Source organism: Pseudomonas sp. L13 (genome assembly GCF_009935965.1).
Taxonomy (GTDB): domain Bacteria; phylum Pseudomonadota; class Gammaproteobacteria; order Pseudomonadales; family Pseudomonadaceae; genus Aquipseudomonas; species Aquipseudomonas lactis.
The window spans coordinates 1-57671 of the sequence record NZ_QODJ01000035.1; the positions used below are offsets into that span (position 1 = coordinate 1).

Here is a 57671-nt window from a genome sequence, read left to right on the forward strand (position 1 = left end):
CTTTTGGGTCCTTCCAAAAGTGACCCGCTGTAAAAGCGGAACCCTAAGTGGCCGTTACCGCAGGAATGGATATGTACACAATTCAACTGTGTTGACTGCCAGGCCGCCTTCGCGAGCAAGCCCGCGCCCACAGTTGGATCGTTAGGGTGTCAGGTAGGTAGTCGTCGGCTGTCAGGCCGTCATCGCAGGCAAGCCAGCTCCCACAGTTGGATCGTGGGGTGCCGTCATCACAGGCAAGCCCCACATTTTGCCCCGTATTGAATCAGGAACCCAGGCTGATGCCGTTGGCCGGCAACGGCAATGCGGTTTTGTAGCGCACTTGCTTCAGGGCAAAGCTGGAGCGAATGTTCGCCACCCCCGGCACCTTGGTCAAAAAGTCCATCATGAAGCGCTCCAGCGACTGGATCGTGGGCACCAACACCCGGATCAAATAATCCGGGTCACCGGCCATCAGGTAACACTCCATCACCTCCGGTCGGTCCGAAATCGCCCCTTCAAATTGCTGCAGCGCCAGCTCGTTCTGTTTCTCCAGGCTCACATGGATGAACACATTCACGTGCAGCCCCAGCAAATCAGCGTCCAGCAGCGTGACCTGCTCACGAATCAACCCCAGTTCTTCCATCGCCTTGACCCGGTTGAAACACGGCGTGGGCGACAGGTTGACCGAACGGGCCAGGTCGGCATTGGTGATCCGCGCATTCTCCTGCAGGGCGTTGAGAATGCCGATATCGGTACGGTCCAGTTTGCGCATGAGACAAAATCACCTGTTTATTATGTTTATGCAGTTTTTTTATCCGCAAATGGCCGGCGACGCAATGAAACACAGATAAATATTCTTCTACGCCACGCCTATGATTGTTGTAGGACAAGATTTCTTCTACCCGAAGACTGACTGTCAGCTAGCGCGCCCACTACAAGAAATTCACAAGATAGAGCGTAGAAAGCCATGACCCAGCCGTATGCACCGCTGCGCCTGCACGTTCCCGAACCCTCGGGCCGCCCAGGTTGCAAGACCGACTTCACCTACCTGCGTTTGACCGACGCCGGCCTGGTACGCAAACCCGCCATCGACGTAGAGCCCGCCGACACCGCCGACCTGGCCAAGGGCCTGATCCGCGTGCTCGACGACCAGGGCCAGGCCCTTGGCCCGTGGGCCGAAGGTGTCTCCACCGAGATCATGCGCCGCGGCATGCGCGCCATGCTCAAGACGCGCATTTTCGACAACCGCATGGTGGTCGCCCAGCGTCAGAAAAAAATGTCGTTCTACATGCAAAGCCTCGGCGAAGAAGCCATCGGCAGCGCCCAGGCCCTGGCCTTGAACATCGACGACATGTGCTTCCCCACCTATCGCCAGCAAAGCATCCTGATGGCCCGCGACGTGCCGCTGGTGGACCTGATCTGCCAACTGCTGTCCAACGAGCGCGACCCGCTCAAGGGCCGCCAGTTGCCGATCATGTATTCGGTCAAGGAAGCGGGCTTCTTCACCATTTCCGGCAACCTCGCCACCCAATTCGTCCAGGGCGTGGGCTGGGGCATGGCCTCGGCGATCAAGGGCGATACCAAGATCGCCTCGGCCTGGATCGGCGACGGCGCTACCGCTGAATCGGACTTTCACACCGCCCTCACCTTCGCCCACGTGTACCGCGCGCCAGTGATCCTCAACGTCGTCAACAACCAATGGGCGATTTCCACCTTCCAGGCCATCGCTGGCGGTGAAGCCACCACCTTCGCCGGACGCGGCGTCGGTTGCGGTATCGCCTCCCTGCGCGTGGACGGCAACGACTTTATCGCCGTGTACGCCGCCTCGGCCTGGGCTGCCGAGCGTGCGCGCCGCAACCTGGGGCCAACCCTGATCGAGTGGGTCACCTACCGCGCCGGCCCACACTCCACCTCCGATGACCCATCCAAGTACCGTCCCGCCGACGACTGGAGCCACTTCCCCCTGGGCGACCCGATTGCCCGCCTCAAGCAGCACCTGATCAAGATTGGCCAGTGGTCCGAAGAGGAACACGCGGCGGTCAGTGCCGAACTTGAAGCCGAAGTGGTCAAGGCGCAGAAGGAAGCCGAACAGTACGGCACCCTGGCCGGTGGCCAGATTCCAAGCGCCGCGACCATGTTCGAGGATGTCTATAAAGAGATGCCGGAGCACTTGAAGCGCCAGCGTCAAGAGCTGGGGGTGTGACATGAACGACCACAACAACAGTATCGAACTGGAAACCGCCATGACCACCACCACCATGACCATGATCCAGGCCCTGCGCTCGGCCATGGATGTGATGCTTGAACGTGACGACAACGTGGTGGTGTTCGGCCAGGACGTCGGCTACTTCGGCGGCGTGTTCCGTTGCACCGAAGGCTTGCAGACCAAGTACGGCAGCTCGCGGGTGTTTGACGCGCCCATCTCGGAAAGCGGCATTGTCGGCGTGGCCGTGGGCATGGGCGCCTATGGTTTGCGCCCGGTCGCCGAAATCCAGTTCGCCGACTACGTCTACCCCGCCACCGACCAGATCATTTCCGAGGCGGCGCGCCTGCGTTATCGCTCGGCCGGTCAATTCACTGCGCCGCTGACCATGCGCATGCCCTGCGGCGGCGGCATCTATGGCGGCCAGACCCACAGCCAGAGTATCGAAGCGGTGTTCACGCAAGTATGCGGCCTGCGCACGGTGATGCCGTCCAACCCCTATGACGCCAAGGGCCTGCTGATCGCCTCCATCGAGAACGATGACCCGGTGATCTTCCTCGAACCCAAGCGCCTGTATAACGGCCCGTTCGACGGCCACCACGACCGCCCGGTGACGCCGTGGTCCAAACACCCCCAAGCCCAAGTGCCGGACGGTTACTACACCGTGCCCCTGGACGTAGCCGCCATCGTGCGCCCAGGCTCGGCGGTGACCGTGCTGACCTACGGCACCACCGTGTATGTGTCGCAAGTCGCCGCCGAAGAAACCGGCATCGACGCCGAGGTCATCGACCTGCGCAGCCTGTGGCCGCTGGACCTGGAGACCATCGTCAAGTCGGTGAAAAAGACCGGCCGTTGCGTGGTGGTGCATGAGGCAACGCGCACCTGCGGCTTTGGTGCCGAGTTGGTCTCGCTGGTGCAAGAGCATTGCTTCCACCACCTGGAAGCGCCGATCGAACGCGTCACCGGTTGGGACACCCCCTACCCGCACGCGCAGGAGTGGGCGTATTTCCCAGGGCCGTCCCGAGTGGGCGCGGCGTTGAAACGGGTCATGGAGGTCTGAATGGGCACGCACGTTATCAAGATGCCGGACATTGGCGAAGGCATCGCGGAAGTTGAATTGTCTGTATGGCATGTAAAGGTCGGCGACCTGGTGGTTGAAGACCAGGTGCTGGCGGATGTGATGACCGACAAGGCGATGGTGGATATTCCCTCGCCGGTCCATGGCAAGGTGATCTCCCTCGGCGGTGAGCCGGGTGAGGTCATGGCAGTGGGCAGTATTTTGATCAGCATTGAAGTGGAAGGCGCAGGCAATACCAAGGAGGTGCCGGTGGTTGCGGAACCTGCGAAGGTCGCGCCTGCTGTGGCAGAAGCCAAACCGGTACAGGCGCCAGTAGAAAGCAAGCCCGCTCCTGTAGTGAAAGCATCGCAAGCCCCCGTGGCCCGCGAAGCCAGCGAACGCCCATTGGCCTCCCCTGCCGTGCGCAAACACGCGCTGGATGCCGGGATACAGTTGCGCCTGGTCCAGGGCACCGGCCCGGCGGGCCGGATTCTGCATGAAGACCTGGAGGCTTACTTGCGCCAGGGCCCGGCGACGGGCGCCAGCGCCGCCAACCCGTATGCCGAGCGTACTGACGAACACCAGATCCCGGTGATCGGCATGCGCCGCAAGATCGCCCAGCGCATGCAGGACGCCACCCGCCGCGCCGCGCATTTCAGCTACGTGGAAGAGATCGACGTCACCGCCCTCGACGAGTTGCGCGTGCACCTTAACGAGAAGCACGGTGCGACACGCGGCAAGCTGACCCTGCTGCCGTTTATCGTACGGGCCATGGTTGTGGCGTTGCGCGACTTCCCGCAGATCAACGCCCGTTACGACGATGAAGCCCAGGTCATCACGCGCCTTGGCGCCGTGCATGTGGGCGTCGCCACCCAGAGCGACGTGGGCCTGATGGTGCCGGTGGTACGCCACGCCGAAGCTCGCAGCCTGTGGGGCACTGCAGAAGAGATATCGCGCCTGGCCAACGCCGCACGTGCAGGCAAGGCCAGCCGTGAAGAGCTGTCCGGTTCGACCATTACCCTGACCAGCCTCGGCGCCCTGGGCGGCATTGTCAGCACGCCAGTGCTGAACCTCCCCGAGGTGGCCATCGTCGGCGTCAACCGCATCGTTGAGCGGCCGATGGTGATCAAGGGCCAGATCGTGGTGCGCAAGATGATGAACCTCTCCAGCTCCTTCGATCACCGTGTGGTCGATGGCATGGACGCGGCGCAATTCATCCAGGCCATTCGCGGCCTGCTCGAACAACCCGCCAGCCTGTTCCTGGAGTAAGGGCATGACTCAGACATTGCATACCACGCTGCTGATTATCGGCGGCGGCCCCGGCGGCTACGTGGCGGCGATTCGCGCAGGCCAACTGGGCATCCCGACCATCCTGGTGGAAGGCCAGGCACTGGGCGGCACCTGCCTGAACATCGGCTGCATTCCCTCCAAGGCGCTGATTCATGTGGCCGAACAGTTCCAGCAAACCGTGCACCATAGCCAGGGCTCGCAACTGGGTATTGAAGTGGATGTGCCGACCCTGGACATCCGCAAGAGCGTGGAATGGAAAGACGGCATCGTCGACCGCCTGACCACCGGCGTCGCCGCGCTGCTGAAAAAGCACAAAGTGCAGGTAATCCACGGCTGGGCCAAGGTCATCGACGGCAAGACGGTCGAGGTGGGCGAGCAGCGCATCCAGTGCGAACACCTGCTGCTGGCCACCGGTTCGAAGAGCGTCAACCTGCCGATGCTGCCGATTGGCGGGCCGATCATTTCCTCCACCGAAGCCCTGGCACCGACCCGAGTGCCCAAGCGCCTGATCGTGGTGGGCGGGGGCTATATCGGCCTGGAGCTGGGTATCGCCTACCGCAAGCTCGGTGCCGACGTCAGCGTGGTCGAGGCCCAGGCGCACATCCTGCCGGCCTACGACGCCGAGCTGACCCTGCCGGTGGCTGAATCCCTGAAGAAACTCGGCGTGAAGCTGTACCTGGAACACAGCGTCACCGGCTTTGCCGACAACAAGTTGCAAGTACGTGCACCCAATGGCAACACCCTGGCGCTGGACACCGACCAGGTGCTGGTAGCCGTGGGGCGCAAACCGAACACCCAAGGCTGGAACCTCGAAGCGCTGAACCTGGACATGAACGGTGCGGCGATCAAGATCGACAGCCGTTGCCAGACCAGCATGCGCAACGTGTATGCCATTGGCGACCTGAGTGGCGAGCCCATGCTGGCGCACCGGGCCATGGCCCAGGGCGAAATGGTTGCCGAACTGATCAGCGGCAAAGCCCGCGAATTCAACCCGGCGGCGATACCCGCGGTGTGCTTTACCGACCCGGAACTGGTGGTGGTCGGCAAGACCCCGGACGAAGCCAAGGCTGCCGGCCTGGACTGCATCGTGTCGAGCTTCCCGTTCGCCGCCAATGGCCGGGCCATGACGCTGGAGTCCAAAGCCGGCTTCGTGCGGGTAGTGGCGCGGCGCGACAATCACTTGATTGTTGGCTGGCAAGCCGTGGGGGCTGGGGTATCCGAGCTGTCGACCGCGTTCGGCCTGAGCCTGGAAATGGGCGCGCGTCTGGAAGACGTGGCCGGCACCATCCACGCGCACCCGACCCTGGGTGAAGCGGTGCAGGAAGCGGCGTTGCGGGCGTTGGGCCACGCGTTGCACCTGTAAAATCGTGGCGAGGCCATCGCGGGCAAGCCCGGCTCCCACATTGGAATGCGTTCCAAGTGTGGGAGCTGGCTTGCCTGCGATAGCGGTGGATTAGCCAATGCCGAGGTTAATGGTCCGCCGCCCTCCTCCCACACCGGCCAAGAATGCAGTATTGTTGCGCCCATCCAGAAAAAAAACCGACTTGACCAGAGATAGAGGGTGTCATGGGTAACGAGAGCATCAATTGGGACAAGCTGGGTTTTGACTACATCAAGACCGACAAGCGGTTTCTCCAGGTCTGGAAAAACGGCGAATGGCAAGCAGGCACCCTGACCGACGACAATGTGCTGCACATCAGCGAGGGCTCCACTGCCCTGCATTATGGCCAGCAATGCTTCGAGGGCCTGAAGGCCTACCGTTGCAAGGACGGTTCGATCAACCTGTTCCGCCCGGACCAGAACGCCGCCCGCATGCAGCGCAGCTGTGGCCGCCTGCTGATGCCGCAAGTGCCGACCGACGCGTTCATCGACGCGTGCAAGCAAGTGGTCAAGGCCAACGAGCGCTTCATCCCGCCGTACGGCAGTGGCGGCGCGCTGTACCTGCGCCCGTTCGTGATCGGCACCGGTGACAACATCGGCGTGCGTAGCGCGCCGGAGTTCATCTTCTCGGTGTTCTGCATCCCGGTCGGTGCCTACTTCAAGGGCGGCCTGGTGCCGCACAACTTCCAGATCTCCGGCTACGACCGCGCCGCGCCACAAGGCACCGGTGCCGCCAAGGTCGGTGGCAACTACGCCGCCAGCCTGATGCCGGGTTCGGAAGCGAAGAAATTCGGCTTCGCCGACGCGATCTACCTGGACCCGATGACCCACTCGAAAATCGAAGAAGTCGGCTCGGCCAACTTCTTCGGGATCACCCACGACAACCAGTTCATCACGCCGAGTTCGCCTTCGGTATTGCCTGGCATCACCCGCCTGTCACTGATCGAACTGGCCCAGACCCGCCTGGGCCTGGAAGTGGTTGAGGGCGAAGTGTTCATCGAAAAGCTGGACCAGTTCAAGGAAGCCGGCGCCTGCGGTACCGCTGCCGTGATCTCGCCGATCGGCGGCATCCAGTACAACGGCAAGCTGCACGTGTTCCACAGCGAAACCGAAGTCGGCCCGATCACCCAGAAGCTCTACAAAGAGCTGACCGGTGTGCAGACCGGTGACGTGGAAGCGCCAGCGGGTTGGATCGTCAAGGTCTAACAGCTACAAAAGCCAGCGACACCACAAAACCCTGTGGGAGCTGGCTTGCCTGCGATAGCGATCTGTCAGCCAGGATATTGGCTACAGACCCACCGCTATCGCAGGCAAGCCAGCTCCCACACTGGTTTCTGCGCCTTCAAGAGTGTGGCGCAATATTCTCGGCGATCTTCTTACCCATACTGATCCTCGGCTCCACCCCATACCCCAGCGCCTCATAAAACCCCACCACCACGTCATTGCCGCCGGTGATCTGCAAGTTGATCTTCATGCAACCCAGCGCCGTCAACGCCTGTTCGGCATAGCGCACCAGCGACGATCCCAAGCCATGGCGCCGATAGTCGGCATGTACCGCCACCGAATACAACCAGCCACGATGGCCGTCATAGCCGGCGAGGATGGTACCGATCACAGCGTTGTTGTCGGTGGCAACAAAGAACAACCCGTCATTGACCGCCAGTTTCTTATCAATCGCCAGGCTCGGCAGGTTATGGGCCGTTTCATAGCCAAACGCCTGCTGCCATAACTCAATCACCTGGGCACGATGCTGACGGTCGCGATACGGCCCGATGGGGTGGCGGGATAACAGCGCCTTTTCCATCACCAACGTGCGCTCGTTGCCGTGGTACACGTCGCGCACGTTGTGAAAACCCAACTTGGCGTAGAAAGCTTGCGCCGTCAGCGAGGACGGCACGCTCAACACCGTCACGCCGGCTTCACGGGCGCGCAGTTCGATCTCGATCATCAATAGCCGGCCGATGCCCTGCCCTTGCAGCGCCGGGTTGACGAACACCGAGCGCACCACATTGCCATCCAGTGCCGCCGTAGCGACGATCAGTTGAGCCTGAGTTGCCACTAGCACCACCCGCCGCTGGAGCAACGCCAGCACAGCGTCGGGGGTAAAGTTGCCGGCAACCCGCGCAATCACATCCGCGGGGTAATCACGCGCGTTGCTGCTGTGCAGCGCAGCCAGGATGACTTGGCTGATGCCCTCGGCATCTGAGGGTTGGGCAAGGCGAACAGCGGTAGACATGGTTCCTCCTGGCGTACACAACGATAACAATCACCACAATACCAATGTGGGAGCTGGCTTGCCTGCTCCCACATTTGATTGCATTTCAACTTGGCAGCCGATTCGGCTGCGTCACTCCCCTTTTCAGCTTTCCCGGCTGAGCCACCCCGCTGTTTCAGCCGGGATCCTTTCCCCACAACGCACACAATAGCGGCACAAGATCCCCAACGGACCCGTGCCCCCATGCAAACCACCAACACCGTCCTGATGATCCGCCCGGCGCGCTTTGCCTTCAACCCGGACACCGCGATCAACAACCGTTTTCAACGCCCGCCGCTGGACCCGCTCAGTGCACAGCACAAAGCGTTGGAGGAGTTCGACGGTTATGTCGACACCCTGCGCCAGCACGGTGTGGAAGTGCTGGTGGTGCAGGACACGCCGGCGCCCCACACGCCCGACTCGATCTTCCCCAACAACTGGTGGAGCAGCCATGCCGACGGCAGCCTGGTGCTCTACCCCATGGAAGGCCAGAACCGCCGACTGGAGCGCAACAAGGGTGTGCTGCAAGTCTTGGAGCAACGCTTTGCGATCAACGCCACCATCGACCTCAGCCACCTGGAACAACAGAACATCTTCCTGGAAGGCACCGGCAGCATGGTGCTCGACCGCCAGCACCGCATCAGTTACGCCTGCCATTCGGGGCGTACCCACCACGCGGCGCTGCGCCAGTTTGCCGAGCGCCTCGACTACCAACTCTGCGTGTTCCACGCGTTGGATCGCCACCAGGCCCCCATCTACCACAGCAACGTGATGATGAGCGTTGGCCGCGACCTCGCGGTGGTGTGCCTGCAGGCCCTGCCCGACGACAGCGAGCGCCTGGCCCTGGAACGTTCCCTGCGTGACACCGGCAAGGACATCCTCAGCTTGGACTTTGACCAGTTGGAAGCCTTCGCCGGCAACATGCTGGAGGTCCACGACCGGGACGGCCAGCCGTTACTCGTGATGTCCGCCAGCGCCTGGGGCGCCCTGCAACCGGCGCAGCGCCTACACGTGGAGCGCCATACGCGGCCGGTGGTGGTGAATATCGACAACATCGAACGCATCGGCGGCGGCAGTGCCCGCTGCATGCTGGCCGAAGTGCATCTGCCGGCCCGTCCCTCATTTCAATAAGGAGTCTTGCCATGACCCGTTATATCGACGTCAACGACCTCAGCTACCTGGTTTCGCAAAAAGGCCTGCAAACCTGCATCACCGAGATGGCCGACTACATTCGCGCCGACTACCTGCGCTGGCAGGAGTTCGAGAAATGCGCGCGCCTGGCCAACCACTCACCGGATGGCGTGATCGAGTTGATGCCGGTGTCCGACGCCTCGCTGTACGCCTTCAAGTACGTCAACGGCCACCCGAAAAACACCCTGGCCGGCATGCTCACCGTGATGGCGTTCGGTGCCTTGGGCGACGTCGACACGGGCAAACCGGTGCTGCTGGCAGAAATGACCCTCACCACTGCGATCCGCACCGCTGCCACCTCGGCCCTGGTCGCCCGCTACCTGGCCCGCGCCAACAGCCGCAGCATGGCGCTGATCGGCAATGGATGCCAAAGCGAATTCCAGGCCCTGGCCTTCCACGCCATGCTCGGCATTACTGAAATCCGCCTGTTCGACATCGACCCCCAGGCCACCGCCAAGCTCGCCACCAACCTGAAGGCGTTCCCGGCGATCAAGGTGATTTTGGCCGCCAGCGTCGCCGAGGCGGTCAAAGGCGCGGACATTGTCACCACCGTTACGGCCGACAAAGCCTACGCCACCATCCTGACGGACGAAATGATCGAGCCAGGCATGCACCTCAATGCCGTGGGCGGTGACTGCCCGGGCAAGACCGAGCTGGACCGCCGCATCGTCGAGCGCGCCCGGGTGATCGTCGAGTACGAACCGCAAAGCCGCATCGAAGGCGAAATCCAGCATATGCCGGAAGATTCGCCGGTCACCGAGCTGTGGCAAGTGATCAACGGCCAACAGCCGGGCCGCGAGAATGACCGCCAGATTACCCTGTTCGACTCAGTGGGCTTTGCCATCGAAGACTATTCGGCCCTGCGCTACGTATTGGACGTGGCCAAGGCATTGGATGTGGGCAGCGAGCTGGAACTGGTACCAGACCTGGCCGACCCGAAAGACCTGTTCGCGCGCCTGGCCCAACAACCGGTTGTACAGCACAAAAAGCGCGCCTGAAACCGCTCTGGCCTGCCGCTTTGCGCCCAGGGCAGGCCAGATTCTGGTGGGTTAAAAGCCGATTTTGCCGGTGCCACAGCCGATTCCGCTGCATTGCTTGTTTTAACAGCGCAATTTGCGCTTTGCGCAGGGGGTAAACGACACAAAAAACGCACCATCATGAAGCATTCTCTGCTCCCAGTTATTCACTGCCCCTGACATCAATTACAAAATATAGGGACCGACACATGACTCCTCTGCGATCACTCTTCGCTGCGTTGCTGTTGCCACTGTGTGCCACTGCTGCCCACGCCCAGGACTGGAAAGAAATCCGGTTTGGCGTGTTCCCCGAATACCCGCCCTTCGAATCCGTCGCCGCCGACGGCAGCCTGCAAGGTTTCGATATCGAACTGGGCAACGCTATCTGCGCCAAGCTCGAAGTGAAATGCACCTGGGTGCACAACGAATTCGACGGCATGATCCCGGCCCTGCGTGCGCGCAAGTTCGACGCGATCATGTCTTCCATGGCCGTGACCCCGGCCCGCGAGAAAGTCATCGATTTCACCGACCGCCTGTTCCTCAGCCCCACCTCGGTGATCACCCGCAAAAACGCCACCTTCGGTGATACCCCCGAATCGCTGAACGGCAAGCAAGTTGGCGTGCTGCAAGGCTCGTTGCAGGAAGCCTATGCCCGCGCGCACCTGGCCAAGCTCGGTGCACAGATCAAGGCGTACCAGTCCCAGGAACAGAACTACGCCGACCTGCAAAATGGCCGCCTCGACGCCACCCTCACGGACAAGCTCGAAGCCCAGCTCAACTTCCTGTCCAAACCCGAGGGCGCCGACTTCAAGACCGGCCCGGCCTTCAAGGACCCGACCCTGCCCCTGGACATCGCCATGGGCCTGCGCAAGAACGACCAGGCATTGCGTGAGCTGATCAACAAGGGCATCGCCGCCGTCCAGGCCGATGGCACCTACGCCCAGATCCAGAAGAAATACTTTGGCGATCAGGACATCTACAACGAGTAATCCCCGCGCCAGCCCCCTGTAGGAGCGAGCTTGCTCGCGAAAATCGTCAACGATAACGCGCTAAGCCAGCATGAACGCGGCGCCCTTGAGTTTTTCGCGAGCAAGCTCGCTCCTACAAAATAAAGAGATCTCCTTTCCATGAACGACCTCCTCAACCTGCAAGGCTACGGCCCGATGCTGGCCCAGGGTGCCTGGATGACGCTCAAGCTGGCGTTCCTCGCCCTGGCGCTGAGCCTTACCCTGGGCCTGGTCGCCGCGGGCGCCAAACTCTCCAGCGCCAAATGGCTGCGCGTGCCGGCCACGCTCTACACCACGTTGATCCGCAGCGTGCCGGACCTCGTGCTGATCCTGCTGATCTTCTACAGCCTGCAACTGTGGCTCAACGACCTGACCGAAGCGTTCGGCTGGGACTACGTTGAAATCGACCCGTTTACCGCCGGGGTGATCACCCTGGGCTTTATCTACGGCGCGTATTTCACCGAAAACTTCCGGGGCGCGATCCTCAGTGTGCCGGCGGGCCAACTGGAAGCCGCCACCGCCTACGGCCTGAGCCGCTGGCAGCGCTTTCACCTGGTGCTGTTCCCGCAACTGATGCGCTTTGCCCTGCCGGGCCTGGGCAATAACTGGCTGGTGCTGCTCAAGTCCACGGCGCTGGTGTCGATCATCGGCCTGTCAGACCTGGTCAAGGCCGCGCAGAACGCCGGCAAGTCCACGAGTGAGCCGCTGTACTTCCTGATCCTCGCGGGCCTGGTGTACCTGGTGATTACCACCCTCTCCAACCGCATCTTCAAGCGCCTGGAACGGCGCTATAACCTGGGCATCAAGGGGATGGCGCGATGATCGAACTGTTCCAGCAATACGGCCTGGCCTACCTGTTCAGCGATGGCAGCGGCGTGTCCGGTGTCGCCATGACCTTGTGGCTGTTCATTATCTCGGTGGTGCTCGGCTTTGGCCTGTCGATCCCTCTGGCGCTGGCACGCGTGTCAGAGCACTTCTGGCTGCGCTGGCCGGTGGAGGTCTACACCTACCTGTTCCGTGGCACGCCGCTGTATATCCAACTGCTGATTTGCTACACCGGGCTGTACAGCCTGGAGGTGGTGCAGGACAACGCCCTGCTCAATCAGTTTTTCCGCAATGCGCTGAACTGCACGCTGTTGGCGTTTGTGCTCAACACCTGCGCCTACACCGTGGAAATCTTCGCCGGGGCGATCCGTAACATCCCCCATGGCGAGATCGAAGCGGCACGCGCCTATGGCCTGCACGGCTGGAGGCTGAACCTGTTTGTGATCGTGCCCGCCGCCTTGCGTCGCGCCCTGCCGGCCTACAGCAATGAAATGATCCTGATGCTGCACGCCACCTCGCTGGCGTTTACCGCCACCATCGCCGACATCCTCAAGGTCGCCCGCGATGCGAATGCCGAGACGTTCCTGACCTTCCAGGCCTTCGGCATCGCCGCCCTGCTCTACATGCTGCTGTCCTTTGCACTGGTGGGCCTGTTCAGGCTGGCCGAACGTCGCTGGATGCGCTTTCTTGTTCCTACCCGAGGCTAACCCATGAATCAGTCCGCGCAGGCCCTGGCCGCTTATCCGCTGGATGTACCCGTCGGCAAAACCGCCACGGCGGCCATCAAGCTGCAAGTCGAAGGTATCCATAAACGCTACGGCGAACACGAAGTGCTCAAGGGCGTGTCCCTCAATGCACGCCAGGGCGACGTGATCAGCCTGATCGGCGCCAGCGGCTCGGGCAAAAGCACGATGCTGCGGTGCATCAACTTTCTGGAACAGCCTGACGCCGGGGTGATCACCCTGGACGGCATCAGCATCGAAATGCAACCAGGCCGCGCCGGCATCCGCGCGCCGCACCAGGCGCAACTGCAAAACCTGCGCACGCGCCTGGCCATGGTATTCCAGCACTTCAACCTGTGGAGCCACATGACCGTGCTGGAAAACATCACCATGGCCCCGCGCCGGGTGCTGAACGTGAGCGCCGCCGAAGCCGAGAAACGTGCGCGGCTGTACCTGGACAAGGTCGGCCTGCCAAGCCGCGTGGCGGACCAATACCCGGCGTTCCTGTCCGGTGGCCAGCAGCAGCGCGTGGCGATTGCGCGGGCGCTGGCGATGGAGCCGGAGATTATCCTGTTTGATGAACCCACCTCGGCCCTGGACCCGGAGCTTGTAGGAGAAGTGCTTAAAGTCATACAGACGTTGGCCGAGGAAGGTCGTACCATGCTGATGGTCACCCACGAAATGGGCTTTGCCCGTCAGGTGTCCAGCCAAGTACTGTTCCTGCACCAGGGCCGAGTCGAAGAACACGGCGGCGCCGAGATCCTCGACCATCCCACCAGCGAACGCTTGCAGCAATTTCTTTCCAATCGTTTGAAGTGAACTCATGGATACCAAGGCCAACGGACCCCATTCTTCCCCTACGCTGGATCGCATCGACGAAGCGATCATCGACGTACTCAGGCATCAGGGGCGTATCACCTACGAAAAGCTCTCGTCACTGGTGCACCTTACCCCCAGGCCCTGTCTGGAGCGGGTGCGCAAGCTGGAGCGACGCGGGGTGATCCGTGGGTATGGGGCGATCATCGATGTGCAGATGGTCTCACCGGGGCTGTCACTGCTGGTGCTGGTGGCCTTGTCCAACCAAAGCGGGCGCTCGGCGCAAAAGGCCTTCGAAGCCTGCGTGAAAGCCTGCCCGCAGGTGTTCGAATGCCAGTTGATCAGCGGGCCGTTCGACTACAGCCTGCGCATGCGCTGCCGCGACATGGAGCATTACCGGGTGCTGACCGAGACCTGGTTGAACAATGATGAGTTGCACATTGATAAGCTGGTGGCGCATCCGGAGTTGGCAGTCGTCAAGAACACTGCCACTGAACTGGCCTGATACCCACTCCCCAGGCGGCGAAGATCAAATGTGGGAGCTGGCTTGCCTGCGATAGCGGTGCAACAGTCACCCCACATCTGACGGGTCGACCGCCATCGCAGGCAAGCCAGCTCCCACATTGACCGGGTTTGCAATTCTTTTACCTGGCTTGGCCCCCACCAGCTTCGCCTGCCCATCCTTCTGCTTGCCCGTGCGCGCTTCGCTGATCAGCCCCGGGATCAACTTGCCCTCCGGCAAATTCTTCCAGAAGCGGCTGGGCAAGTGCCCTTCCATCACCTTGGGATTCAACCGCGCCGGGTTGAAGATGTGGCTGTAGTAGGTCAGCCACATGGCGCTGTGGGGGTCTTCGACATTCTGTGCCAGTTGCTGCCAGGCCTCGGGGCACTGGCGCTGATGAATCAGTTGTTCACCGTCGTAATACACCCCGTCCAGGGGCGTGGCGATCATCCAGCGATGGCGGCCCATGCGCCCGATAAAATGCTCGCTGGCGCTCTTGAGAATGTCATGGGCCGGCTCATGCCAGGCCACGTACTCCGGCAGTTCCGGCCCCGCCCCGGCCGGCAGCGCGATGAAGCGCACAAACGCGTGCAAGTGGTGAGCCTCCCGGCTGACTTGCTTGATGCGCCGCTGCAACTCGCTGCCAAGCTTGTCCCCCGCGAGCATGGCCGTGCGATCACCGTGGCTGACCCGCCACAGCACTTCATACAACAGGCTCCAGCGTTGATCACCTTGATAACAGGCGGCGGACTCCAGCAATTGCAACAGCGCCTTGGGTATGCGCGCCTGAAACGGCCCCAACCCTGGCGGGATCGGTTCATCGGTGGCGAACAGGTCCGCCGCCTGCACCTCGCCCCAGCTGACCTGGCTGGGGTCGACCTGATGGCTGAGCAGCCAGCGCGCCTGTTCGCGCCAGGTGCTGAACAGGTTGTCGCATTCCAGGCTGATCATCCCCACAGCCCCATCTGTTGCGGCTGCGGGCGATCACGCAGTTGTTCACGCAGCAACACACTGGTGCTGTCGGCCTGTTGCGGGTGGTAGTCGCTGGTGATGAAAAACGGCTTGGCCTTGGCCAATACGCAGCGCATGCGCGCCAGGTCTTCGAAGCGGATCTTGCGTTCACGGCGCAGGTCGACCAGGCGCTGGGTGGTGCGCAGGCCGATGCCGGGGATACGTGCGATCAGGGTGGGCTCGGCGCGGTTCAGGTCCAGGGGGAACACCTCGCGATGCTCCAGGGCCCAGGCCAGTTTGGGGTCGATATCCAGTGCCAGGTCGCCGGGGCCGGCGAACAGCTCATTGGCGCGGAAACCGTAACTGCGCAGCAGGAAGTCGGCCTGGTACAAGCGGTGCTCGCGCATCAGCGGCGGCGCGGCTAAAGGCACGCTTTTCGGGCTGTTGGGGATGGGGCTGAACGCCGAGTAATACACGCGGCGCAACTTGAAATTACCGTACAACGCCTCGGCACCGTGCAGGATGGTGCTGTCGTCGGTGTCATCGGCGCCGACGATCATTTGCGTGCTCTGCCCGGCCGGGGCGAAACGTGGCGCGCGGGGTTCGTTGAGCACCGTCTGTTCGCCGGTGTAGATGGTCTGCATGGCCTGCTTGATCGAGCCGATCTGCTTCTCGGGCGCCAGGGTTTGCAGGCTGGCGTCGGTGGGCAGTTCGATGTTCACACTGAGGCGATCGGCATAACGGCCAGCCTCGGCGATCAGGGCCGGGTCGGCATCGGGGATGGTCTTGAGGTGGATATAACCGCGAAAGTCATGCTCTTCGCGCAGCAGCTTGGCGACTCGCACCAGTTGCTCCATGGTGTAGTCCGACGAACGGATGATGCCGGAACTGAGGAACAGCCCGCTAACGCAATTGCGCTTGTAGAAATCCAGGGTCAGGGTGACCACCTCCTCCGGGCTGAAGCGCGCACGGGGCACGTCGCTGGAGCGGCGATTGACGCAGTATTGGCAGTCGTAGAGGCAGAAGTTGGTGAGCAACACCTTGAGCAACGACACGCAACGGCCATCGGGCGTGTAGCTGTGGCAGATGCCCATGCCATTGGTGGAACCCAGCCCCGCCTTGCCCTCGGAACTGCGCTTGGGCGCGCCACTGCTGGCGCAGGACGCGTCGTACTTGGCGGCGTCGGCGAGGATGCTGAGTTTTTCGATCAACTGCATGGAAGGCTACCGATACTGGTTTTTTGTACAGTACCAATAGCCACACTTTGTCACAAGTGCCGTCTGTAGGAGCGAGCTTGCTCGCGAAGAAGGCAAGAGCGCCGCGTTCATTCAGATGAGGCGCGTTATCGTTGACGTTCTTCGCGAGCAAGCTCGCTCCTACAGGGGATCGGTCAGCTGGCGGTTGCGAGGAGCAAGTCCTGCACCGAACGCGCCTTGCCACGGTGATGGTCCAGCGCATACAACGACGCCGCAATCTCATCCGCGCGAATCGGCAGCACCGACAGCAAGGTATCGCTCAAGCCATGGCTGGCCTGGCTGAAGCCCTGGATGTAGATGCCGGCCTTGCAGCGCTCGTCGGTGACGATGCGGTAGTCGCGGGCCACTTCGAAGTCGCCCATGTAGGCCTCCAGCGGCGCCAGCAGTTCCCGGTGCATCTGGCGCTCGTAGCCGGTGGCCAGGATCACTGCGTCGTAATGGTTGAGGCTGGTTTCACCAGTGGCGCTATTGCGCAGGGCCAATTCGATGCCCAGCGGGCCGGCGGTGGCCTTCTCCACTACGGTCAGAGTGCGGAACGCCTGGCGGGCGATGCCGGAGACTTTCTGGCGGTAGAAAATCCCGTAGATGCGCTCGATCAGGTCCAGGTCCACCACCGAGTAGTTGGTGTTCTGATATTCGGCGACCAAACGCTCACGCTCGGCACCGACTTGCTGGAACACCAGGTCAGTGAAAGCCGGTGAGAACACTTCGTTGACGAACGGGCTGTCGTCGGCCGGCTTGAGCGCCGAGCCGCGCAGGATCATGTCGACCTGCACCGATGGGAAGCTGTCATTGAGGTCGATAAAGGCTTCAGCCGCGCTCTGGCCACCGCCGATCACGGCGATGCGCATCGGCTTGCCGTCTACGCACGGCTGGTTGGCCATGCGCTCCAGGTACTGGGAATGGTGGAACACCCGGCTGTCGCCGTTGAGCGCCTTGAAGGCGTCGGGGACGCGCGGCGTGCCACCGGCGCTGACCACCACCGAACGGGTGGTGCGCACATGCTGCTCGCCCTGGGCATCGCGGGAGATCACGCGCAACGCCTCGACCTGCTGCTGATGCAGGATCGGCTCGATGGCCAGCACTTCTTCACCGTAGTTGGCCTGGGCCTGGAACTGCCCCGCCACCCAGCGCAGGTAGTCGTTGTACTCCATGCGGCAGGGATAAAAGGTGCCCAGGTTGATGAAGTCCACGAGGCGGTCGTGGGCCTTGAGGTAGTTGACGAAGGAGTACGGGCTGGTGGGGTTGCGCAGGGTCACCAGGTCCTTGAGGAAGGAAATCTGCAGTTCGCTCTGGGTCACCAGGGTATTGCCGTGCCAGCGGTAGTCGGCTTGTTTGTCGAGAAACAGCACGTCCAGCTTGCCCTGGGCCTTTTCACGCTCCTGCAGGGCGATGGCCAGCGCCAGGTTCGAAGGGCCGAAACCGATCCCGATCAGGTCATGAACCGCGGGCGAAGCAATTGCCTGTGTCATTCCAGTGTCCTCTGGATAAGCCCCTTGGCGATGGGGCGGGAATACCTTCATGGCCTGAACAACAGGCCGTGTGTTGATAGGAAACGAGGACAGTGAAATAAAATTTAACTAACCAGTGATCAGTGCGCTTCCCACTCGCGCATGCGCACCCGGCAGTGCTTCATCGCGTTGACGATGTGTTTTTCCACCAGGCTGCGGGAAATGCCCAGGCGTTCGGCGATTTGCAGGTGGGACAGGCCTTCGAGTTTGCGCAACAGGAAACTGTCGCGACAGGCCGCCGGCAACTCGGCCAAGGCGCGCTCGAGCATCTCCAGGCGCTGGCCCTGGTCGTGGCTGGCGTGGGGGGAACAGGCGGCGAAGCGCTCTTCGCTGTCCAGCACCTCCAGGGGCTCGGCCTGGCGCAAGGCGTTGCGCCGATGGCCGTCGATCACCAGGTTCAAGGCGGTGCGGTACAGGAAGGCGCGGGGTTGTTCGATCGGGGTGTCGCTTACGCGCTCCAGCACCCGCACATAAGCGTCATGCACCACATCTTCGGCCACCTGACGGTTGCCCAGCTTGGCGTTGAGGAAACACACCAGCTCGCGATAGTAGTTTTCCAACATGACTCCCGACCCCACGGCCTTAATACCAACGACGCCCCCCCCCCTGTAGGAGCGAGCTTGCTCGCGAAAAACCCGAGAGCACATCCCCTTAACCGGACGCACCCGCAAACATTGGCGGTGTTGCCATCACCGATGATGGCAGTTTGAGCGTGTGCAATTTATAGTAATTCTCATCTACTTTTAAAGAACTCTCTCGTCAGCGGTCGAATTTTTTCTCCAACCGAGCTGTAACTACTTATGTAACAGCCTAAATTCCCGGGCATTTTCCTCGTTTACCTGTCAGCTCTGCGCGACTGCGCCCCGAACTTTCCTGGCTGGAAGCTACCGATGAAACGCCCTCGACCTGCCCGACGCGCCCTGCTTGTGGTGGCGTGCCTGATTCCCATCGTTGCGTTTGCCACCTGGCAGGGCTTGACGCCGGGCCGCGACGCCCTGGCCACCGTCACCGTGACCCGCGCCGACATCGAAAACAGCGTCACCGCCCTGGGCACCCTGCAACCGCGACGCTATGTGGACGTCGGCGCCCAGGCCTCCGGGCAGATTCGCAAGATCCACGTCGAGGCCGGCGATCGGGTCCAGGAAGGCCAATTGCTGGTGGAGATCGACCCCGCCACGCAAAAAGCCAAGCTCGACGCCAGCCGCTATGCCATCGAAAACCTGCAGGCCCAGTTGCAGGAGCAGAAAGCCCAGCACCAACTGGCCCGTCAGAAGTACCAGCGCCAGCAGCGCCTGAGTGCCGGCAACGCCACCCGCGAAGAAGACGTGCAGACCGCCAAGGCTGAACTGCGCGCGACCCAGGCGCGGGTCGAGATGTTCCAGGCACAGATCCGCCAGGCCCAGGCCAGCCTGCGCAGCGACGAGGCCGAGTTGGGCTACACACGCATCTACGCGCCGATGACCGGCACCGTGGTGGCCGTGGACGCGCGCGTCGGCCAGACCCTCAACGCGCAACAGCAAACCCCGCTGATCCTGCGCATCGCCAAGCTGTCGCCCATGACGGTGTGGGCGGAAGTTTCCGAAGCCGACATCGGCCATGTCAAACCCGGCATGAGCGCGTATTTCACCACCCTGAGCGGTGGCAGCCGGCGCTGGACCAGCACCGTGCGCCAGATCCTGCCGATCCCGCCCAAGCCCTTGAACGAAACCCAGAGCAACGGCAGCCCGAGCAGTACCAGCAAGAGCGGCACTGGCCGAGTGGTGCTGTACACGGTGCTGCTCGACGTAGACAACGCCGACAACGCGCTGATGGCCGAGATGACCACCCAAGTCTTTTTCGTCGCAAGCCAAGTTAAAGATGCCCTCACCGTGCCGGTCGCAGCCTTGCAAGGTGTGCCCGGCTCCGCAGCGCAAATCGCCCGGGTGGTGGCCAAAAACGGTGCCATCGAAGACCGTGAAGTGCGCCTGGGCATCAGCGACCGCCTGCGCGTCGAAGTGCTCGGGGGGCTGAACGAGGGCGACCACCTGTTGATCGGCCCGGCTGACAGCCATGGGGGCTGACTTGACCACGCCCCTGATTGAACTCAAAGGCATCCGCAAATCCTACGGCGGCGGCGACAGCCCACAGGTCGATGTGTTGCGCGGCATTGACCTGTCGATCCATGCCGGCGAGTTCGTCGCCATCGTCGGCGCGTCGGGCTCGGGCAAGTCGACGCTGATGAACATCCTCGGCTGCCTCGACCGCCCCACCGAGGGCGACTACCTGTTCGCCGGGGAAAACGTCGCCCACCTGGGCAGCGACGAACTGGCCTGGCTACGCCGCGAAGCCTTCGGTTTTGTGTTCCAGGGCTACCATTTGATTCCCTCAGGCTCCGCCCAGGAAAACGTCGAGATGCCGGCGATCTATGCCGGCATCAGCGCCACCGAGCGCCATGCTCGCGCCAAAGCCCTGCTCACCCGCCTGGGCCTGGCCGAACGCACCGGCAATCGGCCGCACCAGTTGTCCGGTGGGCAGCAGCAACGGGTGTCCATCGCCCGCGCCCTGATGAACGGCGGCCATATCATCCTCGCCGACGAACCCACCGGCGCCCTCGACAGCCACAGCGGCGCCGAGGTCATGGCCTTGCTCGACGAACTGGCGAGCCAGGGTCATGTGGTCATCCTGATTACCCACGACCGTGAAGTGGCGGCGCGAGCCAACCGCATCATCGAGATTCGCGACGGCCAGATCATCAGCGATTCGGCTGACACTCGTGCGGCCACACCCAGCGTGGCGGCCGGCGCCTTGCACGCCATAGACCTGCGCCAACGCCTGGCCGACGGCGCCGAGCACAATGGTGCCTGGAAAGCCGAATTGGTGGACGCGGTGCAGGCCGCGTGGCGGGTGATGTGGATCAACCGTTTTCGCACGGCGCTGACGCTGCTGGGCATTATCATCGGCGTCGCGTCGGTGGTGGTGATGCTGGCAGTGGGCGAAGGCAGCAAGCGCCAGGTCATGGCGCAGATGGGCGCGTTCGGTTCCAATATCATCTACCTCAGCGGGTCTTCGCCCAACCCGCGTACGCCGCTGGGGATTGTGTCCCTCAACGACGTCGCGGCCCTGGCGACGCTGCCGCAGGTCAAGCGCATCATGCCGGTCAACGGCACCGACGCGGGTGTGCGCTTCGGCAATGTCGACTACATGGCCTATGTGGGGGGCAACGACACCAACTTCCCGGAGATTTTCAACTGGCCGGTGGTCGAGGGCAGCTATTTCACCGAGGCCGACGAACGCGCCGCCGCCACGGTCGCCGTGATCGGCGCGCGCATCCGCCAAAAGTTGTTCAAGGACGTGGCCAACCCCATCGGCCAGTACATCCTGATCGAGAACGTACCCTTCCAGGTGGTCGGCGTACTGGCGGAAAAAGGCTCCAGCTCCGGCAACAAGGACAGTGACGACCGTGTCGCCATTCCCTACAGCGCCGCCAGTGTCCGCCTGTTCGGCAGCTACAACCCCGAATACGTGGCGATTGCCACCACCGATGCGCGCAAGGTGCATGAAGCCGAACGCGCCATCGACCAGTTGATGTTGAAGTTGCATAACGGCAAGCGCGACTACGAGCTGACCAACAATGCCGCAATGATCCAGGCCGAAGCGCGCACCCAAAACACCCTGTCGCTGATGCTCGGCTCGATTGCGGCGATTTCGCTGTTGGTGGGCGGCATCGGCGTGATGAATATCATGTTGATGACCGTGCGCGAACGCACCCGTGAAATCGGCATCCGCATGGCCACGGGGGCACGCCAGCGCGACATCCTGCGCCAGTTCCTCACCGAGGCGGTGATGCTCTCGGTGGTCGGTGGTCTGTTCGGTATTGCCCTGGCCTTGCTGGTAGGCGGCGTGCTGGTACTGGCTGAAGTGGCGGTGCAGTTTTCCCTGGTGGCGGTGCTCGGTGCGTTTGGCTGTGCACTGGTTACCGGCGTCGTATTCGGCTTTATGCCGGCCCGTAAAGCTGCCCGGCTCGATCCGGTTAAGGCATTGACCAGTGAATAAACGATCTCTCACTCCACAACTGTCAGCGCTCAGTGTGTGCCTGTTGCTCGCGGCCTGTGGCGCTAACCCGCCCGCCATCGACAGCGGCATCGCCGCGCCCGCCGCTTGGCACTATGCCGAGCACGAGGTAAACCAAGCCACCAACCAACGCTGGTGGACGCAGTTTGGTAGCCCGGCGTTGAACCGCCTGATCGACCAGGCCCGCCGTGACAGCTTCGACGTGGCGGCAGCCATGGCGCGTGTCCGCCAGGCTCAGGCCACGGCGGTAATTGCCGGCGCACCGTTGTTGCCGGAGCTGAAGTTCAACCTCGGCGCCAGCCGTCAACGGCTGTTGCGCGGCAGCGGCAACTCGGAGCTGGACGCCACCGAGAGCAACAGGACCGTCACCAACTATGACGCCAACCTCACGGCCAGCTACGAAATCGACTTCTGGGGTGGCCGCGCCGCTGCCCGCGACAGCGCCGTGCACAGCCTGCAGGCCAGTGAGTTCGATCAGGCCAACGTGGAGCTGACCCTGCTCAGCAACGTCGCCGACCGCTACGCGCAAACCCTGGCCGCACGCCAGCGCCTGCAGATTGCCGAGCTCAACCTGGCGAATGCACGCAATGTACTGAACCTGGTACAGACCCGCTTCGACGCAGGTTCCGCCACGGCCCTGGAATTGGCGCAACAGAAAAGCCTGGTGGCCGGTCAGCAACGGCAACTGCCACTGATCCAGCAATCGGCCGAAGAATCGCAGATCACCCTCGCCGCCTTGCTCGGCCAGCCCGTGCAGGCTCTGGAGTTGGGCACAGAACCCTTCCAGGCACTGAGCTGGCCAAGGATCGGGCCCGGCGTGCCCAGCCAGTTATTGAGCCGCCGCCCCGATCTCGCACAGGCCGAGGCCCAGTTGGCGGCAGCCAGTGCCGACGTCACGGTGGCCCGTGCGGCCATGCTGCCGACGGTGACGTTGGGTGCAACGCTCGGCTCGGGCGCATCCAAGGCCGAAGAGATCCTGCGCAGCCCCTTCTACACCCTGACCTCGGGCCTGATGGCGCCGATCTTCAACAATGGCCGGCTGAGCGCCGAGCGCGACAAGGCTCGGGCACGCCAGGATGAACTGCTGCAAACCTACCGCGGGGCGATCATCAACGGCTTTGCCGATGTGGAAAAAGCCCTCAGCAGCATCACCCGCCTGGACCAGCAACGCCAGTGGCAAACCGAAGAGCTGCAACAGGCGCAGACCGCCTTCCAGATTGCCCAAAGCCGCTATGAAGCCGGCGCCGAAGACCTGCTCACGGTATTGGAAACCCAACGCACCCTGTACGACGCCCAGGACCAGAACGTGCTGCTGCGCCTGTCGCGCCTGCAAGCCAGCATCGCCCTGTACAAGGCGTTAGGCGGTGGCTGGAACACCGATATCTGATAAACGAAACTCATATTTCATACACGAGCTGTTTCTTCACCTTACATTTTCTACCCCAAGGTCCTTGGTAAAAAAGCCGTTATCACACGGATGCCCGGGACCTCATGATGAAACCCAGCGTTGTTGTAAAAGGCCTGGCCTGCGTTGGCGGCTGGCTGATCACACAGCTGGCGCTGGCCGAGCCCTTGATCGCGCCTACCGCGATCGACTGGCTGCTGGACTGCCCCCTCACTGCAACAGCGCGCCTGGACCCGGAAGTGGTTGGCCGCACCCAATGCGGCCTGGTCAGCGTGCCCCGCGACCATGCCGCCCCCCAGCGCGGCCGCATACGCCTGAGCGTGACACGGGTAGGCGCACGGCAGCCGCTCAACCGTGAAGGTGTGGTGTTCATCCAGGTCGGCGACCCCCAACAGGCCAAAGGCGCACCGTTCGTCCTTCACCTGGCCAGTCGCTGGGAGTCGCTTGCCACCCAGGCCTATCGCACCCTGGTCGACCGTTATGACGTGATCGAGCTGAGCACCCGCGACCTGCGCCAAGGCAATGGCGTGGAACAGGCCGCGCAGGACATGGAGTTCGTGCGCGGGCAACTGGGCGAGGCACGCCTCAACTACCTGGGCAACGCCGCGGCCACCCGCCTGGGCAGCCGCTATGGCACGCTGTTTCCCGAACGCGTCGGGCGCATGGTGCTGATCAATACCGAGCCTGGCGAACCACTCGCCACCGGTGTCGAACAGCTCTTGCTCAAGGAGTCGGCACACGCAGGCGCTGACGGCTGTGTGAACCGCTGGCTGGGGGATTTTTTGGTCTATGGCAAGCAGCCGCCTTCGTCCGCACGCTGCCTGGACTTGGGCGCCTGGGAATGACCTGCGCATTTACGACCCCTATTCACCGAAAACGACCCCGTGCGTTGACGCACCTGCCCAATCGTTATTAAGTGCTATTTATCCGCATTAATACGATAAATCACCGCCATGCTGAGTCGACCGCTACGCCGCAAACGCCAGAAGCTGTCCGATGTGATTGTCGAGTCGGTCAAGCGCTCGATCGTCACCGACGCCTTGAAGCCCGGCGACCGCCTGCCCACCGAACGCGAGCTGATGGAAAGCTTCCAGTGCTCCAAGGGCTCGGCGCGCGAAGCGCTCAAGGCGCTGGAGGTCGAAGGCCTGGTGAGCACACGCACCGGCCCCAGCGGCGGGGCGTACTTGAACCAGGCCGGCACTGAGCCGGCCAGCCGCGCCTTGCGCAATTACCTGCACTTCCAGCACCTGGACGGCGAGCAGGTCTACCAACTGCGCAAGGTCATCGAAGTGGAACTGGCAGTGTCGGTGCTCGGGCGTTTGAGCGAAGACGATTACATCGCCCTGCAAGCCAATGTGGATTTTTGCAGCGCCCCCGAAGACAGCGAAGCCGGCCAGCGCGAACAGCGCCTGGCGGAACTGGAGTTTCACAACCTGCTGGCCCGGGCCTGCCCCAACCCGCTGCTGAGTTTCATGGCGCAGTTTCTCAATGACTTGCTGCGCGATCTGGTGGTGCTGAAAAAGGCCTACAAGCCCAAGCGCAAGCAGTTCGACGCGGCCAACCTCGACTATCACAAGCAACTGCTGATCGCCTTTCGCGCCGGGGATGAAAGCGCAGTGCGCAGCTTGATGCATGAACACATGTGCGATGCCGAACACCATATGACCGCACTGGAAGGCCAGGTAAGCCCGCACTTCCTATTGGAGTTCGACCACTCTTAAACACCCGACAATCCAATGTGGAAACCCGATCAATGTGGGAGCTGGCTTGCCTGCGATGGCATCGACTCGGTCCCCCCTGTAACACCGAGGCGCCTGCATCGCAGGCAAGCCAGCTCCCACATCCAATAACAAGCCTGCCCACAGGCCCTTGCTCCACCGTATCGCCCTTGCCGCTCCTGCCAATAACTAAACCAGGGAGTCACCCCATGCAGCGTCGTACGTTATTGAAAGCCAGCCTCACCGCAGCCGCCGCCCTCAGCCTTCCGCTGAGCGTGCGTTCGGCATTCGCCGCCGAGCCTTTTACCTTTTACGGCCTCAAGTCCATGTCTGGCGCCTTTGCCAGCTATGGCAAATTTGCCGACATGGGTTCGCGCCTGGCGGTGCAACAACACCCCCAATTGCTCGGCCGCCCGCTGAACTACAAAGTCATCGACACCGAAGGCAACGCCGGCAAGGCGGTGCGCAAGGTGCAGGAGGCCATCGCGCAGGACGGCGCGCGGTTCTTCCAGGGCTGCACGCTGTCGTCTTCCGCCCTGGCAGTGGCCAAGGAAGTGGACAAGACCAGCGGTGTGTTCATGACCCCGGTGGGCGCCGATGAAGTCACAGGCAAGGACTGCAACAAGGCGACCTTCCGCTGGTCAGTGCCCACCTACGGCGCGATCCGCGAAACCATGGTGCCGCTGATCAAGTTGCTGCCGGACGCCAAGCGCTGGTACACCATCACCCCGCAATACGTGTTCGGCGAAGCCTTGCTCGAAGGTGCCAAGAACGTGCTCAAGGAGCACGGCCTGGAACACGTGGGCAACAGCTACCACTCACTGCAGGAACAGGAATTCTCCGGCTATCTGACCAACGCCATTTCCACCAAGCCCGATGTGCTGGTGCTGCTCAACTTTGGCAGCCAATCGTCCAACACCCTGCGCCAGGCCGTGAACTTTGGCATCAAGGAGCGCATGAAGGTCTTGCTGGTGTGGTCTGCGGGCCTGGATCAGTTCCAGGAACTGGGCAGCGATGTGCTCGAAGGCGTGTACCTCGGCGCGCAGTATTGGCACCAGGTCGACACCCCGCTCAACCGTGAACTGGTCAAGCTCACCCAGGCTACCTATGGCATCAACCCCACCTACCCGCTGGCCGCCGACTACATCAGCACCAAAGTCATGCTCGACACCATCATCGCCACCGGCAGCTTCGACGGCCCGACCGTGGCCAAGGCCATGCAAGGCTTGAGCTACGAAGGCCCGACCGGCAAGGAGTCGATCCGCGCCGGCGACCACCAGGTGATCAAGGATTACTACCTGTTGATCGGCAAGGCCAGCGGCGACATGGCCGACAAGGACGACCTGGCCAAGGTGCTCAGCGCTGGCCAGTCGTTCCCTGCGGTCGAGGCGACGGGCTGCACGCTCGGCTGACCGTTTAACTTTGTCGCGCAGGGCCGCGCAAGCGGCCGCCTGCGGAGGGTGCCTGCATGCTTAATCTGTACCTGTTCCAGATTCTCAACGGCCTCGGATTGGGGATGATCTACTTCCTGATCGCGGTGGGGCTGACGATCATTTTCGGCTTGCTCAACTTCGTCAACTTCGCCCACGGCGCGTTCTTCCTGCTCGGCGCCTACATTTGCTACACGGCGGTGAGCCTTACCGGCAACTTCTGGCTGGCGCTGCTGATCGCGCCGCTGGTGGTGGCTGCGTTGGCCTGGGTGATCGAGCGCTTGCTGATCCAGCGCATCTACCACTTGCCGCACATGTTCCAGATTCTGGTGACCTTGGGGATCGCCCTGATCATCCAGGAAGCCAGCGTGATGATCTGGGGGCCGGTGGGCAAAAGCGTCGCCGTGCCAGAGTTGTTGCGCGGCGTGCTGGTGGTGGGTGATTTCGTCTACCCCTACTACCGCCTGTTCCTCATCGTGTTTTCCGGGCTGGTGGGCCTGGGCCTGTGGCTGCTGCTGGAACGCACGCGCTTCGGTGCCCTGGTGCGCGCCGGCAGTGAAAGCACCGAAACCGTGTCGCTGCTGGGCACCAATATTTTCCGTTTGTTCTCCATGACCTTCGCCCTCGGCGTTGCCCTGGCCGGTGTCGCCGGGGTGTTGTTCGCGCCCTTGCGCGGCGCCCAGCCCTTCGTCGGCCCGGAGATTCTCGGCATCGCCTTCGTGGTGGTGGTGATCGGCGGCATGGGCTCGTTCAGCGGTGCGCTGGTCGGCGGTTTGCTGGTGGGCGTGGTGCAAAGCCTGATGACCACACTCTGGCCCCAGGGTGCGAGCCTGATGATCTACGGCGCCATGGCCGTGGTGATTCTGGTACGCCCTTACGGCCTGTTCGGGAGAGCCTGACATGAGCGAGAAAAACCCCCTGCCGTTTGCCAAGACCCAATCCAGAGCCATGTTGCTGTGGGTGCTGGCCGTGCTGATCGGCCTGCCGTTGGTGCTGCCCTCGGCGACCCTGGCCACCGAGATCCTGATCTTTGCCATGGCCGCCCTGGCCTGCAACCTGCTGCTGGGCTATACCGGGCTGCTGTCCTTCGGCCAAGGCATCTTCTTTGGTGCCGGTGCTTATTGCGCGGCGCTGTTGATGATCCACCTGCAACTGGGCCTGTTCATGGCGTTGCTGGGCGCAGCGCTGGCCGGTGGCGTGCTGGCCTTGCTGGTGGGCGCCCTGGCGATTCGGCGCACGGGCATTTACTTCGTGATGCTCACGTTGGCGTTCAGCCAGATGGCCTACTTTGTTGCCTACACCCTGAGCGACTGGACCGGTGGCGACAACGGCCTGCTCAGCGTGCCGCGCCCGGAAATCCGTGTGGGAGACACCGTGCTGCTGTCCCTGGCCGATGCCCGCGCCTTTTATGGTTTCGTCGCGGTGCTGTTCCTGCTGATCTTCATCGGCGCACGCCGGGTGATCGCCTCACCGTTTGGCAGCACGCTGATGGCGATCCGCGAAAATGAAACCCGCGCCTCGGCCATCGGCTACGACACGCGGCACTTCAAGATCCTGGTGTTCGTGCTGTCCGGCGCGGTCACCGGGATTGCCGGGGCGCTGTACGCCATGCTGCTGCACTTTGTGCCGCTGTCGAATATCGACCTGGCGATGTCCGAGAACATCCTGATCATGACCATCGTCGGCGGCACCGGCTCGCTGTTCGGCTCACTGCTGGGCGCCGGCTCCATCGTGCTGCTGGGGGATTTCCTCTCCGACCTGTGGCCGCGCTGGCTGATGCTGCTGGGGGTGATCCTGATCCTGGTGGTGATCTTCATGCGCGGCGGGTTGTGGGGCGGCTTGGCGTCGCTGTTCGAAAAGCTGCGCGGCACGCGCAAACCCGCGGTCGTCGCCAAGGAGGACGGGCTATGAGTATCTTGCTGGAAACCCAAAACCTGGAGCTGGCCTACGGCGCGTTCCATGCGGTCAATGGCGTCAACCTCAAGGTTGAAGCCGGCACCATTCACACCATCATCGGCCCTAACGGCGCGGGCAAGACCAGCCTGTTCCACTGCCTCACGGGTGAACGCCAGGCCACCGCCGGGGCGATCCATTTCGACGGCAAGAACCTGATACGCAAGCCCGCCCACGGCCGCGTCGGCCTGGGCATGGCGCGCTCGTTCCAACTCACCAGCCTGTTCCAGAACCTCAGCGTGCGCGAGAACCTGCGCCTGGCCGCCCAAGGCCGCGACGGCGTGCGCGCCTTGAATTTCTGGCGTCGGGTAGACAGCAAGCGCGAACACCTGGAGATGGCCGACCAAGTGCTGGAACGCCTGCAACTCACGGCCCGCGCCGACACCCTGGCCGGTGAATTGTCACACGGCCAGCAACGGGTGTTGGAGGTGGGCATGTCGATCTGCTCCAAACCCAAACTGTTGATGCTCGACGAGCCGACCTCGGGCATGGGCATCGACGATATCCCGATCATGACCCAACTGATCAGCGACCTTGGCCGCGACCATACGGTGCTGCTGATCGAACACAACATGAGCATCGTCATGTCCATCAGCCAACGCATCACGGTGATGAGCCATGGGCAGATCCTGGTGGAAGGCACGCCGGCGTTCGTGCGTGCCGATGAACGTGTGCGCATTGCCTATCTTGGGGAGGCTGCCTGATGCTGATCGTCGAGAATATCCATTCCTACTACGACAAAAGCCATGTGCTGGAGGGCGTGTCGCTGAGCGTCAACCCCGGCGAACTGGTGACCCTGCTGGGCCGTAACGGTGCCGGCAAGACCACCACCCTGCGCAGCATCCTCGGCATCATCTGCCCGCGCCAGGGCCAGATCCACTTCAACGGCCAGGCCTTGGTGGGGCAGAAGATCTTCGAAATTGCGCGCCAGGGCTTGGCGCTGGTGCCGGAAAACCGCGGGATTTTCCGCCTGCTGACGGTAGAGGAAAACCTGCGCATCGCCGCCCGCAAACACAGCCGCTGGCAACTGGAAGACGTGTACGCGATGTTCCCGCGTCTCAAGGAGCGGCGCAAAAACGCCGGCCACGCGTTGTCCGGCGGCGAACAGCAGATGCTTGCCATCGCCCGCGCCCTGCTTAACGACCCCAAGCTGCTGATCCTCGATGAACCCACTGAAGGCCTGGCCCCGGTGATCGTCGACGAACTGGTGAAGATCCTGCGCAAGGTCAAGGACGAGGGCCTGCCGGTGTTGCTGGTGGAACAAAACCTGATGGTCTGCGACAAGCTCGCCGACCGCCATTACGTGCTCGAACAGGGCCGTGTGGTGTACGAAGGCAGCGCCGCTGACTTCCGCGCCGACCCGAGCATCAAAAACCGTTACCTGGCCTTGAGTGCCTGAGTGGAGAATCCTGATGAACAGTCTTGCGCAACCGCTCCAGAGCAATGCCCCGCTGATCAACCGCGACCGTTTGTGGCAGTCGCTGATGGACCTGGCCCAACTCGGCGCCACGGCCAAGGGCGGCGTGTGTCGCCTTGCCCTCACTGACCTTGACCGGCAGGCCCGCGACCTGTTCGTGCAGTGGTGCGAAGCCGCGGGGTGCAGCGTCAGCGTGGATGCCATCGGCAATATTTTTGCCCGCCGCCCTGGACGCAACCCTGCCCTGCCCCCGGTCATGACCGGCAGCCATATCGATACCCAGCCCACCGGCGGCAAGTTCGACGGCTGCTACGGCGTGATGGCCGGGCTGGAAGTGATCCGTACACTCAATGACTTGCAGATCGAAACCCAGGCGCCCCTCGAAGTGGTGGTGTGGACCAACGAAGAAGGCTCACGCTTCCCGCCGTGCATGATGGGCTCCGGGGTATTTGCCGGGAAGTTCGACTTGCAGGAGACCCTCGACAAGCGCGACGACCAAGGCCTATCGGTGGGCGCCGAACTGCAGCGCATCGGCTATGCCGGTTCGCGTGCGGTGCTGGGCCACCCGGTGGGGGCGTATTTCGAAGCGCATATCGAGCAAGGCCCGGTACTGGAAGACCAGGCCATTACCCTGGGCGTGGTGATGGGCTGCCTGGGCCAGAAGTGGTTCGACCTGACCCTCACCGGCGTGGAGGCGCATGCGGGCCCTACGCCCATGCACCTGCGCAAGGACGCCCTGGTGGGCGCTGCCGAGGTGGTCAGTGCGGTCAACCGAATCGCCCATCAGCATCAGCCTCACGCCTGTGGCACCGTCGGCTGCCTGAACCTGCATCCTGGCTCGCGCAACGTGATCCCCGGCCAGGTGCACATGACCATAGACCTGCGCCACCTGCACGCCGACAAGCTGCAAGCCATGGTCGATGAAGTGCGCGCAGTGATCAAAGACTCGGCCGCCCGCCACGGCTTGACGTTTGAACTGACCCCCACCGCCGACTTCCCGCCGCTGGACTTCCACCCGGCCTGTGTCAACGCCGTGCGTGAAGGTGCCAAGGCATTGGGCTTGAGCCATATGGACATTGTCAGCGGCGCCGGGCATGACGCGATTTTCGTCGCTGAACTGGGCCCGGCCGGGATGATCTTTGTGCCGTGCGAAGGCGGCATCAGCCATAACGAAATCGAAAACGCCGCGCCGGATGATCTGGCCGCAGGCTGCGCGGTGTTGCTGCGCGCCATGGTGAACGCGGCCCAGGGGGATCTGGCATGAGTGAGATTGGCCAACTGACAGCGGTGCAACTGTTGCAGCATTTTCGCGACAAAAGCTTGTCCCCCGTGGAGGTCACCGAAGATGCGCTGCTGCGCATCGAGCGCTATAACCCGGTGGTGAATGCCTACTGCCATGTCGACCCGCAAGGCGCACTGGACGCGGCGCGGGCGTCGGAACAACGCTGGTTGAAAGGTGAACCCTGCGGCGCGCTGGATGGCGTGCCGGCATCGATCAAAGACCTGACGCTGACGGTCGGCATGCCCACGCGCAAAGGCTCGCGCACCTCATCCGCCGAGGGCCCATGGGACGTAGACGCGCCCTTCTCGGCCTTCATGCGCAAGGCCGGCGCGGTGCTACTGGGCAAGACCACCACCCCGGAATTCGGCTGGAAAGGCGTGACCGACAACCCCCTGTACGGCATCACCCGCAACCCGTGGGACACGCGCACCACAGCCGGCGGTTCGTCTGGGGGTGCCGGTGCGGCGGCGGCGTTGAACCTCGGCGTGCTGCACCAGGGCAGCGACGCCGGCGGCTCGATCCGCATTCCCTGTGCGTTTACCGGCACCTTCGGGATCAAGCCAACCTTCGGCTATGTGCCGCAATGGCCGGCCAGCTCTATGACGATCCTGTCGCACCTGGGGCCGATGACGCGCACCGTGGAAGACAGCGTGCTGATGCTGCAAACCGTGGCGCAGCCAGATGCGCGGGACGGCCTAATCGGCGCGCCGCGAACCACGCCCTGGCTCGTCCCAGGTGCAGATTTGAAGGGTTTGCGTGTCGCCTACAGCTCCACGTTCGGCTATGCGAAGGTCGACCCGCAGGTCGCCCAGGTGGTGGATCAAGCTGTGCAGGGCCTGGTGCAATTGGGCGCCCATGTCGAACAGATCGACCCTGGCTTCAGCGACCCACTGGAGGTGTTCAGCACCCTATGGGCTGCCGGCGCCGCACGCCTGACCGGCACAATGAGCGAGGCGCAAAAGCAACAGCTCGACCCCGGGTTGCTGCGTATTGCACAGCGGGGCGAACGCTTGAGCCTGAATGATTTCAACACGGCCCTGGAAGCCCGAGCGGCGCTGGTCGCACGGATGGCAGCCTTCCATGAGCATTACGATGTGCTGGTGTCGCCGATGATGCCGATCACCGCGTTCGAAGCCGGGCACAACGTACCGCCGGGATCGGGAATGACTGAGTGGATGCAATGGACGCCGTTCACCTACCCGTTCAACCTCACCCAGCAACCGGCGGCGTCAGTGCCGTGCGGGTTGGCGGCGGATGGCTTGCCGGTGGGCCTGCATGTGGTGGGCGCGCGGTTTGCCGATGAGCAGGTGTTGAGGGTGTGTCACGCGTATGCCAAAGCATTCCCCACAGAACACTTGCATACACCGAGAAGCCCGACCTGAAATACCCCTCTACTGTGGGAGCTGGCTTGCCTGCGATGGCGCGGGTTCAGTCAGCACATTGGCCTCTGACACACCGCCGTCGCAGCGTCTACACAATTTTGTGGGTTGTAGCAGCCAACGGTAACCACGATGCGAAGCGAGCCGCTCTTGATCTGCTTTTGATCTTGATCTCAGGCGCCCCGTCAAACCACGCTGGCCGGAATTCGACAGGGATTTGGGGGGTAAACCGGCAGGGATGCCGGTTTAGCCGCCCCGCGCCATGGATGGCGCGTGGCGGCGGCCCCCCAAATCACTGGCGGATTACGGGCACACCGAGCCTAGGCGAGGTGCCGAGTGGTGGGGCAAGAGCCCTTTGGTTACTTTGGGGCTCTTTTCCAAAGTGACCCGCCGTCAGGCGGAACCCTAGGTGGCCGTTACCGCAGCAATGGATATGTACACAACCCAACTGTGTTGACTGCCAGGCCGTCTTCGCGAGCAAGCCCGCTCCCACAGTTTGATTGCGGGGTGCCAGGTAGAGAAGCGTCGGCTGAAAGGCCGCTATCGCAGGCAAGCCAGCTCCCACAGGTTTGACCGCATTCCTTTACAATGCCCCCCATTCATCCTCGGGGGCTTCATGGACATCGAACTGGCACGCACCTTCCTCGAAATCACCCGCTGCGGCAGCCTGGCCGCAGCGGCCGAGAAACTGCACGTCACCCAGACCGCCATCACCGCCCGGGTAAAAAACCTGGAGAACCAACTGGGCTGCACACTGTTCGTGCGCAACCGCGCCGGTGCGCGGCTGACCGCCGACGGCGAGGCCTTCGTGGTGTATGCCAACCAGTTGCTGCAAACCTGGGAAGCGGCGCGCCGCGACCTGCCATTGCCAGACGGCTATCGCAACGTGCTGCATATCGGCGGTGAAGTCAGCCTGTGCAACCCGTTGATGCTCGGCTGGGCCAAGGCGCTGCGCGCGCACATACCAGGCCACGCGCTGCGCACCGAGGTGCGTGAAGGTGAGTACCTGCTGCGTCAGTTGGAGCTGGGCGTGCTCGACGCCGCCCTGGTGTTCCAGCCGCAATACTGGCCGGGCTTGCAGGTGGAGCAGGTGCTGGAAGAAAAGCTGATTCTGGTGCAACTGGCGAGCAAACCCGAGCCTTACGTGTATATCGACTGGGGCCAGGGTTTTCGCCAGCAGCACGACGCCGCCCTGCCCGACCGTGCACGTGCTGCGGTGAGTTTCAACCTGGGGCCGCTGGCGTTGCAATACATTCTGGAAAACGGCGGGGCGGGCTACTTCCGCACACGGGTGGTGCAGAGCTACCTGGACAGCGGCGTGATGCAGCGCGTGCCCAAGGCGCCGGAATTCAGCTTCCCGACCTACCTGGTGTATTCGCGGGCGCGGGATTCGGCGGTGTTGCAACAGGCTTTGGAGCTGCTACGCACGGTGGTGAAAGGCGAAGGCGACTGGTCGCAACGCTGGAACCCGCTGATTTGAATCACTCTACGCTTGCGCACATGCTAGCCTGCTGGTGTTTCCTCTCGCAGCCTTACCGATGAACAAGAAAAAGTCCGTCACCATCAGCGACATTGCCAAACGGGTCGGCATGACCACCATTACGGTGTCCCGGGCATTGAGCAAACCCGACCTGGTCAAACCCGCCACCCTGGCGCGCATTCTGGAAGTGGCACGCGAGCTGGACTACGTGCCCAACGCCTTCGCCCGTGGGCTCAAGCGCAGTGAAAGCCTGATCATCGGGGTGATTACCGCTTCGGTAGACAACCCGTTCTACAGCGAGATGATCAAGGCGATTTCCCGCGAGGCCAAAAAGCACGGCTACACCATCATGCTGGTGGACACCGATGAGCTGGAGGAATTGGAAAGCAAGGCGGTGGATACCCTGCTGGGGTATCGCGTGGCGGGGATCATCCTCTCGCCGGTCTCCGACGAGCCCAGCTACCAACCTGACTACCTCGAACGCCTGGGCAACGGCAAGACCCCGGTGGTGTTGCTTGATCGCACGATCCACGACAGCCCGTTCAGCCGTGTGGTGCTCGACAACTACCACAGCGGCCTGCAAGCCGCGCACTACCTGTTACGCCAAACGCCCAACCTCAAGCGCCTGCTGGTGCTGACCGGCCCCGAGCATTCGCGCATCAGCGTGGAGCGCCTCAAGGGCCTGCGTGAAGTGCTGGCCAAGCACCCCGATATTCAGGTCGAGGTGCAAGCGGGCGACTACACGCTGATGCCAGCTTACCTGCATACCCTCGACTACCTGGCCGCACACTCGGCGCCGGATGCGATCATGGGTTTCAACCAGCTGATTACCCTGGGCGCCCTGCGCGCGTTGCGCATGCACAACATCGCCCATGACAGCCTGACCATCTGCGGCATCGACCGCCTGCCCTTCGCCGATATCTTTGGCGTGCCCATCGCCTGCGTGGCCCATGACGCGTCCCTGGCCGGCAGCAGTGCGGTGCGCCTGCTGCTCGACCGCCTGCAAGACCCACATAAACCACGGGACAAAGTGGTGATCGCCGGGCAGTTGGAAAACGGCTAACGGCTGGTGTAGCCGCCGTCTACCGGCAGGCTGACGCCACTGATCATGCTTGCCGCGTCACTGAGCAGGAACAGCACCGGCAACGCTACCTCCGCCGGTTGCGCAAAACGCCCCAACGGAATCGCAGCCAGCGCCGGGTCACGCTTGGCCGGGTCGGACCAGGCCATGGCCGCCATCGGCGTCAAGGTCACGGTGGGGTTGACGCTGTTGACGCGTATGCCAAAACGGCCCCACTCGGCGCATTGCACACGGGTGATTGCATCCAGCGCGGCCTTGGAAGCGCAGTAGCTCAGGTGATCGTCCAGCGCCACCAACGACGCCTGGCTGGAGACGTTGACGATGCTGCCGGCAATGTCCGCCTCGATCATCTTCGCCGCGACCCGGCTGGCCACTTGCGCAGCAGCGCGGGCGTTGACGTTCATCACTTGGTCGAAGGCATCGGCGCTGATGGCGGCGGCGGGTTCCAGGCGTGAGATACCGGCGCAGTTGACCAGGCCGTGCAGGGGCGGCAAATCTTGCAGGGTTTTGTCGAGGGCGATGCTTTCAGCGATGTCCACGCACAAGGTGTGGCAACCCAATGCCGCCAACGCTTGGACGTCGCGACCAAGGGCGAAGACTTGGGCGCCGCTGGCGATCAGTTGCTGGGCAATTTCGCGGCCGATGCCGCTGCTGGCACCGGTGACGAGGATGCGCCGGTGAGAGAAGTCGAAGGTAGTGGTCATAAATAAAGATCTCAAAACCAATGAAGATCCACTGTGGGAGCTGGCTTGCCTGCGATAGCGGAGTGTCAGTCTTCTTATCGGGTACTGACACACCGCTATCGCAGGCAAGCCAGCTCCCACATTTTTGGACCGCGTTGAATCAGGTGGCTTGCAGGTTATGCATGATCGGTTTCAGGGCCGGGTACAGCTTCAGGTACTCGGAAAACGCCCGGTCGTAGGTCATGACATTCTCCCGCTTGGGCTGCGCCCGCAATTGCAACTGCACCCAGCCGGTGTCCATCTGCCCATCACTCACCAGCCCCACCGTATGCGCCGCCAACAACGCCGCGCCCAGGGCCGCTTCTACCTCTTGCACGATGGTGTACACCGGGTAGCGCGTGACATCGGCGATGATCTGCATCCACAGGTCCGAATGGCTCGCCCCGCCCACCACAATCAGGCGTGGGTCCAGGGAGTGCGCGCCCTGGGTGCCCGCTTCGATATTGTGGCGCAGGGCAAAACTCACGCCCTCCAGCACCGCGCGGTACAGGTGCACGCGGCTGTGGTAAAGGTTGAGCCCGACAAAACTGCCGCTGGCACGGTCATCCCACACCGGGCTGCGTTCGCCCATCAGGTAAGGCAAAAACACCACGCCTTCGCTGCCGGCCGGAATCTTCATCGCGCTCTGCTCCAGCAGCGCCAGGCTGTCTTGCCCCGTGGCCTGGGCCTGCTGTTCTTCGGCCTGGCAGAACTGCTCGCGAAACCAGCTGACCGAGGCCCCGGCGGTGATCGCACCGCCGAAGATATACAGGTCGCGGTGACCGTTGTAGACATGGGGCATGCTCACCAAACCATGGCGCGCATCCACCTGCTGGTTCAGGTAGCCCCAGCACATGCTGGTGCCGATCATCGCCACATGATTGCCCGGCTGAGTGACACCCGCCGCCAGGGTCGCCATGGCCGCGTCCACGCCCCCAGCGAGGATCGGCGTGCCCGCCTGCAAGCCCAGGCGGGCGGCCCAGTCTGCAAGCAAACCACCCACCACCTCGCCGGAATACAGCAACCGCTCGGGCATCATCGACTGCGCGATACCCAGCGCCTCCAGCATCTCGCCTGACCAGTTGCGCGCCGCCACGTCGTAGACACCACCGATATTGCCGGCGCTGCTGTGGTCCACCGCCAGCTCGCCGGTCAGGCACCAGTTGATGTAGCTGTTGGGCGGTAACAGGTAGCGGGTATTCGCCCACACCTGCGGTTGGTGCTGCTTGAGCCAGAGCATTTTGGTGAAGCCGTAGTAGCTGTCCACCGAGTTGCCGGTGATGGCGAACAAGCGCTCCAGGTCCACGTGCTCGCGCACCCAGGCCACCTGCTCGCCGGCGCGCCGGTCCATCCAGATCAGGCACGGGTGCAGCGGCGTCATCTGCGCATCCACGGCAATGCCCGAACCACCGTACAAACTGCTGATGCACAGCGCCTTGACGTGCGGCGCCGGCACCCCGGCCTTGGCCATGCACTGGGCCACGCAGGTTTGGACAGCATCCAGCCACACCTGCGGCCACTGCTCGGCCCAGCGCACTTTCGGGGTGTCCACCCGGTAGCCGTGGCTGTGCTGGGCGATGATCGTGCCCTGGGCATCCACCAGCAGCGCCTTGGTGCTCTGGGTGCCAATGTCTACACCGATGACATAGTCCATCTCAGAGCACCGGCTTCAACAGCACCTTGATCGACTTGGTCGAATTGGCCAGTTCAAACGCCTCGGCCCAGTCGTCCAGCGGGAAATCATGGGTGACGATGCCTTGGGAGGTGACCAGGCCACGCTCGAACAGGTCGATGGCGATGGGGTAGCAATACGGGCCCAGGTGCGCGCCACGTACGTCCAGTTCCTTGCGGTCGCCGATGATCGACCAGTCCACGCTGGTCTCGGCGCCAAACACGCTGAACTCGACAAAGCGCCCGAGCTTGCGGATCAGGTCCAGGCCCTGGGTGACGCCGGCCGGTACGCCGGTGGTTTCGATATAGACGTCGCAGCCGTAATTCTCTGTAAGACCGTTGATGATCTCGCGGGCGTTGTCACGGGCGGGATTGATCACCACATCGGCGCCGAACTTTTTCGCCAGCTCCAGGCGCTCGTCGACCATGTCGATCACCACCAGTTTTTTCGGGGTCTTCAGTGCGGCTACCTGGACCATGCACAGGCCCAGAGTGCCCGCGCCGGCAATCACCACCACGTCGTCGAGCTGGATATCGCCACGGTTGACGGTGTGGATCGAACAGGCCATCGGCTCCACCAGCGCCGAGTCTTCCAGAGACACCGACTCGGGAATCTTGTGCACGATGGCGGTCTTGGGAATGCGCATGTACTGGGCCATGCCGCCTTCGGCCACTTCACGCTGGAAGCCGAAGATGTTGTGCACTTCGCACATCCAGTATTTACCCGATTTGCAGAAGCGGCACTTGCCACACGGCACGATCTGTTCGGCGATGACCTTGTCACCGACCTTGACCTCAAAGTGCTCCTCGGCGCCCTCGCCGGCTTCGACCACATAGCCGAAAAATTCGTGGCCCGGTACTACCGGCGCCTTGACCCAGGGGTTGTCGCCGCCCCAGAACATCGCCGCGCCCGAGTGGCACTTGCAGTCACTGGCGCAGATGCCGCAGGCGGCGATGCGGATCACCAGTTCATTGGCACGCGCCTGGGGTTTGCCGATGCGTTCCAGGCGGTAGTCTTTCGGGCCGTGGCAGACGACGGCTTGCATGTGAGTGTGCTTGTCCATGTGTTCGGTCCTGTGTAGTGAGGTATTAACGATGGCGCTGACGGCTGATGAAAATCGCCAGCAAAATGATCCCGCCCTTGATCACGCTCTGCACGTAAGGCGACACGCCAAGCATGTTCAAACCGTTGTTCAACACGCCCAGCAGCATGGCGCCGAGCAAGGTGCCGACGATCACCCCGCGCCCGCCGGCAATCGACGCGCCACCCAGTACCACGGCGGCAATCGCATCGAGTTCGAACGACACGCCGGCATTCGGCTGGCCGCTCATCAAGCGCGAGGTAAGCACCAGCCCGGCAATCGCGGCGGTAAAGCCGCTGATGCCATACACCAGTAGCTTGAAGCGCGCCGCACGCACGCCGGACAAGCGCACCGCTTCTTCATTGCCGCCGATGGCATAGATGTAGCGGCCGATACGCGTGTGTTGCAGCAGCACATAGGCCGCCAGGTAAGTGATCAGCATGATCAGGATCGGCACCTGCAGGCCAAACACACTGGCGCGACCGAAGAACGCGAACCACTCCGGCAACCCGGAAATCGGGTAGCCGTCGGTGTACATCAGCCCGAAACCACGGGCGATGCCCATGGTCGCCAGGGTGACGATGATCGGCGGCATGTGCAGGTACGCCACGAACAGCCCGTTGCCAATGCCGAAGGCCACGCCCACCAACAGCCCGACGCCAATCGCCAGGCCCGGTGGCAACCCGGCGACCATCAGCCCGGCAGTCAAAGTGCCGGACAACGCCATCACCGGCCCCACCGACAAGTCGATGCCACCGGTGAGAATCACGCAGGTCATGCCCACCGCGATGATTGCGTTGATCGACACCTGGCGGGCGATGTTGGAGAGGTTGCTGGCGGTGAGGAAGGTGTCGCTGGCGAGGATCATCACCAGGGTCACCACCACCAGCCCGACAAAGGGATAAAACGCGGGCGAGCGCAGCAGCCGCGCCAGGTTCAGGCGCCACCGGCCGGTGCCGGCGGTGTTAATGGACGTATTCACTTGAGCCCCCTGTTGCATGGCGCATGACCTCTTGAGGATTGACGGCGGACGCTTCCAGTACCTTGACGATCGCGCCCTTGTGGAACACGGCGACGCGGTCGCACATGCCGATGACTTCGGGCAACTCGGAGGAAATCATGATGATCGCGTAGCCCTGTTCGGTGAGGCTGCGCATCAACGCGTAGATCTGCGCCTTGGCACCCACATCGATGCCGCGTGTGGGTTCGTCGAACACCAGCACATCGCAGTGGTGGTTGATCCAGCGGGCGATCACGACTTTTTGCTGGTTGCCGCCGCTGAGGTTCACCACAAGGCTTTCGCCGCTGGGCGCCTTGATCGACAGCTGGCGCATCAGCGCGTCGACACTGGCGCATTCCTTGGCCTTGTCGATCAGGCCCGAGGCGTGCTGATACTTGGGCAAATTGTTCAGGGAGATGTTTTCGCGAATGCTGAAGGCGGTGATCAGCCCTTCGCTCTTGCGGCTTTCGGGCAGCAGGCCGATGCCGTGGGCCAAGGCTTGGGCCGGGTCGTCGAGGCTGACTTTTTCCCCGCGCAGCCACACATCCTTGCTCACCGTGGGCAGCGCGCCCAGCATGCCCAGGGCCAGCTCAGTGCGGCCCGAACCCACCAGGCCGGCGAAGCCCAGGATCTCGCCCTTGTGCAAATTGAAACGGTTGTGGGGGCCGTTGCGCACCAACTGGATGTCCTTGACCTCCAGCAGCAACGGGCCGCGTTCGCTGCTGGGTTTGGGCGGGAAACTGCATTCCAGCCGGCGGCCCACCATCATCTCGACCAGGTGATCGATATCGCTGTCGGCCACTTCGGTGACGCCTGCGTTGCTACCGTCACGCAGCACGCTGATGCGGTCGCAGACCTGGAAAATCTCTTCCAGGTGGTGCGAGATAAAAATCACCGCCACGCCCTGGCGCTTGAGTTCGCGCATGATCTCAAACAGCAACTCGGCCTCACTGGGGGTCAGCGTCGCGGTCGGCTCATCGAGCACCAGCAAGCGTGCATCCAGGGCCAGGGCCTTGGCGATTTCGACAAACTGCTGCTCGGCCACGCTCAGGTGCTTGACCGCGCAGTACAGGTCAATGCTGACCCCGAGGCGCTCGAACAACGCCTGCGCGGCCTCGGCCATGTCGCGCTTGCGCAACAGGCCGAAGCGGTTGCTCAGCTCATGGCCGAGGAAGATATTTTCCACGGCTGTGAGGTAGGGAATCAGGCTGAATTCCTGGAACACGATGCCAATGCCGGCGGCAATCGCATCCCGATAGGTCGCAAATTTTCGGGCCTGCCCGTCGATTAGGATCTGCCCTTCGTCCTGATGCTCGACACCGCCCAAAATCTTCATCAGGGTGGATTTGCCCGCGCCATTTTCGCCGAGCAAGGCGTGGATTTCGCCGCGCTCCACTTGCAGGTTGATGGCCTTGAGGGCCTGTACCCCCGGGTAACGCTTACAGATGTTTTCCAGCTTCAGAAGATTGCTCATACCGCCGACCTCGCACTCAGAAGGAGGACCTGGGCCCCACGTGCTACGTGGGGCCTGAGGGGTTTACCAGCTGAAGTCCTTGGCCTTGGCCTGGTCGATCAAGGTGATGTCCACCGGCACGCTGGCCGGTACTTGGGCGCCCCACTTCTTGGCCAGGGCGATGCCCAGGGCGAGGCGGATCTGGTCGCGGGGGTATTGGGCCGAGGTGGCGATGAAATGGCTGCCGGGTTTCTGGATCGCCTTGATCGCTTCTGGCGCACCGTCGACGCTGACCAGCTTCACGTCCATGCCGCTGGCTTCGATGGCCGAGAGTGCGCCGAGGGAGCCATTGTCATTCACGCTGAAAATGCCTTTGAGGGTGGGCTGGGCCTGCAACATGTTTTCGGTGACGGTCAGGGCCTGGTCACGCTCCTGCTTGCCGTTCTGGATGCTGACAATCTTGATGTCCGGGTGCTTGGCCACCGCCTCTTTGCAGCCACGCACACGTTCGAGGATCGGCACCACGGCGATGCCGTCGAGGATGGCGATATTGCCTTTGTCACCGATGGTTTTAGCCAGGTACTCACAGGCCTGGAAACCGGCGTCGAAGTTCTTCGAGCCCACGAACGAATCCAACGGGCCATCTGCCTGGGCATCCACCGCCACCACCACGACACCCGCAGCATGGGCCGACTTGACGGCCGATTGCACGCCGACCGAATCAGTAGGGTTGATCAGCAGGATGTCGATGCCTTTTTGCAGCATGTCTTCAACGTCACTGACCTGCTTGGACACGTCGTGGCGGGCGTCGGTGATGATCAGCTTGGCACCGATGGTCGCGCCGGCTTCTTCCAGGGCGTTTTTCATGGTGACGAAATAGGGGTTGTTGATTTCCTGGAACGAGGCGCCGATGCGGATGGGCTTGGCGGCGTCGGCAAACGCAGGGCTCGCGCTGCCCAGAGTAATGCTGGCAGCCAGTAAACACAGGGTTTTGGGGAGCATTTTCATGGCGTGGGTCTCTGTTTTGTTTTTATTTTTAGAGCAAATGTTATCGTTAACATTTCGTCAGAAGCTAACAAGTAAATCTGACCTGTGCAAGCCTCCACTGGTCGGTCTCGGGCAAAAATGTGGGCGCGGGCGTGCCCTGTTGTAGGAGCGAGCTTGCTCGCGAAAAACTCACAGGCGCCGCGTTTATTCAGGAAGCCCGCGTTATCGTTGACATTTTTCGCGAGCAAGCTCGCTCCTACAGAGGATGGCAACTACGCTCAGTCTCAAATAAAAACACAACGAGCAGCCGGCCATGCCCCACCCAACCGAGACCTTCCGAGCCCGTTACCGCGCAAGCGTCAACCCGCATTACAACCCCTGGCTGCACGCCGCATTCGTGCTTGGCTACGGCATCGCCTGCATCACACTGGCCTGGTCGTCCACCGCCGATATCACCGCCCTGCAGTGGCTGACCGTGCCCCTGACCCTATTGTTCTTCAACCTGTGCATCTACCTCGTGCACCGCCACCTGGGCCATCACAAACATGCATTCGCCCGGCTGTTCTATGCACGCCACACCGGCGACCATCACAGTTTCTTCACCCCCGATCACATGACCTACGACAGCGCCAAGGACTGGCGTGTCATCCTGTTTCCGGCTTGGCTGATCGTGCTGCACAGCCTGGCCATCACCCTCCCCGCCTGGTGGCTGCTCAGCCAACTGAGCCCCAACGTTGCCGGGTTGTTTGCAGGCTGCATGATCTTCGGTTACCTGCTCTACGAAATGTTCCACGCCTGCGAACACCTACCTGCAGAACACCCGGTGGCGCGCCTGCCGTGGATTCGCCAGATGCACCGCCTGCATGCCCTGCATCACCGTCGTGAGCTGATGCAGGGGCGTAACTTCAATATCGTGCTGCCGTTGATGGACTATCTGTTTGGCACTTTGTATTGCGAGTCGGTCAGCCACGATAACCAGCGGTCGTCATAAGCATCCGGCGGAAAAATGCACCAATGGCGTTACGCCTTGACGCAAAAAGGGCATACAGCTGCTTTGCCTGTATGCCCTTTGCGCTAAGCATTCACTGACTTAGCTCTTGGTACTGCTGAGCAACGTCTGTTTGCACAAATGGCCAAAGCTCACGAACTGGGTGTTCTCACCGCCGACACCAATGCCCGGGTACTCCAGCACCTCCATGCGCCAAACCCCATAGTTGAAGTCGGTACGCCAGGTATTGTTGTAACCTTGGGAGTAATCGACAAACTCCGTCTGGAAATCACCGAAGCAGGTACCCACGTTGATCGTGCCGCTGGCTTGGCCCGAGCTGTCGGTAGCCGCCGAGTAAGCCTTGTAGACGATATCTCCGGTGTCCGGGTTGATGTGCTGGTCGAGGTAGACAATCGGGTGCAACCCCACCAGAGGCGCACCGGTGCTGTCCGACAGGCCCATGGTCCAGGTCAGATCCCGGTAGGCTTGGGTGGTCATATAGCCGTAACCCACGTTGGAAGCGGAATACGGGATACGCAACACATTCGCCTCGCCTTTCATATCCGGGTTGTTAACACGTGGGTTGGAACCAAAGGACAGCGTGTATTTACCCGTCGCGCTCCAAGGCTCATTCGGGTGCTGGTTGGGCCGCACGCGCACCTTCACCACACCGCCTACGCCTGGGCTTGGGATCGACGTCGACACCACATTGGCGCCCACGGTGACCCACTGGCTGCCATCGAAACGCTCAAGGATCCATTTGCCACGGGTACTACCGCTAGCGGCATCGGCCACCAACGCAATACCCACACTCTGGCCACGCACAGCGGTGAAATCGAAGTAATCAACATCGTCGAGGCTGTCGGCATTACCGCTGAGGTAGTTCAGCGTGTCCGGCAGTTGGAAGGCAGTGTCCGGTGTGTCGTTGGGCTCGTAGGCGTCGACATTGGTGTCGACCGCCACACCGAACTGGAAGCTCGAACCAGCAACCGCCGCATTGGCCTCCATGAACCAGTAGTAATCACCGGCCGGCACCACACCGCTTAGGCTTTCGTCGCCATTGCCCGGGTTATTGGAGGTACCCATGGGAAGCGGGTTGCCCTGACCATCGTCCTGGAACAGTGACAATGACATGTCGGTACCCACCGTCTGATTGACCAGCAAGGCGTTGATCCTGGCCTTTTGCGGCAAATTGAAGTGATAGCACAGCAAAGCGCCGGCCTGCACGTCCTCAATGGTGTAGAGCGCGTTCACGTCCAGCGTGACTTCACAACCCTGGACCAAAGCCGCTTGCGCGGCAGACGCTTGCTTGCCAGTGGCCTTTTGCACTTTGTCTACCGCAGCGGGCGCAATGATGTCTTCCACCACCGAGTCCGCCTTGGACTTGGCAGCGAACACGGGCTTCTTCAGGTGAGCGCTCGATTGCAGTCGCTGTTTGAGCGTAGCGGGTGCCTTGTTGGCTTGGATTTTCGAAGCATCTTTCAAAGCTTGCTTGACGCTGACTTGAGGCGTTTGCGCCGCCAGATGAGGGTATTGCTCGGCCAGGGCAAAGGCCGAAACGAAGCAAGAGGCCGCCATGGCCGCGCCCAGAATGAAGGCTTTTTTCGAATTCATTTTTTATCCATCCATAGTTAAAAAATTGAAGCTCAGGTAACCGGTGACATCCGGTCACCTGGGATGGACTGTAGGACAAGACTGTATGTATGTACAGTATTTTTTTAAAAAATGTGAGCTTTGGAATTCAGGTCTAAGAAGCGAGCCGCGAGGCCTCGTTTTATGGAATCGGGATATCGCACCACCTGCGCCAAACCTCCCACACAATGATTTCGATGATACAAACATCCGCGAGGCGATACGGCCACAAGGCCCAGCGCTTAAGCGTCAAGGGGACAGACGCCAGCTCGGCTTCGGTCACAAGGCCTGCCTTCAGAAAAGCTTTCGGCCCTGACAGGATGTCGATCATCAGGCTCATGCGATGATATCTATCGATCGGATCATATCCTTCCCTGAAACGCTTATGCCTAAGAACCTTCTCGTTCTCACTGAAGTAACTTTCCAGTTCATCCAGCTTTGCGTATTCAGCAAACACTATCAGTACGAACACGACAAACACCCAAGCGAACATCACAATGCTATATACAAGAAAAAGGGACATCGTTATGTTCCCTCGGGTTGGAATATCAGATCGCCGTCGACTTCCAATATTCTCCCCCCCAAAAAACCACCAAACTCACCAAAAAAAGCGCCTCCCGTCGCCCCGCCCACAGCCCCTCCGATAATTCCACAAGCCAGTTCACCGTTGCCTTTCAGTGAAACGCCCAATGCAATCCGGCATGCACTGCGAGCAATAGTTGCGCCACGCTTGCCCAAAACAGCAGCCCCAAATACTCCACCCAGCAACTTCCTCGTCTCCACATACTTCGCCCGTCGACACTGCGCCTCCCTTCCCACCACGCACGCCTCCTTGATTTCCAAACCCGCCACGCCTACATCCAACGCCAACCCAAGATATGTTCCTTGCTTTAACCATTTCGACATCTGCGTAATCGTTTGAACTCGCTGCGCATACCCCACAATCTCGCCTTGATGCAGATAGCTTTTGGTCGAGATCCCGAGCGCTCCCTTCAGCGGTTGATTGCCACGCAACCCCGAGCCAAATCGTGCAGCCCCTTGCAGTTGCATATCCAAAACGCCAAACATCCTTTGACGCTGTCGTATGAATGACTCTTTGTCCAAACCACCGTCCTTCAGGAAGCGAGAGCACCTCTAAAGCCAGGTACACCAATAGCCCCAACTGATCGCCCAAATCATCGCGAGCCGATAGGGCCATACAGCCCAACGCTTGAGCGCTGGCGGAATGACGGCTAACTCTGCCTCGGTCATGTAACCTTCTTTGACGGAGCGTTCTGGCGCGCGGAGGATATCAATCATGAGACACATGCGATGAAACCTGACGAACCGCTGGTTTCGTCCCCAGCGTTGCTGATATTTACGCACCTGCACGTTTTCAATGAAGTAACCTTCCAACGCCTCGAGTTTTGTTCGTTCGACAAAAAGTATCAGTCCTAAAACCACAAACGTCCCGATGATCATCACAGCGGTATAGGCGACAAAAAAATCCATGCTTAAGCCCCCTCTGGCTGGAATATCAAATCACCGTTGTGCTCTACAATTTTTCCGCCGAGAAACGCCCCGCCATCCCCGCCCTTCTTACCGCCTACATACCCTGCCGTCGCCCCTCCAATTATTCCGCAGGTCAGAGCACCGGATCCTCTCGTGGCGACACCTAGGAAAATGTGGCATGCCCGGCGTGTTAATTCAGCCCCTATTACCCCTGCGCCAGCCGCCCCTGCCACACCCCCCACCAACCTCCCAGTCTCCACATACTTCGCTCTGTTGCATTGCGCCTCCCTTCCCACCACACACGCCTCCTTCATTTCCAAACCCGCCACGCCCACATCCAACGCCAACCCCAGGTATGTTCCTTGCTTTAACCATTTCGACATCTGCGTAATCGTTTGAACCCGCTGCGCATACCCCACAATTTCGCCTTGATGCAGATAGCTGTTGGTCGATATCCCAAGCGCTCCCTTCAGCGGCTGATTGCCACGCAACCCCGAGCCAAATCGTGCAGCCCCTTGCAGTTGCATATCCAAAACGCCAAACATCCTTTGACGCTGTCGTATGAATGACTCTCTGTCCAAACCACCGTCCTTCAATTGGCGATGCAGTTGCTCGATTTCCTTCAAAGTCTGTGCAACCGCCTGCAGGTGCCGGCTCCAAGCCGACGTCGCACTGCCGATGCCTATCGAGCCATACCCCAGAATGCTCTGCGCCAAGTCGTAATTTGTGTTTCCTGCTCTATCGAGCGGCACATTCTGGTCCAGTTGGCGACTAATCTCTTCAGCGTGGCGCATCAACCAGGCTTCTTCGATTGAGCAATGGGCACTGGACATTTCTGGAACGATCACCAACTCACCCGGCCTCACCATTCCTTGGCTCAGGTGTTTATTCAGCACATCAAAATGATCTGGGCCCTGCAACAAGCCTCCGCGCCATAGCCGTGATTTCAAAAACGGATAAGGTGCAGCCTGTTGATTGATGTAGCCGTACGCCATGTCCTGGATTCCGATACCGAGAGAGATGGCATCGAAATATAAGCAAACGCCTACAGCCCGGACACAAGCAGGCGGGGGTCAAAAAGTACGTTTGGGAAGTTGCCTACACAGCAAAAGATGAACGCCTACAGAAGGCGCCCTAATACCCCGTCATCTCCAAATACCCCACCCCACCCTCAAACCGCACCGGCCCTTCCCAGTACGGAATACCCAGGTCCATCCATGCCTTCGGGTTGACGGCCTCGGTGGTGATATCCAGCTGTTTGCCGGGAATTTTCAGTGACCAGCGTGTGGGAATGTTGCGCCCGTCGATGGCCGTGGTGGTCAGCGGTGTAAGTTGGATATCGCTGTTGTGCAAGGTCTCGGTGTGGCCCTGAGCGTCGATCCAGGTGCCGGTGAGGTAACCGTCGCTGTCTTTCTGCCGCACGCGAAACAGCATCAGTTGCGCGCCGCGGTCCAGGTGCAGGGAGAACCAGTCCCAGCCGGTCTGGCTGGCGGCCAGGGGTTGGCTGCTCCACTCGCGGTCGAGCCAGGCTGGGCCGCTGACCTGGTAGGTGTGGCCGTCAAGGCTGACGCTGCCGCTGGCGGTGAAAAACGGTTGGCTGTAGTAGTACGACGCCTGGCCCTGGTCGGATTTGCGGCTGTAGCCATGGTCGCCTTGCAGCACCAGCGGGCGACTGGAGGTCAGGTGCAGGTCGTAGGCAAATTGCGCGCCGCTGGCCTTGAGTTGCATGCCTGCCAGGGGGCTGGCGGCGCCGGGGCGGGTGGCGAAGGTCCAGTCGTCGATCCAGGCGTTGAACGGCTCTGCCTGAGCCCCAGCCTGGCCGACGCCGCCCCGGGCCAGGCGTTCGGCGGCGTAGTGGCGGGTGGCCGAGGTGACGGCGGCGTGGCCGAGCCACACGGTTGAATCGCGCCAGCCCGGTTCAACAGCGCCGGCTATCAATGCGTTGCGAAACAGCGTCCATTGCACGCCGAAGACATTGCCCTGGGTGTCCTTGAGGTTGGCTGTGACGTACCACCATTCGATGCGAAAGCCGTCATGGGGCCCGTGGTCCTCGGGAAAACTGAAGACTTTGCCGGGCACCACCTGGGCAAAGTCCGCCGCATCGCTGCCCAGCCCGGCAAAACTGTCCTCGGGTGGGGGCGCCTGGTCGCACCCGCTCAACAGTAACCAGGCGATGCACGCCAGTGCCTTAATCTTCATGGGCGAACGTCCTCAACAAATCCGCCGGGCGGCTGCGGTACAACTGCCATAACGGCCAGGCCGACGCGAGCAAGGTGGCAAGCATCGCCAGCCCCAGCAATTGCGCAAGCTGCCCGGGGAATACCTGCAGCGGCAGGCGCCAGCCGAAGGCCTGCACGTTGATCACCGCATCCAGGCACCACGCCAGCAACAGCCCCAGCGGCAACGCCAGGATCAACGTGAGCACCGCCAGCAGCCAGGTCTGGCCGAGGTTGAGCAGCATCAATTGTCGGCGCGTCACGCCCAGCGCCCACAACGGCGCGAGCTGGCCGAGGCGGCTTTGGCTCTGGGTCAGCAGGCTGATGAACAACGCCACCCCGGCGACGCCAAGGGTCAGGCTGTTCAACGCGGCGGTGGCGGCGAAGGTGCGTTCGAACACCTGGCTGGACCAGCCCTTGAGTTGCTGTTGGTCGACGATGCGGCTGTCTTCCAGGGCGAACTCATGCTGCACTTCACGGATCAGCGGCGGCACGTCGGCGGGCGCCACGCGCAGGTTGAAGCGTGCCGGTGAGAGCGTCGGCCAATGCGCCAACAGGTGCTGGGCATTGACCAGCAGATGGCCCTTGGGGTTGCCGTAGTCGGCGTAGATGCCGACGATCTTCGGCGCCCAGGTACCCTGCGGCGTGGGGATGGAAACCGTGTCGCCCAGCTGCACCTTCAGGCGTCGCGCCAGTTGTTCGCTGAGCATCAGGCTGTCGTCTTGCAGCAGGCGGTCCCAGGGCGCGTCCGCCGCTTCCAGCAACGGCCAGTGTTGACGATAAGTGGGGTTGTCGACCACGCCGAACACCTCCGCGGGCCAGCCTTGCAGTTGCACCGATACCTGCCAGGCGGGCAATACGGCCTGCACCAGGGGCTGGCGGGTCAACCATGCTTTGAGTTGCTCGGCCTGCTGCGGATTTTGCGGGTTGAGGTACAGCTCGGCAGTGAGGCGTTGCTCCAGCCAATGGGTGAAGGTCTGGCGAAAGCCCGAGGTCATGGAACCGGCGCCGATATTCGCCGCCAGGGCCAACAGCAACGCCATCAGCGCCAGGCTCAAGGCCGGCAGTTGTTGGCGGCAATCGGCCAGGAACCACTGGCCCAGCACCGAGCGACTGCGCCCCAGCACCGCTTTCAATAACCCGTTGAGCAGCACCGGTAACGCCAACGCCGCGCCCAACAATAAGGCCGCCATCAGCGCAAACCCGGCGGCCAGGCTATCGCCCAGCCACAGTGCCAGCAATGCGATCAGCAAGGCGGCGGATGCCACCCAGCCCTGGCGCCGCAACCAGCGCCCATGGGCTTGATGCCAAGCCTGGGCGTTGGCCAGCGCCAGTAACGGCAAACGCGCCGCGCGCCACAGGCTGCTGGCCCCGGCGAGCAGTGCGCCGAGCAGGCTCACGCCCAAACCAGCGAGCCACCACCAGGGGCTCAAGTTCAATTGGCCGGCGACTTCGGCGCCGTACAGGCCGCGCAAACTGGCGGCGACATCCGGCAGTAACAGGCTGGCCAGCAAGTAACCGCTGGCGATACCGAGCACACCGCTCAACAGCGCCAAACACCCCAATTCAATACCCAGGCTCAGGATCAACAGGCGTGCACTGACCCCGCAGGCACGCAAAGTTCGCAGCAGGCCACGGCGCTGCTCCAGAGCCAGGCCGATGGCCGCATGCACGATAAACAGCCCCACCACAAAGGATAAAAAACCCACCGCATCCAGGTTCAGGTGAAAGCTTTCGGTGAGGCGTGACAAGTTGTTGTCCTCGCCCTGCTTGAGTTGTAACGCAGCGGGTGGCGTGGGGTGACGGGCGGCAAAGGTGTTGTCCACCAGTAAGCGCGAAAGGCGCCCGGGCATGTTGAGCAGGGGTTGGGCAAAACTGATATCAGTCAACAGCAGGCCGGGGGCCATATCGGCCTGGACTTGCAACGGTGGCAGGCGTTGCCCGGTGGACGTCAGCGGCTGCTCGCCCGCCTGCAATCCCAGTGCCTCTAACGTTTGCGCAGCGACCCAGGTACGCCCCGGCGGCTCGAAAAACGCTAGCATCTGCGCCTGGCTCAAGCGTTGCCCCGCCACGCTGCCACTGCCGGGCAACGACACCGGGTCAATGCCCATCAATTGCAGGCGCTGCTGCTCGTGGCCCTGAAGCACCACCCGCCCCTGCACCACCGGGGAGACCGGCCAACCCGCGCGGCGCAACTCGGCAAACAGTGCCTGGGGGAAACTGGCGGCATCCGGTGCAATCAGGCTGGCTTGGGGTTCGCCGCCGATCAATTGGCTGGCGCGGGCGTAGCTGTCCCGCGCCTGGCTGTTGAGGGCCTGCACGCCGGTCAGTAGCGCGGTGGCCAGCCACAGGCCGGTGAGCACGCTGAAAAATTGCACCGGATGACGCCGCCAGTGGCTCAGCAACGCGCGCAGCGTCCAGTAAAACAGCGTCATCTCAGCGAGCGTCCATCGACACGACACGGCCACGGTGCAGCACCACCTGCCGGTCAAGCCGTGCGGCCAGGCGGGGGCTGTGGGTGACCATCAGCAGGCTGGTGGGGCTGTCCCGCAGCAGGTCCAACAACAGTTGCAGCACTTCATCGCTGGTGGCTTCGTCGAGGTTGCCGGTGGGCTCGTCGGCCAACAACAAACCCGGTCGCGAGGCCAGCGCCCGCCCGACGGCAACCCGTTGCTGCTGGCCACCGGAGAGTTGCTCGGGATAACGCCGCAGCAAGTCACCCAGCCCCAGGCGCTCCACCAATTGCGCTTGCCAGTGCGGGTCAAAACGCCCCGCCAGCCGCGCCTGGAACGCCAGGTTGTCTTCCACGCGCAAGCTGCCGATCAGGTTGAACTGTTGGAAGACCAGGCCGATTTGCGTACGGCGCCAATGAGCCAGTTGCCCTTCGTTGAGTTGGTCCAGGCGCTGCTCGCCGATGCGGATACTGCCGCCGTCCACTCGATCCAGCCCGGCCACCAAGTGCAGCAAGGTGCTTTTGCCGCTGCCCGACTCACCCATCAGCGCCAGGCTGCTGCGCTCGCCCAGGTGCAGGTCGACGCCGGCCAGGACGGCCAGCGGGCCTTGCGGGGTCGCGTAGTTTTTTACAACACCTTGCACCTGCAACATAAGAACGCTCATCTGAAGGACCAGCAATGAGAATAACGGCTGATGCTCCTGCCCACGCAAATTTTTCACATGGATTTCACCGTCTGCCCATCCACCGCACTTTAAAGTGCCCGCCAACTCGTGGTAACCCACAACTTTATTAGTTAATCCAAGTGACACTCTTAACATGCAAGTGTTCAGCAAAAAGACAGCAGTGCTGTGACAGTCTCCTGCCTCACTAAGGGCAACTGCCCCATCATGCAGCCGTTTTATAAACACAATAAACAGTGCCGAGGGTGAACCGCGTGGCAGACATGATCCTGGCCAACCGCCAACCTAAAAGGTCTAGGTTAAAACGCCTGAGAAAATACCGCCTGCACTTGCTTGGCATCAGCGTTACCGCCTTGCTGTTGGCGGGCTTTTTAATGTGGCCCAGCTCGCCGCTGGACCTGGGCGTGGGCAATCGCCTGCTCACCTCCGGGGTGCTCGCCAGCTGGCGCGAGGGCGAGTTAGTGGTGCTGGTGCGCCATGAAGAGCGCTGCGACCGCTCGGCCAACCCCTGCTTCGGCCCCGCCGATGGCCTGACCATCAACGGTACTGAACGCGCCGTCGAACTGGGCAAAGCCTTTGATTCACTGGGCATGGCCCTGACCGACGTGCTCAGCAGCCCCACCACGCGAACCGCCCAGACGTCACTGTTCATGTTCGGCAAGACCGAGCTGTCCCCCGGCCCGCTGGCCATCTGCGGCGACGCCATGGGTGATGAAATCCTCGGCCACAAACAGCCAGGGCGCAACCTGATGCTGATCACCCACAGTGCCTGCATGAGCGACTTCCAGACCAGCCTGGGCTTCCCTCACGCAGCCGCTGCCGAGTACGGCAGCGCGCTGTTCGTCAAGGTGCTGCCCAACGGCACCTTCAAGGCCATGGGCACCATGAACAGCGAAGAATGGACCGCCGCACTCAAACAACTTTAATTACACTTATTTACATATTGAGCCGTCACGCGTTCAGCAAAACGACAGCACCGTTCTGGCATGTTTAGTCGCGCCTGTTAGTTATGTTTTCCTACAACTACTTAGTGATCCTTACGATGCTTCGCCCTATTAAGTTAATACCGCCATTGCCCGTATTTGAACGTTATGGAGCGATGTGCACATGCCCCGCGTAAACCCTTTGGCCTGGCTATTGCTGGGCGTTGCCGTGTTCATCTTGTTGCCCCTGGGCTTTCACGGTTTATGGACGCCAGATGAAACCCGCTACGCCCAGGTCAGCCAGGAAATGCTGATGAGCGGCAACTGGGTGGCACCGCACTTCATGGGCGTGCGTTATTTCGAGAAGCCCGCCGCCGGCTACTGGCTCATCGCCCTCGGCCAGGCGGTGTTCGGTGAAAACCTGTTCGGCGTGCGCATTGCTTCGGTGCTGAGCACCGGCTTGAGCGTGGTGCTGGCCTACTTGCTCGCCCGTCGCTTATGGAGCGACCCGCGCAAGAGCTTTGCCTGCGCCTTGCTCTACATGAGTTTTGGCCTGGTGGCCGGGCAAGCCGGGTATGCCAACCTCGACCCGCAATTCACCCTGTGGGTGAACCTGAGCCTGGTGGCGTTGTGGTTTGCCCTGGACTGCCGCACTCCACGGGAACGCCTGGGTGCCTGGGCGATGTTGGGCGTGGCTTGCGCCATGGGGTTCATGACCAAGGGGTTCCTGGCGTGGCTGCTGCCAGTATTGATCGCCGTGCCTTACCTGATCTGGCAACGCCGCGTCGGCGAGTTGTTGCGTTACGGCCCTGTGGCGATTCTGGTGGCGGTGCTGGTCTGCCTGCCCTGGGTATGGGCGATCCACGTGCAGGAACCGGACTTCTGGCGCTTCTTTTTCTGGCATGAGCACATCCGCCGCTTTGCCGCCGACAACGCACAGCATGCGCGGCCGCTGTGGTTCTTCCTGCCGATCATGGTGGTGGCGTGCCTGCCGTGGGCCGCCTTGCTACCCGGCACCCTGCTCAAGACCTGGCAGGAAAAACGTCAGCCGGCGATTGCCTATCTTGCCCTGTGGTTGCTGCTGCCCCTGGGCTTTTTCAGCCTGAGCAAAGGCAAGTTGCCGACCTACATCATGCCATGCCTGTTGCCCCTGGCCTTGTTAATGGGCCACGGCTTGGTCGACCTGATCAAGCAAGGCAAGGCGCGCCCGTTGGTCATCAACGGCGCGCTCAATTTCGTCCTTGGCCTGACGGCCATGGTGGCGCTGATTTACCTGCAAATCACCCGCACGCTGTACGCCAATAGCCACGCAGAGATGTTCAACCTGTCGCTGACGTTTATCGTGCTGCTGGGCTGGATCCTCGCCAACCTGCTGCAAGCGGTGCGCCCGCTGACGTTATGGGCGATGCCCGCCCTCGGCATTGGCTTGCTGGTGGCACTGCTGCCGGCGGGCATGCCGGCCCCGATCGAAGATAACGAGATGCCCGACCAATTCGTGCTGGAACATCTGGACGAACTGCAACCTACCCGTGCTTTGCTGAGCAATGACCTGGGCCTGGCATCGGCCTTGACCTGGCGCCTGCGCCGGCCCGACGTAGCGTTTTATAACACCCAGGGCGAGCTGCGCTATGGCTTGAACTACGAAGACGCGGCACAGCGCAAGGTCACGCCGGACAGCGTCCAGGCCTGGTTGGCCGAGGCACGCCAGCAGGGTTCGGTCGGCGTGCTGATGCAGGTCAAGAGCACCAGCGAACACCGCGAAGAAGGGCAATTGCCTCCCGGCGGCAAACGTTATCGCAAGGGCGACCTGGTGCTGACGATTTACCCCCAACAACCTTGAATGCGGCGCCTGCCACAGGGAACATCCCATGAGCTTCTGGAAAACCGAACGCGGCGCCCTGGTGTTACTGCTGGGCACCTCAGCCTTGCTGCTCTTGCTGGGCCTGGGCAGCCGTGACCTGTGGGGGCCGGAAACGCGCTGGGCGAATATTGCCTTGCAGATGCTGCAAAGCGGTGACTATTTCGACCCGTACCTCAAAGGCACGCCGTATTACGACAAGCCCCTGCCCTCCTACTGGCTGATCACCGGGTTTGCCCACCTGCTGGGCGGCCTCGGCCCGTGGTCGCTGCGCCTGTCATCGGTGATTGCCGCGTGGTTGAGCATCTGGCTGGTATACCTGATCGGAGAACGCCTGTTTCGCAAAGGCACCGGGCTGATCGCCGGGTGGATGCTCGCCACCACCTTCTACTTCCTGTTCTGGGCCCGCGTGGCCACCGCCGATGTACTCACTGTGTGCGGCGTGCTGGCAGCGGTGTGGTGGTATTGGCGCGGGCCGGATGACACGCGGCTGGGGCGCTACACGGTGTTTTTCCTGTTGCTGGCCGCCACCTCACTGTTCAAGGGTTTGATCGGTGTGGTGCTGCCGGGCCTGGTGCTGTTGCCACACTTGCTCAGCGAACACCGCTACAAACGCCACCTCAACCTGCGCCTGGTGCTGGCCTTGCTCATCGCAGGCATCGTGTATGCGATCCCCTTTGTGCTGTCCCACCGCTACGGCGCCCCCACTTACGGCGAGAGCGGCCTGGAGCTGGTGTTCCGCGAAAACGTGGTGCGCTTCTTCGACCCCTTCGACCATATGGGGCCGATCTACACCTACCTGATCTACCTGCCGGCCTACACCCTGCCCTGGGCCCCCTGCTGGTTACTCGGCCTGTGGCTGGCCGTGCGCAACTGGCGCAAGGCGCCGCCCAACGTACGCTGGCTGGTGTGGGGCCTGGGCCTGTTGTTTATATTCTTCACCGCCAGCGGCAGCCGCCGCAGCTACTACGTGTTGCCGCTGGTGCCCTTTGCCCAACTGCTCGGCGCCTGGTGGCTGAGTGAGCGCCTGCACAAAAAACCTTCGAGCTGGCCGCGCTGGCAAACAGGCTTCGGCCTCAGCGCAGGCCTGCTCTTGCTGGTGCTGGGCGTGATCTACCCCTGGACCAACAGCAACGGCGGCGTCACCCGCTTCGCCACCGACCTGCAAGCCCAGGCAGAAAAAAGCGCGCCCTGGAACCAATGGCAACTGGTGCTGGTAGAGGTCGACAACAAGTTGCCCATGTACCTGCAAAACCACGGCAAGCCCTTCTACTACGTCAGCGAAGCCCAGGACTTCCCGCGCCAGGGCAACAGCGCCGCGTTCATGGCCTGGCTGGAAAAAACCACTGGCCAGGGCTTTGATCCGCAACGCACGATAATCGTCGCGCAGTATTCCAAGGACGAGCCGACGCCGTTGGCGTTTCTGGGGGCGGATCATCAGGTGGTGACGACCCAGCCGGATAATGGGGAGCGGTTGTTCAAGGCGCGTGAGGGTGGGAGTGTGGCGTTTGTTCCGGGGATGCGCTGAGGCGGAGCGGCAACTCGGCTTGCGTAGGCTGGCGAGTTGGGACAATCGGGCAGCAGTTAAACCTTAGGCATAAATTCATCAGCCTGTGCCTTGAGCCATTCAAACAACCTGGCGATATTCGGCTCAGTCTGACGTCCACTCCGGCAGATAATGTAATAAGCAGTGGGCGACATCATCACCGGAGCATTCAATGCAACCAAGTCGCCCGCCTTCAAAGCGTCGTCTACCAGAGCGGTCCTGCCCAAGGCAACGCCCCCGCCTTTCACCGCCAGGCTGATCGCCAAACTGGAATCGGGAAAGCGTGGGCCATGGTGATACGGCGGTGCTGGCAGCCCTTGGAACGCAAACCAGCTCTCCCACCCCGGGCACACCTGATCATCCACACGATGGATCAACGGGTATTGGGCGATATCCGCCCAGTCAATATCGCCGTGTAATTGCTGAAAAGCTGGCGAGCACACAGGAAATACCGCATCGCGCATCAGCAGCTCGACATGGTGGTCTGGGTAGTCGCCGTACCCCATTACCACCGCGACGTCGTATTGATGAGCACTCAAGCTGGCGCTGTTCATATCAGCGCTGGTCAACACCAGATCCAGATTGAACGAGGCTTGTGCATGAGAACCATGCATCCTGGGGATCAGCCAGGTTGAACACAGCGAGGACGTACAAGAGAGGTACAGCGGCTGAGATTTACCAGGGTTAAGCGACTGCAGCACAGCCTCCAGCTCTTTGAAAAAACCTTCAGCAACCGGCAACAGCGCCTGCGCCGCCGCCGTGAGTTTGACACCGCGTGAATGCCGCTCGAACAACTGCACCCCCCACCACTCTTCCAGACCTGCAATTTGATGACTGATAGCGCTGGCGGTGAGGTTCAACTCGGAGGCGGCGCGCGCAAAGCTGCCGGTTTGCGCGGCGCTGACAAAGGCTTGAAGCATAGGGGTGGGGGGCGGACGTTGGGCCATCAGTTGCTCACTTTGATCAGGATGATCCCGCCAACAATGACGAATGCCGAAAGCATTCGCCGCCAGCCAAACCGCTCATGAAAGAACAGCGCGGCAATAATGGCGCCGATAATAACACTGGTTTCCCGCAGGGCAGATACCTTGGCGACCGCATCCAGCGACAGTGCAAACAGCACCAGGCCGTAGGACGCCAGGTAAAACACCCCGCCCAGCATACCCACTCGCCAGTGGCTGCGGATAGCCAGTTTCAGTGCCGAGCGCTCCTTGAAAAACGCCAGCAGCGGGATCGGAATACTCTGAAATACCGTCAGGTAAATGATGTATTGCAACACCGTCTCACTGGCTCTCACGCCTTTGGCATCCACCACCGTATAAGACGCAATGAACGCTCCAGCGCACACCGCCATCAAGATCGGCTTGAACAGGTACGCCGTCATCCTGCGCACAAACGTCAGGCTGATAATCCCCACACAAATCATCAGCACACCCGCCATTGCCTGGAATGACAATTGCTCATGCAGCAAAAAGTAGGAAAACAACGCCACCAATACCGGAGGTACGCCACGCATTATCGGGTAAACCTGGCCGAACTCCCCGGTCTCGTAAGCCTTGATCAGAAACAGCCGATAGATCGTATTAAGCACCACCGAGACCAGCACATACCCCCACACCTCCAGACTCGGCACGTGGACCGAAGGTAGAGCGGCCAGGCAGATCAGCAATGCGGTGCCATCGACCATTGCCAAGGTCATGAACCGGCTGCTACCGGCGCGTACGACGGCATTCCAAGTGGCGTGCATGAAGGCTGAGATCAACACGAGGGTGATGGCGATATCGGAGTTGTCCATGGGGCTCAACTTTGGCT

The 57671-nt window shown here is 61.8% G+C and carries 51 protein-coding genes and 1 pseudogene; 30 read left to right on the plus strand and 22 right to left on the minus strand.

Going from position 1 to position 57671, the window contains the following annotated elements; all coding sequences use genetic code 11:
• Window positions 1–262: 262 nt before the first annotated feature.
• The gene (gene bkdR / locus DK871_RS17715; RefSeq protein WP_003174877.1) at window positions 263–751 is read right to left on the minus strand and encodes a Bkd operon transcriptional regulator BkdR; all 489 of its coding nucleotides are present in this window, start codon (window positions 749–751) and stop codon (window positions 263–265) included.
• A 195-nt stretch (window positions 752–946) separates the two neighbouring features.
• On the opposite strand from bkdR, the gene DK871_RS17720 reads away from it, so the two are divergent.
• The 5 genes from DK871_RS17720 (at window position 947) to DK871_RS17740 (ending at window position 7115) form a co-directional block, all read left to right on the plus strand.
• Window positions 947–2182, plus strand: a complete 1236-nt coding sequence (locus tag DK871_RS17720; protein ID WP_003192305.1) for a 3-methyl-2-oxobutanoate dehydrogenase (2-methylpropanoyl-transferring) subunit alpha — start codon at window positions 947–949, stop codon at window positions 2180–2182.
• A 1-nt stretch (window position 2183) separates the two neighbouring features.
• The gene (locus DK871_RS17725; protein ID WP_005789444.1) at window positions 2184–3242 is read left to right on the plus strand and encodes an alpha-ketoacid dehydrogenase subunit beta; all 1059 of its coding nucleotides are present in this window, start codon (window positions 2184–2186) and stop codon (window positions 3240–3242) included.
• Window positions 3243–4508, plus strand: a complete 1266-nt coding sequence (locus DK871_RS17730) for a dihydrolipoamide acetyltransferase family protein (protein WP_161906057.1) — start codon at window positions 3243–3245, stop codon at window positions 4506–4508.
• A 4-nt stretch (window positions 4509–4512) separates the two neighbouring features.
• A complete protein-coding gene (gene lpdA, locus DK871_RS17735) occupies window positions 4513–5892 on the plus strand; it encodes a dihydrolipoyl dehydrogenase (RefSeq protein ID WP_161906058.1) in 1380 nt (459 codons plus the stop codon).
• Between the two features lie 203 nt (window positions 5893–6095).
• Complete coding sequence (locus DK871_RS17740; RefSeq protein WP_161906060.1) at window positions 6096–7115, plus strand: branched-chain amino acid aminotransferase; 1020 nt, start codon at window positions 6096–6098, stop codon at window positions 7113–7115.
• Window positions 7116–7251: 136 nt separating this feature from the next.
• Here the strand turns inward: DK871_RS17740 and DK871_RS17745 are convergent, their stop codons facing one another.
• Entirely contained in the window at window positions 7252–8145 is an 894-nt protein-coding gene (locus DK871_RS17745) for a GNAT family acetyltransferase (protein WP_161906062.1), read from the minus strand.
• A gap of 222 nt (window positions 8146–8367) precedes the next feature.
• On the opposite strand from DK871_RS17745, the gene ctlX reads away from it, so the two are divergent.
• From ctlX to DK871_RS17780, 7 genes are all read left to right on the plus strand, one after another.
• A complete protein-coding gene (gene ctlX / locus DK871_RS17750) occupies window positions 8368–9294 on the plus strand; it encodes a citrulline utilization hydrolase CtlX (RefSeq protein ID WP_161906063.1) in 927 nt (308 codons plus the stop codon).
• 11 nt (window positions 9295–9305) lie between these two features.
• Window positions 9306–10352 (plus strand): ornithine cyclodeaminase, encoded by a 1047-nt coding sequence (locus DK871_RS17755; RefSeq protein WP_161906065.1) that lies wholly within the window; start codon window positions 9306–9308, stop codon window positions 10350–10352.
• A gap of 227 nt (window positions 10353–10579) precedes the next feature.
• A complete protein-coding gene (locus DK871_RS17760) occupies window positions 10580–11359 on the plus strand; it encodes an ABC transporter substrate-binding protein (protein ID WP_032896457.1) in 780 nt (259 codons plus the stop codon).
• A 138-nt stretch (window positions 11360–11497) separates the two neighbouring features.
• On the plus strand, window positions 11498–12199 hold the full coding sequence (locus tag DK871_RS17765) for an ABC transporter permease (protein ID WP_014719023.1): 702 nt from the start codon (window positions 11498–11500) through the stop codon (window positions 12197–12199).
• Complete coding sequence (locus DK871_RS17770) at window positions 12196–12909, plus strand: ABC transporter permease (protein ID WP_161906067.1); 714 nt, start codon at window positions 12196–12198, stop codon at window positions 12907–12909. The genes DK871_RS17765 and DK871_RS17770 overlap by 4 nt, the downstream gene beginning before the upstream one ends.
• A gap of 3 nt (window positions 12910–12912) precedes the next feature.
• Window positions 12913–13743, plus strand: a complete 831-nt coding sequence (locus tag DK871_RS17775; protein WP_218581460.1) for an ABC transporter ATP-binding protein — start codon at window positions 12913–12915, stop codon at window positions 13741–13743.
• A gap of 4 nt (window positions 13744–13747) precedes the next feature.
• Window positions 13748–14245 carry an Lrp/AsnC family transcriptional regulator gene (locus tag DK871_RS17780; RefSeq protein WP_003192319.1) on the plus strand — a complete coding sequence of 166 codons (498 nt, stop codon included), beginning with the start codon at window positions 13748–13750 and terminating at the stop codon, window positions 14243–14245.
• A 66-nt stretch (window positions 14246–14311) separates the two neighbouring features.
• Here the strand turns inward: DK871_RS17780 and DK871_RS17785 are convergent, their stop codons facing one another.
• The 4 genes from DK871_RS17785 to DK871_RS17800 form a co-directional block, all read right to left on the minus strand.
• Window positions 14312–15193: a TIGR03915 family putative DNA repair protein gene (locus tag DK871_RS17785; RefSeq protein ID WP_161906069.1), complete on the minus strand. Its 882-nt coding sequence runs from the start codon at window positions 15191–15193 to the stop codon at window positions 14312–14314.
• The gene (locus DK871_RS17790; RefSeq protein WP_003192321.1) at window positions 15190–16410 is read right to left on the minus strand and encodes a putative DNA modification/repair radical SAM protein; all 1221 of its coding nucleotides are present in this window, start codon (window positions 16408–16410) and stop codon (window positions 15190–15192) included. Before DK871_RS17790 ends, DK871_RS17785 begins: the two co-directional genes overlap by 4 nt.
• 173 nt (window positions 16411–16583) lie before the next feature.
• Complete coding sequence (locus DK871_RS17795; protein ID WP_161906070.1) at window positions 16584–17921, minus strand: lysine N(6)-hydroxylase/L-ornithine N(5)-oxygenase family protein; 1338 nt, start codon at window positions 17919–17921, stop codon at window positions 16584–16586.
• 119 nt (window positions 17922–18040) lie between these two features.
• The gene (locus DK871_RS17800; protein ID WP_161906072.1) at window positions 18041–18523 is read right to left on the minus strand and encodes a sigma-70 family RNA polymerase sigma factor; all 483 of its coding nucleotides are present in this window, start codon (window positions 18521–18523) and stop codon (window positions 18041–18043) included.
• Window positions 18524–18850: 327 nt separating this feature from the next.
• On the opposite strand from DK871_RS17800, the gene DK871_RS17805 reads away from it, so the two are divergent.
• From DK871_RS17805 to DK871_RS17870, 14 genes are all read left to right on the plus strand, one after another.
• Window positions 18851–20020: an efflux RND transporter periplasmic adaptor subunit gene (locus tag DK871_RS17805; protein WP_161906074.1), complete on the plus strand. Its 1170-nt coding sequence runs from the start codon at window positions 18851–18853 to the stop codon at window positions 20018–20020.
• Window positions 20010–21992: a MacB family efflux pump subunit gene (locus DK871_RS17810; protein WP_161906076.1), complete on the plus strand. Its 1983-nt coding sequence runs from the start codon at window positions 20010–20012 to the stop codon at window positions 21990–21992. Before DK871_RS17805 ends, DK871_RS17810 begins: the two co-directional genes overlap by 11 nt.
• Entirely contained in the window at window positions 21985–23397 is a 1413-nt protein-coding gene (locus tag DK871_RS17815) for an efflux transporter outer membrane subunit (RefSeq protein WP_161906078.1), read from the plus strand. Before DK871_RS17810 ends, DK871_RS17815 begins: the two co-directional genes overlap by 8 nt.
• 107 nt (window positions 23398–23504) lie before the next feature.
• Window positions 23505–24260 carry an alpha/beta hydrolase gene (locus tag DK871_RS17820; RefSeq protein WP_161906080.1) on the plus strand — a complete coding sequence of 252 codons (756 nt, stop codon included), beginning with the start codon at window positions 23505–23507 and terminating at the stop codon, window positions 24258–24260.
• Window positions 24261–24368: 108 nt separating this feature from the next.
• Entirely contained in the window at window positions 24369–25136 is a 768-nt protein-coding gene (locus tag DK871_RS17825) for a FadR/GntR family transcriptional regulator (RefSeq protein ID WP_032896439.1), read from the plus strand.
• A 206-nt stretch (window positions 25137–25342) separates the two neighbouring features.
• Complete coding sequence (locus DK871_RS17830; RefSeq protein ID WP_161906082.1) at window positions 25343–26545, plus strand: ABC transporter substrate-binding protein; 1203 nt, start codon at window positions 25343–25345, stop codon at window positions 26543–26545.
• 56 nt (window positions 26546–26601) lie between these two features.
• Window positions 26602–27462, plus strand: coding sequence for a branched-chain amino acid ABC transporter permease (locus DK871_RS17835; RefSeq protein WP_003192337.1), 861 nt, complete (start codon window positions 26602–26604; stop codon window positions 27460–27462).
• A 1-nt stretch (window position 27463) separates the two neighbouring features.
• Window positions 27464–28474 (plus strand): branched-chain amino acid ABC transporter permease, encoded by a 1011-nt coding sequence (locus tag DK871_RS17840; protein ID WP_032902364.1) that lies wholly within the window; start codon window positions 27464–27466, stop codon window positions 28472–28474.
• On the plus strand, window positions 28471–29220 hold the full coding sequence (locus tag DK871_RS17845; protein ID WP_161906084.1) for an ABC transporter ATP-binding protein: 750 nt from the start codon (window positions 28471–28473) through the stop codon (window positions 29218–29220). The genes DK871_RS17840 and DK871_RS17845 overlap by 4 nt, the downstream gene beginning before the upstream one ends.
• Window positions 29220–29915: an ABC transporter ATP-binding protein gene (locus DK871_RS17850; RefSeq protein WP_044274693.1), complete on the plus strand. Its 696-nt coding sequence runs from the start codon at window positions 29220–29222 to the stop codon at window positions 29913–29915. The genes DK871_RS17845 and DK871_RS17850 overlap by 1 nt, the downstream gene beginning before the upstream one ends.
• Before the next feature lie 13 nt (window positions 29916–29928).
• The gene (locus DK871_RS17855; protein WP_161906086.1) at window positions 29929–31197 is read left to right on the plus strand and encodes a Zn-dependent hydrolase; all 1269 of its coding nucleotides are present in this window, start codon (window positions 29929–29931) and stop codon (window positions 31195–31197) included.
• Window positions 31194–32597, plus strand: coding sequence for an amidase (locus DK871_RS17860; RefSeq protein WP_161906088.1), 1404 nt, complete (start codon window positions 31194–31196; stop codon window positions 32595–32597). The genes DK871_RS17855 and DK871_RS17860 overlap by 4 nt, the downstream gene beginning before the upstream one ends.
• Window positions 32598–33210: 613 nt before the next feature.
• Window positions 33211–34074, plus strand: a complete 864-nt coding sequence (locus DK871_RS17865; protein WP_161906089.1) for a LysR family transcriptional regulator — start codon at window positions 33211–33213, stop codon at window positions 34072–34074.
• 58 nt (window positions 34075–34132) lie between these two features.
• A complete protein-coding gene (locus DK871_RS17870; protein WP_161906091.1) occupies window positions 34133–35137 on the plus strand; it encodes a LacI family DNA-binding transcriptional regulator in 1005 nt (334 codons plus the stop codon).
• On the opposite strand, the gene DK871_RS17875 is transcribed toward DK871_RS17870, so the two are convergent.
• The 6 genes from DK871_RS17875 to DK871_RS17900 all read right to left on the minus strand — a co-directional run bounded on the left by DK871_RS17875 (window position 35134) and on the right by DK871_RS17900 (window position 42091).
• The gene (locus tag DK871_RS17875; protein ID WP_161906093.1) at window positions 35134–35859 is read right to left on the minus strand and encodes an SDR family oxidoreductase; all 726 of its coding nucleotides are present in this window, start codon (window positions 35857–35859) and stop codon (window positions 35134–35136) included. The two genes, DK871_RS17870 and DK871_RS17875, sit on opposite strands and share 4 nt — an antisense overlap.
• A 139-nt stretch (window positions 35860–35998) precedes the next feature.
• Complete coding sequence (locus DK871_RS17880) at window positions 35999–37531, minus strand: FGGY-family carbohydrate kinase (RefSeq protein ID WP_161906094.1); 1533 nt, start codon at window positions 37529–37531, stop codon at window positions 35999–36001.
• 1 nt (window position 37532) lies between these two features.
• The gene (locus tag DK871_RS17885; protein WP_003192355.1) at window positions 37533–38612 is read right to left on the minus strand and encodes an erythritol/L-threitol dehydrogenase; all 1080 of its coding nucleotides are present in this window, start codon (window positions 38610–38612) and stop codon (window positions 37533–37535) included.
• Window positions 38613–38637: 25 nt separating this feature from the next.
• Window positions 38638–39630 (minus strand): ABC transporter permease, encoded by a 993-nt coding sequence (locus tag DK871_RS17890; protein ID WP_161906096.1) that lies wholly within the window; start codon window positions 39628–39630, stop codon window positions 38638–38640.
• Entirely contained in the window at window positions 39596–41104 is a 1509-nt protein-coding gene (locus DK871_RS17895) for a sugar ABC transporter ATP-binding protein (protein WP_161906098.1), read from the minus strand. Before DK871_RS17895 ends, DK871_RS17890 begins: the two co-directional genes overlap by 35 nt.
• Before the next feature lie 63 nt (window positions 41105–41167).
• A complete protein-coding gene (locus tag DK871_RS17900) occupies window positions 41168–42091 on the minus strand; it encodes a substrate-binding domain-containing protein (protein WP_032896420.1) in 924 nt (307 codons plus the stop codon).
• A 292-nt stretch (window positions 42092–42383) separates the two neighbouring features.
• Here DK871_RS17900 and DK871_RS17905 point away from each other — a divergent pair, with 292 nt between their 5' ends.
• Entirely contained in the window at window positions 42384–43061 is a 678-nt protein-coding gene (locus DK871_RS17905; protein WP_161906099.1) for a sterol desaturase family protein, read from the plus strand.
• Between the two features lie 99 nt (window positions 43062–43160).
• Here DK871_RS17905 and DK871_RS17910 read toward each other — a convergent pair whose 3' ends face one another.
• The 8 genes and pseudogenes from DK871_RS17910 to DK871_RS17945 all read right to left on the minus strand — a co-directional run bounded on the left by DK871_RS17910 (window position 43161) and on the right by DK871_RS17945 (window position 51502).
• Window positions 43161–44672 (minus strand): hypothetical protein, encoded by a 1512-nt coding sequence (locus DK871_RS17910; protein ID WP_161906101.1) that lies wholly within the window; start codon window positions 44670–44672, stop codon window positions 43161–43163.
• Window positions 44673–44832: 160 nt separating this feature from the next.
• Entirely contained in the window at window positions 44833–45213 is a 381-nt protein-coding gene (locus DK871_RS17915; protein ID WP_161906103.1) for a hypothetical protein, read from the minus strand.
• A gap of 2 nt (window positions 45214–45215) precedes the next feature.
• A pseudogene (locus tag DK871_RS17920) lies at window positions 45216–45815 on the minus strand (hypothetical protein); the annotation flags it as partial.
• A 9-nt stretch (window positions 45816–45824) separates the two neighbouring features.
• The gene (locus DK871_RS17925) at window positions 45825–46181 is read right to left on the minus strand and encodes a hypothetical protein (RefSeq protein ID WP_047711231.1); all 357 of its coding nucleotides are present in this window, start codon (window positions 46179–46181) and stop codon (window positions 45825–45827) included.
• Window positions 46182–46183: 2 nt separating this feature from the next.
• Window positions 46184–47176 (minus strand): hypothetical protein, encoded by a 993-nt coding sequence (locus tag DK871_RS17930; protein ID WP_161906104.1) that lies wholly within the window; start codon window positions 47174–47176, stop codon window positions 46184–46186.
• Between the two features lie 139 nt (window positions 47177–47315).
• A complete protein-coding gene (locus DK871_RS17935; protein ID WP_161906106.1) occupies window positions 47316–48380 on the minus strand; it encodes a lipocalin-like domain-containing protein in 1065 nt (354 codons plus the stop codon).
• Window positions 48370–50832, minus strand: a complete 2463-nt coding sequence (locus tag DK871_RS17940) for an FtsX-like permease family protein (protein WP_161906108.1) — start codon at window positions 50830–50832, stop codon at window positions 48370–48372. Before DK871_RS17940 ends, DK871_RS17935 begins: the two co-directional genes overlap by 11 nt.
• Before the next feature lies 1 nt (window position 50833).
• A complete protein-coding gene (locus tag DK871_RS17945) occupies window positions 50834–51502 on the minus strand; it encodes an ABC transporter ATP-binding protein (protein ID WP_098950901.1) in 669 nt (222 codons plus the stop codon).
• A 275-nt stretch (window positions 51503–51777) separates the two neighbouring features.
• Between DK871_RS17945 and DK871_RS17950 the strand changes: the two genes are divergently transcribed.
• From DK871_RS17950 to DK871_RS17960, 3 genes are all read left to right on the plus strand, one after another.
• Window positions 51778–52458, plus strand: coding sequence for a histidine phosphatase family protein (locus DK871_RS17950; RefSeq protein ID WP_161906110.1), 681 nt, complete (start codon window positions 51778–51780; stop codon window positions 52456–52458).
• A gap of 181 nt (window positions 52459–52639) precedes the next feature.
• On the plus strand, window positions 52640–54295 hold the full coding sequence (arnT, locus tag DK871_RS17955) for a lipid IV(A) 4-amino-4-deoxy-L-arabinosyltransferase (RefSeq protein ID WP_161906111.1): 1656 nt from the start codon (window positions 52640–52642) through the stop codon (window positions 54293–54295).
• A 28-nt stretch (window positions 54296–54323) separates the two neighbouring features.
• The gene (locus tag DK871_RS17960; protein ID WP_161906113.1) at window positions 54324–55841 is read left to right on the plus strand and encodes a glycosyltransferase family 39 protein; all 1518 of its coding nucleotides are present in this window, start codon (window positions 54324–54326) and stop codon (window positions 55839–55841) included.
• Window positions 55842–55897: 56 nt separating this feature from the next.
• Here the strand turns inward: DK871_RS17960 and DK871_RS17965 are convergent, their stop codons facing one another.
• Both DK871_RS17965 and DK871_RS17970 read right to left on the minus strand, forming a co-directional pair.
• The gene (locus tag DK871_RS17965) at window positions 55898–56806 is read right to left on the minus strand and encodes a LysR substrate-binding domain-containing protein (RefSeq protein ID WP_161906115.1); all 909 of its coding nucleotides are present in this window, start codon (window positions 56804–56806) and stop codon (window positions 55898–55900) included.
• Complete coding sequence (locus tag DK871_RS17970; protein WP_161906117.1) at window positions 56806–57654, minus strand: EamA family transporter; 849 nt, start codon at window positions 57652–57654, stop codon at window positions 56806–56808. Before DK871_RS17970 ends, DK871_RS17965 begins: the two co-directional genes overlap by 1 nt.
• Window positions 57655–57671: the final 17 nt, after the last annotated feature.

Coding starts and splice junctions, on each gene's coding strand:
- DK871_RS17725 (WP_005789444.1), top strand. CDS start 2,184: ATGAACGACCACAACAACAGTATCGAACTGGAAACCGCCATGACCACC.
- DK871_RS17970 (WP_161906117.1), bottom strand. CDS start 57,654: ATGGACAACTCCGATATCGCCATCACCCTCGTGTTGATCTCAGCCTTC.
- DK871_RS17805 (WP_161906074.1), top strand. CDS start 18,851: ATGAAACGCCCTCGACCTGCCCGACGCGCCCTGCTTGTGGTGGCGTGC.
- DK871_RS17840 (WP_032902364.1), top strand. CDS start 27,464: ATGAGCGAGAAAAACCCCCTGCCGTTTGCCAAGACCCAATCCAGAGCC.
- DK871_RS17935 (WP_161906106.1), bottom strand. CDS start 48,380: ATGAAGATTAAGGCACTGGCGTGCATCGCCTGGTTACTGTTGAGCGGG.
- DK871_RS17765 (WP_014719023.1), top strand. CDS start 11,498: ATGAACGACCTCCTCAACCTGCAAGGCTACGGCCCGATGCTGGCCCAG.
- DK871_RS17790 (WP_003192321.1), bottom strand. CDS start 16,410: ATGCAGTTGATCGAAAAACTCAGCATCCTCGCCGACGCCGCCAAGTAC.
- DK871_RS17870 (WP_161906091.1), top strand. CDS start 34,133: ATGAACAAGAAAAAGTCCGTCACCATCAGCGACATTGCCAAACGGGTC.
- DK871_RS17830 (WP_161906082.1), top strand. CDS start 25,343: ATGCAGCGTCGTACGTTATTGAAAGCCAGCCTCACCGCAGCCGCCGCC.
- DK871_RS17770 (WP_161906067.1), top strand. CDS start 12,196: ATGATCGAACTGTTCCAGCAATACGGCCTGGCCTACCTGTTCAGCGAT.
- DK871_RS17925 (WP_047711231.1), bottom strand. CDS start 46,181: ATGGATTTTTTTGTCGCCTATACCGCTGTGATGATCATCGGGACGTTT.
- DK871_RS17900 (WP_032896420.1), bottom strand. CDS start 42,091: ATGAAAATGCTCCCCAAAACCCTGTGTTTACTGGCTGCCAGCATTACT.
- DK871_RS17760 (WP_032896457.1), top strand. CDS start 10,580: ATGACTCCTCTGCGATCACTCTTCGCTGCGTTGCTGTTGCCACTGTGT.
- ctlX (WP_161906063.1), top strand. CDS start 8,368: ATGCAAACCACCAACACCGTCCTGATGATCCGCCCGGCGCGCTTTGCC.
- DK871_RS17825 (WP_032896439.1), top strand. CDS start 24,369: ATGCTGAGTCGACCGCTACGCCGCAAACGCCAGAAGCTGTCCGATGTG.
- DK871_RS17960 (WP_161906113.1), top strand. CDS start 54,324: ATGAGCTTCTGGAAAACCGAACGCGGCGCCCTGGTGTTACTGCTGGGC.
- DK871_RS17860 (WP_161906088.1), top strand. CDS start 31,194: ATGAGTGAGATTGGCCAACTGACAGCGGTGCAACTGTTGCAGCATTTT.
- DK871_RS17940 (WP_161906108.1), bottom strand. CDS start 50,832: ATGACGCTGTTTTACTGGACGCTGCGCGCGTTGCTGAGCCACTGGCGG.
- DK871_RS17875 (WP_161906093.1), bottom strand. CDS start 35,859: ATGACCACTACCTTCGACTTCTCTCACCGGCGCATCCTCGTCACCGGT.
- lpdA (WP_161906058.1), top strand. CDS start 4,513: ATGACTCAGACATTGCATACCACGCTGCTGATTATCGGCGGCGGCCCC.
- DK871_RS17930 (WP_161906104.1), bottom strand. CDS start 47,176: ATGGCGTACGGCTACATCAATCAACAGGCTGCACCTTATCCGTTTTTG.
- DK871_RS17745 (WP_161906062.1), bottom strand. CDS start 8,145: ATGTCTACCGCTGTTCGCCTTGCCCAACCCTCAGATGCCGAGGGCATC.
- bkdR (WP_003174877.1), bottom strand. CDS start 751: ATGCGCAAACTGGACCGTACCGATATCGGCATTCTCAACGCCCTGCAG.
- DK871_RS17800 (WP_161906072.1), bottom strand. CDS start 18,523: ATGTTGGAAAACTACTATCGCGAGCTGGTGTGTTTCCTCAACGCCAAG.
- DK871_RS17740 (WP_161906060.1), top strand. CDS start 6,096: ATGGGTAACGAGAGCATCAATTGGGACAAGCTGGGTTTTGACTACATC.
- DK871_RS17895 (WP_161906098.1), bottom strand. CDS start 41,104: ATGAGCAATCTTCTGAAGCTGGAAAACATCTGTAAGCGTTACCCGGGG.
- arnT (WP_161906111.1), top strand. CDS start 52,640: ATGCCCCGCGTAAACCCTTTGGCCTGGCTATTGCTGGGCGTTGCCGTG.
- DK871_RS17720 (WP_003192305.1), top strand. CDS start 947: ATGACCCAGCCGTATGCACCGCTGCGCCTGCACGTTCCCGAACCCTCG.
- DK871_RS17865 (WP_161906089.1), top strand. CDS start 33,211: ATGGACATCGAACTGGCACGCACCTTCCTCGAAATCACCCGCTGCGGC.
- DK871_RS17855 (WP_161906086.1), top strand. CDS start 29,929: ATGAACAGTCTTGCGCAACCGCTCCAGAGCAATGCCCCGCTGATCAAC.
- DK871_RS17775 (WP_218581460.1), top strand. CDS start 12,913: ATGAATCAGTCCGCGCAGGCCCTGGCCGCTTATCCGCTGGATGTACCC.
- DK871_RS17945 (WP_098950901.1), bottom strand. CDS start 51,502: ATGTTGCAGGTGCAAGGTGTTGTAAAAAACTACGCGACCCCGCAAGGC.
- DK871_RS17915 (WP_161906103.1), bottom strand. CDS start 45,213: ATGTCCCTTTTTCTTGTATATAGCATTGTGATGTTCGCTTGGGTGTTT.
- DK871_RS17885 (WP_003192355.1), bottom strand. CDS start 38,612: ATGGACAAGCACACTCACATGCAAGCCGTCGTCTGCCACGGCCCGAAA.
- DK871_RS17850 (WP_044274693.1), top strand. CDS start 29,220: ATGCTGATCGTCGAGAATATCCATTCCTACTACGACAAAAGCCATGTG.
- DK871_RS17890 (WP_161906096.1), bottom strand. CDS start 39,630: ATGCAACAGGGGGCTCAAGTGAATACGTCCATTAACACCGCCGGCACC.
- DK871_RS17910 (WP_161906101.1), bottom strand. CDS start 44,672: ATGAATTCGAAAAAAGCCTTCATTCTGGGCGCGGCCATGGCGGCCTCT.
- DK871_RS17965 (WP_161906115.1), bottom strand. CDS start 56,806: ATGGCCCAACGTCCGCCCCCCACCCCTATGCTTCAAGCCTTTGTCAGC.
- DK871_RS17905 (WP_161906099.1), top strand. CDS start 42,384: ATGCCCCACCCAACCGAGACCTTCCGAGCCCGTTACCGCGCAAGCGTC.
- DK871_RS17810 (WP_161906076.1), top strand. CDS start 20,010: ATGGGGGCTGACTTGACCACGCCCCTGATTGAACTCAAAGGCATCCGC.
- DK871_RS17780 (WP_003192319.1), top strand. CDS start 13,748: ATGGATACCAAGGCCAACGGACCCCATTCTTCCCCTACGCTGGATCGC.
- DK871_RS17820 (WP_161906080.1), top strand. CDS start 23,505: ATGAAACCCAGCGTTGTTGTAAAAGGCCTGGCCTGCGTTGGCGGCTGG.
- DK871_RS17880 (WP_161906094.1), bottom strand. CDS start 37,531: ATGGACTATGTCATCGGTGTAGACATTGGCACCCAGAGCACCAAGGCG.
- DK871_RS17845 (WP_161906084.1), top strand. CDS start 28,471: ATGAGTATCTTGCTGGAAACCCAAAACCTGGAGCTGGCCTACGGCGCG.
- DK871_RS17785 (WP_161906069.1), bottom strand. CDS start 15,193: ATGATCAGCCTGGAATGCGACAACCTGTTCAGCACCTGGCGCGAACAG.
- DK871_RS17835 (WP_003192337.1), top strand. CDS start 26,602: ATGCTTAATCTGTACCTGTTCCAGATTCTCAACGGCCTCGGATTGGGG.
- DK871_RS17795 (WP_161906070.1), bottom strand. CDS start 17,921: ATGACACAGGCAATTGCTTCGCCCGCGGTTCATGACCTGATCGGGATC.
- DK871_RS17755 (WP_161906065.1), top strand. CDS start 9,306: ATGACCCGTTATATCGACGTCAACGACCTCAGCTACCTGGTTTCGCAA.
- DK871_RS17730 (WP_161906057.1), top strand. CDS start 3,243: ATGGGCACGCACGTTATCAAGATGCCGGACATTGGCGAAGGCATCGCG.